This is a genomic window from Neobacillus sp. PS3-12 (genome assembly GCF_030915385.1).
GTDB lineage: Bacteria > Bacillota > Bacilli > Bacillales > Cytobacillaceae > JAEVLT01.
Genome location: NZ_CP133268.1, coordinates 1730144 through 1787814 on the forward strand (window position 1 = coordinate 1730144; position 57671 = coordinate 1787814).

The following is a 57671-nucleotide window of genomic DNA, read 5'->3' on the forward strand; positions in this document are numbered from 1 at the left end:
TTGTGCCTTCAACTCTTTTGCCGCTTGAATCACAAAGCGGTCATTAACCCGTTTCCCGTCTTTGGCACCGTCGAGGTCAACCATATGAATCCATTGCGCTCCCGTTTTGGCAAACTGGCTGGCCATATCAAATGGTGAATCTCCATACACAGTTTCTTGATTATAATCCCCTTGGAGGAGACGAACACAATTGCCGCCCCTCATATCAATCGCCGGATAAATGGTAAAACTCATTGAACTGCCTTCCTTTCTTGGACAAGCTTTAAAAAATTGGTTAACAGGGCCATCCCAAGTTTACTGCTTTTTTCCGGATGGAATTGCATTCCGAAAATATTGCCGCGCCCAACGACAGCAGAAACTTCTTCATGATAGCTTGCTTTTGCCAACAAAACATCTGACTCTTTGGCATTAACAAAATAGGAATGTACGAAATAAACAAAATCTTCATTGAGCCCTTCTAAAAGTGGGGACTCTTTGACAAATTGGAGCTTATTCCATCCCATGTGCGGAACCTTATAGCTTTCCCCTTCGGCAGTATTTCCTGGAAAACGGCGAACCGAACCTGGCAGAAGCTTGAGTCCTTCAGTAAAGCCATTTTCGTCACTGTCCTCGAATAAAAGCTGCATGCCAAGACAGATGCCAAGCAATGGTTTTCCGGTTTTGGCAAATTTATGAATGGTTTCGGTAAGCCCGTCTTCATTTAAGCGCAGCATCGCATCGCGAAAGGCACCAACTCCTGGAAGGAGCAAGGCATCAGAAGACATGAGAGCCTGTTTATCGCTAGTGATCATGTACTCTGCGCCAAGTCGCTCTAGTGCCTTACTGACACTGAACAAATTTCCCATTCCATAATCAACAATCCCAATCATTTATAACATCCCTTTCGTTGAAGGAACTCCCTTAATACGGGGATCAATGGTGGTTGCTTCATCTAAAGCGCGGCCTAATGCTTTAAATACTGCTTCAATCATATGGTGGGTGTTATGGCCGTAATGAACAATGACATGAAGGTTCATGCGGGCTTCCAAGGCCAGCTTCCATAAAAATTCATGAACTAATTCGGTATCAAACGTACCTACTCTTTGCGAAGGGAAGTCGGCACGCATTTCGAAATGCGGACGGTTGCTCAAATCGATGACAACCTGCGCAAGAGTTTCATCCATTGGCACAAATGAATTTCCATACCGCTTGATTCCTTTTTTATCTCCAAGTGCTTCACGAATTACCTGTCCTAAACAGATGGCGATATCCTCAGATGTATGGTGGTCGTCGATTTCCGTATCACCGTTTGCATCAATTGTAAGGTTAAATAGGCCATGCTTCGTGAATAAATCAAGCATGTGCGTAAGAAAAGGTACACCCGTGTTAAGATTGGCTTGTCCTTCTCCATCAATGTCCAATGATAGTTTGATTTGTGTTTCATTTGTATTGCGTTCAATGCTGGCTGTCCGTTCCATGGAGTACCTCCTTGTGGTTGTTTGTATATATTTGAGATTGGCGGCCTATTTAGAGATTTTTTCGGTCAACTTTCTCGATGACCTTGGGCTCTCCTTTTTCTATCCTTCGGGTATTGAGAATCTTTCTCGATGACCTTGAGCTTTCTTTTTTCTGCTTTTCGGGCATCGAGACGCTCTCTCGATGACCTTGGGCTCTCTTTTTTCTGCCTCACGGGCATTGAGAAGTTTTCTCAGTGACCTTAGGTTCTCTTTTTTCTGCCTCACGGGAATCGAGCCGACCACGGCATTCCTTATTCTTTATTCTATTTATTCAACCGCGCTTCAACCGCCCGAGCATGAGCTTCGAGGCCTTCCATCCTAGCAAACTCGGCGATTTTTGCGGCGTTGTCTTTTAAGGCTTTTTCACTGTAAATGATGACACTTGATTTCTTTTGAAAATCATCGACGTTTAATGGGCTCGAAAAACGAGCAGTGCCATTGGTTGGCAGCACATGGTTCGGTCCGGCAAAATAATCGCCGACCGGCTCTGAACTGTAGCGGCCGACAAAGATCGCTCCAGCATGATGAATTTTGCCAAGTACCTCCATCGCATTTTCAACCACTACCTCAAGATGCTCAGGCGCCAATTGGTTAACAGTTGCAATGGCTTCTTCTAAATCAGCAGTCACATAAATCACACCGTAATCCTCAATCGAGCGCTCGGCAATTTTGCGTCGCGGTAAAACCGCTAATTGTTTTTCTACTTCTGCAGAAACTGCTTCGGCTAACTTCATAGATGGAGTAACGAGAACGCTGCAAGCACGCGGATCGTGTTCTGCCTGTGATAATAAATCAGCGGCCACCTCGTCAGCATAGGCTGAATCATCGGCGAGAACAGCAATCTCACTAGGACCGGCGATCATGTCGATATCGACATCACCAAATACCTCTTTTTTAGCAAGTGCGACAAAAATATTTCCTGGCCGGTAATTTTATCGACTGGTTGAATCGATTCAGTTCCGTAAGCAAGCGCAGCAATTGCTTGGGCCCCGCCCACTTTATAAATTTCTTTGACGCCGGCTTCCTTGGCCGCAACCAACACAGCTGGTGGCAGCTTGCCAGTTTCTTTATTCGGAGGCGATACCATGACGATTCGCTTCACCCCGGCAACATGTGCGGGAACAACGTTCATTAAAACAGAAGAAGGATAGGCAGCCGTTCCGCCTGGTACATAAACGCCAACTGAATCAAGCGGAGTAACTTTTTGGCCAAGGATCGTGCCGTTTTCTTCCGTAGTCATCCAGGAAGGACGCAGTTGTTTTTCGTGAAAAACACGAATGTTCGAGGCAGCTTCGCGAACGATTTCTACAAAGCCGGAATCCACCAGACCATACGCTTCCTCAATTTCAGCCTCAGGAACGGCAAAGGATTCCAAGTTAACACGATCAAATTTTAAAGTATATTCTCTAAGGGCAGCATCACCATTGGCACGTATATCGGCAATAATCTTTTGGACGACTTCCAGCTGCTGTGCTGTTCCCGCTTCAATCGAGCGTTTGATCGAAACGAGTTCATTTACCTGTAGTATTTTCATCTCTTAAAGACCTTCCTTTGTGACGACTTTACTTAAACGAGTGACAAGCTCGCTGATTTTTTCATCATGAATTCGATAGCTGACAGGATTGACAATTAATCTTGATGTAATATCGACAATCCGTTCGTATTCTACTAAGCCATTTTCAACCAGTGTTCGGCCGGTTGAGACAATATCAACAATGCGGTCAGATAAACCAATCATTGGTGCCAATTCAATCGAACCATTTAATTTAATAATCTCCACCTGTTCGCCCTGTTCGCGGAAATATGCTGCGGCGACTCTTGGATATTTCGTTGCCACACGCGGTGCGACATCGCTCATTTTTGTATTTGGCATGCCTGCAACTGCTAAATAACAGGCACTAATCTTTAAATCCAAGAGCTCATAAACGTCTCGTTCCTCTTCGAGCATCACATCTTTGCCGGCGATTCCCAAATCCGCCACGCCATGCTCGACATAGGTTGGGACGTCCATTGGTTTGGCGAGAATAAAACGTAGCCCCTCTTCCTCGACATCGATGATTAATTTTCGGTTTTCATCAAATTCCGGCGGCAGCTTGTAGCCGGCTTTCCGTAATAATACTAAGGCTTCTTCAAAAATTCGTCCTTTTGGCATTGCAATCGTTAATATACTCATTGTGCAGGCCCCTTTCCTGCTTTCCCTAAAAGAAAAGTGGTATCTTCAAATTGATGGGTATAGGCATCTAAATTTTTTACACCATTGATATCCTGGAGAACAGCTCGTTTTCCTTCCTGATGCAGTTTTTTTGCTAGTTCAAAGGCTTCCTTGCGGCGTTCTTGGCTAAAAACAACAAGCTGAACAGGCACTTTTTGCTCAATGTTGCCCAATGCTTCAATCAGGCGATCCAAGCGAACGGCAAATCCGGTTGCACTTGCTTTTTTGCCAAACTTCTCAAGCAATCCGTAACGGCCGCCGTTGCCTATTGGGAAACCAACTTTGCCAGCGTAAACTTCAAACAAAATGCCTGTATAATAACTCATATGGCTGAGAAGCGTTAAATCAAATTTCACTTTCTCCTGCTCACCATAATCCTTAATCACATCCGCCAATTCCTTTAATTGTAAAATAGCTGCCTTGCCACGTTCATTTTCAACAAGATCAAGGGCTTTGCCAATTACTTCATCACCGCCGCGCAATTCAAGCAGGCCCAGCAAGCGCTGCTTATCAATCGAAGATAAAGCCAAAGTATTCACATGTTGACGGTAACCTACGTAATTTTTTTCATATAGAAATCTTCTCAGCGCATCGGCGCGATCTTCTGTTCCTAGTATTTGTAAAAATAATTCCTGGACAAAGGCCACATGCCCAACCGATAGCTGAAAATCCTTCAGACCTGTTTCCTTTAACGCTGAAACCATTAAGGCAATGGCTTCGCCGTCACTTGAGACCGTTTCATCGTTAATCAGCTCGATGCCGATTTGTTCAAATTCAGCAGGACGTCCGCCTTCGCGCTGTTGGGCACGAAAGACATTGGCGCTATAAGCAATACGGAGCGGTAAATTTTCGTTTAACAGCTTTGATGCAGCAACCCTGGCAATGGGTGCTGTCATGTCTGGTCTAAGCACAAGCGTATGTCCTTCACGGTCTAACAATTTAAAGAGCTGCTGATCAAGTATGGCTGAAGCGGCTCCAACGGTTTCTTCATATTCTAATGTGGGTGTTTCGATAAAAGAATAACCCCACTGCTTTATGACATCTTCCATTAACGAACGAATCCGATATTTTTTTTCATATAACTCCGGAAGAGTATCCCTCATCCCAAGAGGTTTTTCAAACATAAACAAGCGGCTCATATTCTTCATCCTTTTTTTCAAAAGTAAAAATCCTTTAGTTCGCTAATATGCTAATAAATTAAAGTTATATGTAGTTTACCCTTTTCGAGAAAAATCGTCAATCGAAAAACACAAAATTCAGCATAAATGTACATACGTCGGATGTGCAAAAAGCCCGGTCATCTACCAGGCTCATCTTGGTTGATAGACGGGGTCATTTGCCCGCCGCTGCGCTAATTGTTCTTGTGAATAGATCAGTCTCATTGGGTTGCCGCCAACGAAGGTACCTGGCTTTACATCCTTATGAACCACGGTACCAGCGGAGACGATGGCCCCGTCCCCGATTGTCACCCCCGGAAGGATCGTTGAATTGGCTCCAATCATGACTTCACTGCCAATAATTACCTGGGCCAAGCCGGTATTCTTTAATTAGATACTCATGGGCAAGAATGGTTGTATTATAGCCAATCACCGAATTGGTACCGACCGTTATTTTTTCAGGAAACATCGTATCCGGCATCACCATTAAGGCAAAAGAGGTTTTCTCCCCTATTTTCATATGTAAAAAAGTACGGTACAACCAGTTTTTCACCCCAAGAAAAGGTGTATAACGGGCCAGTTCAATGACAATAAAGTTTTTCACAACCTTCCAAAAGGACACGGTTTTGTAAACTTGCCATAAGGAATTTGCACCCTCGACCGGATAGCGGACGGTTTTTCGCATGTGGTCACTCTCCGACAATCTTTAATAAATCAGACATTTCATCCAGTATAAAGTCTGGCTCATATTTAGCAAGAAAGTCTCTACCTTTTAACGACCAAGCAACCGCGGCCGTTTTTGTTCCGGCATTTTTTCCAGCCAAAATATCATGGTAGTTGTCACCAACCATAATGGCCTTCTCCGAAGTTGAATCCAATTGTTTCAAGGCGACATAAATCGCTTCAGGGTCAGGCTTTGGCTTCTCAACATGATCCAAGGCGACAATGACATCAAAATAAGGATCAAGCTTGGTCAGCTTCAAGCCCTTTACTACGGTATCAAGGATTTTAGTTGAAACAATGGCGATTTTAAAACCGTTGTCTTTCAACCTTTTAACCGTTTCGTTCACACCTTTAAATTCCTTTACAAGAAGATCATGATTTTCATGATTGTATGTACGGTACTCACGAATCATTTCTTCTGCCCGCTCAGGATCAATTCCGCCGAACGTTTCATAAAGTGAAGGCCCCATAAATGGAAGTACATCCTCACGCTTAAACTTGTCAGGATAATATTTTCCAAGGGTGTGCAGGAAAGAGGAAATAATTAATTCGTTTGTATCAACGAGTGTTCCGTCCAAATCAAATAAAATGGTATCAATATTTTTGTTCATAAGATGGTTCCTTTCTTTTCATGATGCCCGAACGTCTCCAAATGTTCCCAATCACTAACGTTAAAATAACGGCGACGCTAAAGCGAATGCCAAACAATCCATAAATCGGGACACCGAGCGGCGCAAACAGCAATGTATCCTCAACAATGGCGTGGCAGGCAGCGAGAAAAATCATCGCATCGAGCCAATCATTTCTCGCTACTCCCCTTTAGTGTGATAACCCCTGATTGCTTTTATCCTGATAGCGAAGGTCCGCAAGCCCCGCTTTTCTTCTATATATAATGATGACAATGGCAAGTACGACAAGCGCAATGGAAATCATTTGTGCCATGCGAAGTGTTGATGTCAGCATTAAGCTGTCTGTCCGCATGCCTTCAACGAAGAAGCGGCCGATGGAATACCAAATTAAGTAAGACATAAACAATTCCCCGCGCCTTAAATTCACTCTGCGCAGAAGGACAAGCAAAATAAAGCCAGTGATATCCCAAATGGATTCATATAAAAACGTTGGATGATAGTAGGTTCCTTGAATATACATTTGATCGATAATAAACTTCGGTAAATGCAGGTTTTCAAGGAATGCTCGGCTAACTGGGCCGCCATGTGCTTCCTGGTTCATGAAATTGCCCCAGCGGCCAATCGCTTGGCCAAGAATAAGACTTGGGGCGGCAATGTCAGTTATTTTCCAAAAAGAAATGCCTTTTGAGCGGCCAAAAAAGAAGACTGTAAGGACACCGCCAATAATAGCTCCATGGATCGCAATCCCGCCTTGCCATATTTTAGGCGCTTCACTAAGATGCTTTGAATAATATCCCCATTCAAACAAAACATAATAGATGCGGGCACAAATAATGGAAATTGGAATCGCCCAAATCATTAAATCAGCAAACGTCTCTTTAGGCAGTCCGCGTTTATTTCCTTCACGGATGGCCAAATACAAAGCCAAGGCCAAACCTGAACCAATAATAATCCCATACCAATGCACTTGAATCGGGCCAAGTGTAAAAGCAATCGGATTAAGCGGCTTAATTGTTTCATTCATGAATTAAAATCTCTCCTTTGTTTTTCAATCTTTAAGAATACTAAATATCTTCATGCTCGCCTTCTTCAATCACATCAGAGAGACGCTCAGTGAATTGCTGAGCAGCATTGACGCCCATTCTTTTTAAACGGAAATTCATCGCTGCAACCTCGATAATAATCGCAAGGTTACGCCCTGGCCTTACAGGAATAGTAAGCTTTTGAATTTCTGTGTCGATAATTTTAATTTTCTCTTCGTCGAGCCCCAAGCGATCATACTGTCGTTTTGGATCCCAAATCTCCAAGTAGACAACAAGGGAAATTTTCTTATGACCGCGGATGGCCCCTGCGCCAAAGAGCGTCATGACGTTAATGATTCCTAAGCCGCGGATTTCAAGTAAGTGTTCGATTAATTCAGGTGATGTACCAACTAATGTATCCTGGTCTTCCTGGCGGATTTCCACACAATCATCAGCCACAAGCCGGTGACCGCGTTTGACCAATTCCAAAGCCGTTTCACTTTTACCAACACCGCTTTGTCCGGTAATTAATACACCCACCCCATAAATATCAACAAGAACACCATGAACGGCTGTTGTCGGAGCTAATTTACTTTCCAAAAAGTTTGTCAGCCTGCTTGAAAAACGAGTCGTTTTCATTGTGACCTTTAAAACGGGAACAGATTCCCGCTCCGATGCTTCAATTAACTCTGGCGGAACCTCAAGACCCCTTGTCACAATAATCGCTGGTGTTATATCGGTGCATAACTGCTCCATTCTTGATGCACGTTCACTGGCAGATAGCTGATTAAAAAAGGATAATTCTGTTTTGCCTAATAACTGAATCCGTTCGGCGGGATAATAGTCAAAGTCAGCCGGCCATTTCAATTCCTGGACGGGATATATCACTCATGGTAATGGGACGGTTGATTCCTTCTTCCCCACTAATTAAATCTAGCTGGAATTTTTCTAATATATCTTTTGTTCGCACTTTCGGCAAACGGATTCCCTCCTTTAATCTTTCAAAATACGATTCGTTGTTGTTGTGTTGTTAGCGTTAAAAATTCATATTTTCAACTGTCTCTTATTTTAACATTTTTTCGAAAAGAACAAAAAGTATTCGGTGATTGAAAATCAAGGAAAAATAGCTAACCTTGGCTGTGTTAAATTTGTCTGTTGATTTCCGCTCCAATCAACATGTAAAAAAATCAGCCATTTCCTTTAAACCAGCCACAAAAAAATAGCGCTTGCTCGGCGCTATTGGTGTTGTTCATGAAAAATTGTTTTTTGGATCACCAGATTGACGATTGACATAATGACTGTTGCCAGCAAGGCCATCCCAAAACCGGAAATTTCAAAGTCTGTTCCCATCAACATATCAGTCAGTTCCAGCGTAACGGCATTAATGACAAACAGGAATAAGCCCAGAGTAAGAACAGTTGCGGGCAAAGTTAACAAAATCAGGAGCGGGCGAACAAGAACATTTAAGATCGATAATAGAAAGCTCGCCGATATGGCTGCCGCAAAACCAGAGACATGAAAGCTGCCATTAAAGTACCCGGCCAAGGCCATAAACAATACCGCATTAATGAGAATTCCCAGCAGCCACTTCATCGTGTGTTACCTTGGTCATTTGGCATCATAAACATCAGCAGAATATACAATAATGACATTGGTAAAAAGGCCGTGACAAACACTAAAATAATGAAAAGAAGGCGAAGCCATCTTGCCTTAACACCCAGTCGTTCCGCTATTCCTCCCAGTACACCCGCAAACACACGATTTGTTCTTGATCGCTCCCACGTTTTCAAACTAAATTCCCTCCTATTTGAATGGAACTACCTTATCGGTTTTTTGGACCGAAATAGAACCTGTCTTCGTTTCTGCAATCACTGTTAAGGCCGATGCTGTTTTGTTTACCGATTGGAAGCGAAGCAGCTTCTGAATGACTTCATTTTTTTCCTCAGTAATATGAATTCCATCGAGCAAAATATTAAAACCGCCTAAATTTGACCTAACTTCTCCATTTACAGAATTCCCCTCGGGAACGTAAATATCAACGCTGCCTGTCGTGGCCCTGGCCGTAATCGATTTGCAGCGAGCTCCGTTCAGATTCGTTGTTAAATTTCCGTTGAAGCTTTGGGCCTCAACAATTTGGAAGTCTCCATCCAATTTTATGGCCCCGTTGATGGTTTCTGCTTCAAGAACATCCACAAGACTTTGACGAATCTTAATTCGCCCATTAGCAGTTTCCGCTTCTAGCTTACTTCCGCTAATTTCTGAAAGATCAATTTTTCCATTTGCTGTTTTTACACGTAGATTAGCGACCTCGAGTTTTTCTCCCTGAATCGGGCCGTTAAAAATCCGTATCCGTGCTTTTTCATATTGTTTTTGCGGAATGTAGGCAACCGCCTCTACCTTCATCCATTTTTGCTGGGTTGTAAAACGCAGCTTTTCTCCCTCGATGGCAAAGTTGATGTCCTTTAAAAAGTTTTGCCGTGCCTGATCCTGGTTATCTACTCGATATACTTTTGCCTGACATTCAATCCGGACATCGTTTTGGCTCCATGGAATTAATTTAAGAGAACCATTCGCCACATCGAAATCCAATTCCTTCAAGAAAACATCACCTTGTTGAAAAATATGTGAAATTTCTACAGACTGACCAAAATTCAAATCTAAATCAAAATCCTTCATTTTTTTCAGTGCCGAATCCACAAATTCGAATATCTTTTCTTTTGTTGATTGAAATTTTTGATGAACCGTTTCTTCTTTTTTCGCTTCATCAAATTTGACTGCTGTCGAAAGCTCTTTCACAATTTCTGCTTGCTTCTGTTCAGCTGTTTGTGAAGCTTTTTCCAACTCTTCAAGTAAACGAAATGCTTCTTCTGCCGAAACTTTGCCTTCCTCGACCATTCTTAAAATCCGCTTTTTTTCCTCATTCATAAATAAACCTCCTTGTGGTTTATGAAAAAAGACCTGAATCCGCGTAATTTTATTTTTCCATTAAGACCTTTACACCTTTAACTATATTCCAAATCATGACTGTAATGCTAACTATCACAATAGTGAGTTTAGCTATTTTACGTTGTAAGCGGTTGGAAAGTTTCAAATTTTTGAGAGTGTATTTAGGTGTAGGGGTTTTGGGCCCAAATCTTTGGCTCTTTTTTTTAGAATTATCTATATATTTTTATTAGGTACGGCTGTAATATAATAGTAGAAAGAGATTTTTGTGGAAACATCACAACTTATTATCATTAATAAGGAGTGGGTCCAAAATGTATCGCTTTTTCAGCAAACGAGAGCAACAAGCACACTGCATTTCCATGGTCCTTAACGCCCTGATTGCCGCCGCCATCCTCTACAGCCTCTTCCGTCCAACAGAACCCCTCTCATTTCTCATTTTCAGTTTTCTCGGTGTCCTAGCTTTCCAACTATATACCATGTTTGCTCCGGAATTAATCCAAAAGATCTTTTTTAAAAAATGCACACCACTTGAAGAACAGCTGATCCTAAGACGGAAAATCAAATGCATCCAGGAGGAGATCAAGCGAATCAACCGACAGCCCTATGATAAAGATGTGTTTCGTGGTTATTAAAAAAGAATCTCGTCGGTTGGCGTTTGGCTATGCTTGAGAGGAGCACCGGCTATTCGTTCCACTTCCCTTGCTTTTTCTTCGAGAAGTGGAATGATTAGCTCCTCTAATTCTAAGGAAGTGGTGAACACTTAGCCGCCCCCTCCTATCTCTTACCACACAAAAAACACAAGGCCGCGGCCTTGTGTTTTTGTTTTCTTAACTTTTCACTGCTATTTCTTGTTTTTCAATTTGTTTTTTCATCCGTAAACGATCTCGTTCGAGAATGGGCTTTAGGTATCTACCTGTATAGGATTCTGGTACTTCTGTAATTTGCTCTGGCGTTCCGGTTGCCACGATGGTGCCGCCTTTGTCGCCTCCCTCAGGACCGAGGTCGATCAGATGATCGGCTGCTTTAATAACATCGAGATTATGTTCAATGACAAGCACGGTATCGCCATTTTCAACCAGCCTTTGCAACACGACAAGCAAGCGCGAAATATCGTCAACATGCAGCCCTGTTGTCGGTTCGTCCAAAATATAAAAGGATTTGCCCGTTGAACGGCGATGCAATTCAGAAGCCAGCTTGACCCGCTGCGCTTCACCACCGGAAAGTGTTGTGGCCGGCTGGCCAAGTTTCACATAGCCAAGCCCGACATCGGCGATCGTTTGCAGCTTGCGGGCGATTTTCGGAATGTTTTCGAAAAATTGCAATCCATCCTCGACCGTCATTTCGAGAATCTCTGAAATATTTTTCCCTTTGTATTTCACCTCGAGGGTTTCACGGTTATACCGTTTGCCATGGCACACCTCACAAGGCACATAAACATCAGGCAAAAAGTGCATTTCGATCTTGATGATTCCGTCACCACGGCAGGCTTCACAGCGTCCGCCTTTCACATTAAAGCTAAACCGACCCTTTTTATAGCCGCGAACCTTTGCTTCATTCGTTGCCGCAAACACATCGCGAACATCATCAAATACACCTGTATAGGTTGCCGGGTTCGAGCGCGGTGTCCGGCCAATTGGCGATTGGTCGATATCAATCACCTTTTCTAATTGTTCAATGCCTTTCACACTCTTATGCTGACCTGGCTTTGTTTTCGCCCGATTCAGCTTTTGTGCGAGCGATTTATAAAGGATTTCATTAATCAATGTACTTTTTCCCGATCCTGGAAACACCTGTTACTGCAATAAACAGACCAAGCGGCAACTTCACATTTACATTTTTTAAATTGTTTTCCGAAGCACCTTTGATTTCAATATAACGGCCATCGGGCTTCCTTCGCTCTATTGGCAGCGGGATAAATTTTTTACCAGAAAGATATTCTCCAGTTAACGAATTCGGATCGGCCATGACCTCCGCAGGGGTTCCAGCGGATACAATTTCCCCGCCATGAACACCGGCACCAGGACCAACATCAATTAAATAATCTGCCGCCAGCATCGTATCTTCATCGTGTTCAACGACAATCAAGGTGTTGCCGATATCACGCATATGTTTTAATGTGTCAATCAAGCGCTCATTATCGCGCTGATGCAGGCCAATCGATGGCTCATCCAAAATATAAAGTACTCCAGTCAGGGCCGAACCAATTTGAGTTGCAAGACGAATCCGCTGCGCTTCCCCGCCTGACAATGTTCCAGCCGCACGGCTTAAAGTCAAATAGTCAAGACCCACATTAATTAAAAATCCAAGTCGCTCCTTAATTTCCCGAAAAATTAAGCGGGCAATTTGCATCTCTTTTTCCGTTAACTGTAATCCTTCAAAAAATTGGTATGCTTCTGTTATCGAAAAATCGGTTACATGGGATATGTGCTGCCCGTCAATTAACACCGCCAGGCTTTCTTTTTTCAAACGATAGCCTTTACAGGTCGGACATGGCTGCTGCCCCATATATTTTTCCATTTGTTCGCGGATAAAATCTGAGCTTGTGTCTTTATAGCGGCGCTCAACATTCCGTAACACGCCCTCAAACTCAATATATCCCTCACGTAATTGCCCAAAATCGTTTTGATAACGGAAATAAACTTTTTCACCTTCAGAACCATATAAGACCTTGTCAAATAGATTCTTTGGTATGTCTTTAACAGGAATATCCATATCAATGCCATAATGATTGCAAACCGCTTCCAAGAGCTGCGGATAATATTGCGAACTCGTCGGCTCCCACGGCGCAATCGCATGCTGCTTCAAGGTTAAATCTTTGTTAGGCACAACAAGATCCACATCTACTTCCAGCTTTGAACCAAGGCCATCACATTCCGGGCAAGCACCGAACGGACTGTTAAACGAAAACATCCGCGGTTCAAGCTCCCCGATGGAAAAGCCACAGTGCGGACAAGCATGGTTTTCACTGAAAAGCAGCTCCTCCTCACCAATAACATCAACAATGACCTTCCCTTCACCAAGCTTTAATGCAGTTTCAAGGGAATCGGCCACTCGTGAAGCAACGCCTTCTTTGACGACAATTCGGTCAATGACTACTTCAATCGAGTGTTTTTTATTTTTTTCCAATTCGATTTCATCACCAAGATCGGCCATCTCGCCATCAACACGTACGCGAACAAATCCTTGTTTTTTAATGTCTTCAAGAACTTTAACATGTGTACCTTTTCGTCCAGATATCACTGGAGCTAAAATCTGCATTTTTGTCCGCTCTGGGTATTCCATAATGCGGTCCACCATTTGCTCAATCGTTTGCGAGCTAATCTCGATGTGGTGGATCGGACAGGTTGGCCTGCCGACACGCGCAAATAAAAGCCGCAAATAATCATAGATTTCTGTCACAGTTCCCACTGTTGAGCGTGGGTTGCGGCTCGTTGTTTTTTGATCAATTGAGATTGCCGGGAAAGACCTTCAATTGTATCCACATCCGGTTTATCCATTTGCCCTAGAAATTGGCGGGCGTACGCCGACAATGATTCGACGTATCGGCGCTGCCCTTCTGCATAGATCGTATCAAAAGCGAGCGAAGACTTTCCAGGATCCGGAAAGCCCCGTTAGCACAACCAGCTTATCTCTCGGAATGGTGACATCGATATTTTTTAAATTGTTTGCTCTGGCGCCTTTTACAATCAGTTTATCCATCGCCATTGTTTCGTCATCCTTCCGCTTTTAACTCAAATAAAAGATCGCGAAGCTCAGCTGCCCGTTCAAAATCAAGCGCTTTGGCGGCTTCTTTCATTTCTTTTTCCATATCGTGGATTAAGCGATCTCTTTCTTTTTTAGACATTTTTCCAAATGCTGCCGTTGGTTTGTAATCTTCCTGTTCTTCCGCAGCATGTGTAGCTCTAATGACAGCCCGAATATCTTTTTGAATCGTTTTCGGTGTGATGCCATGCTTTTCATTATATTCTTCTTGAATGGCTCGGCGCCGTTTCGTTTCACTGATGGCGATTTCCATGGAATTCGTCATTTTATCAGCATACATGATGACTTTTCCATTAGCATTCCGCACTGCCCGGCCGATCGTCTGAATCAAGGACCTTTCTGAACGAAGGAATCCTTCTTTATCAGCATCGAGGATGGTAACCAGTGATACCTCAGGAATATCAAGACCTTCACGCAAGAGGTTGATCCCCACAAGAACATCATATTTTCCGAGTCTTAGCTCACGGATGATTTCAATCCGATCCAAAGTTTTTACCTCAGAATGCAAATAGTTAACCTTTATACCAATTTCTTTCAGATAATCGGTTAAATCCTCGGACATTTTTTTCGTTAAAGTTGTAACTAGTACGCGTTCATTGCTCTTCACCCGATCTTGAATCTCACCGATTAAATCATCGATTTGGCCTTCAATCGGACGAACCTCGATGATTGGATCCAAGAGACCTGTCGGACGGATGATTTGCTCAATCATTGTTGGTGTATGTTCAATTTCGTATGGTCCAGGTGTGGCTGATACGAAAATTATATTGTGAATATGCTTTTCAAACTCATCAAACATCAACGGGCGGTTATCGAGTGCTGACGGCAGGCGGAAGCCATGATTGACTAGGACTTCCTTTCGTGCTTTATCGCCGTTAAACATCCCTCGGATCTGCGGCAGGGTCACATGTGACTCATCAATGACAATCAGGAAATCCTCTGGAAAATAATCGATCAGCGTGTACGGAGTTGAACCAGGCGGCCGAAGCGTCAAATGGCGCGAATAGTTTTCAATTCCTGAGCAAAAGCCCATTTCCCGCATCATTTCAAGGTCATAACGGGTACGTTGTTCAAGCCGCTGTGCTTCCAATAATTTATTATCATCTTTTAGAATCTGAAGCCGCTCCTCCAGTTCTTTTTCAATATTCTCAATCGCAACCCGCATCTTTTCTTCTCTGGTAACGAAGTGGGAAGCCGGGAAAATAGCCACATGGTCACGTTCACCCGTGATTTCTCCAGTTAAAGCATCAACTTCGCGAATACGATCAATTTCATCGCCAAAAAACTCGATCCTGATGCAATGCTCATCACGGGATGCCGGGAAGATTTCAACAACATCACCGCGGACACGGAAGGTTCCCCGTTTGAAATCGATATCATTCCGCTCATACTGGATATCCACTAAGCGATGAAGAAGCTGATTACGCTCCAATTCCATTCCGGTTCGCAGCGAGACAACCATTTCTCGATATTCCTCTGGCGAACCGAGACCATAAATACAAGATACACTCGCGATGACAATGACATCCTTGCGCTCAAAAAGGGACGATGTTGCAGAGTGGCGCAATTTATCAATTTCATCGTTAATGCTAGAATCTTTTTCAATATAGGTATCCGTCTGCGGCACATAGGCCTCTGGCTGGAAGTAATCATAATAACTAACAAAATACTCTACAGCATTATTGGGAAAAAACTCTTTGAATTCGCTGTAAAGCTGACCGGCAAGTGTCTTATTATGGGCGATTACCAACGTTGGTTTGTTGACCTCTTTAATCACGTTTGAGATTGTAAAGGTTTTTCCTGTGCCTGTTGCACCAAGCAACGTTTGGTACCGCTTGTTTTGGCTGAGGCCATTGACTAATTCTTTAATCGCTTCGGGCTGGTCCCCTTGCGGCGAATATTTAGAAACTAATTCAAATTGGTCATTCACAAACACGTTCCTCCTTATGCATAAAGAGCATATTAACATTTTACCACAAATTACTTATTGCAAACCATTTACACACGAACTAATATTCGTATTTTTTCTACTAGCTAAAAAAAAAGCCTGCCGATAAGTTCGACAAGCTTGACTGGACTAGTTGTTTAACTTTGTTTTGCGGCTCTGCGTTTTTTCATCTCGGCAGCGAGCCAAAAACCAAATGTCAGTGAAAAAGCATCAATGATCATGACAGGCCATGTATGGGTGTACCCTTTATAAACAGAAGCTGTAATGAGTGCCACCGTTAAGATGAGACCGATTACTCGATTATAAGTAACCCTTGTGAACAGCAAAACCAGTGTACAAGGCATTATAAAAGCTGCTAACAGTTCAATCAACAATAGGTACACCTTCTTTCCTAATAATCATCATTCTAAAAACTTCTATATAAAAAAGCAACAAATTTATCCTAAAAAGGCACAAATACCTAGTTACATGTTCCATGCGGGCTCGGGCAGCCATTGGCTGCTTTTTCGACCTGGATCGTGCTATGCTCAATATCGAATTGATCATGCAGCACTTTTTGCGATAGCAGGAGTACATCGTCATGTACTGCTTCGTTTTCAATCGTTATATGGCAGCTTAAAACAGGATAACCCGAGGTAATGGTCCAGACATGAAGGTCGTGAACCCCTTTGACCATCGGAATGTTGCATAATGCTTTTTTAATCCCTTTCATATCCATTTGTGAAGGTGCCCCTTCCATCAAGATCTGATTGGATTCTTTCATCACACGGCAGCCGCTGATTAAAACGAGCACTGCGACAATGACACTTGCAATCGGGTCAGCAAGCTCCCAGCCAAAGAATAAAATGAAAAGGGCGGCAGCAATTGCTCCAACCGATCCGAGCAAATCACCAAGCACATGTAAAAACGCACTGCGAACGTTTAGATTTTCTTCTTTGTCACCTTTCATTAAAATCGCTGCGGCAACAATGTTTACAATCAGACCAATAGTAGAAATCAATAACATTCCTTTGCTCTGCACTTCTGGCGGAGCAAAAAAGCGGTTGGCCGCTTCATAAAAAATATAAAGAGCAACGACAATGAGCAAAAGTCCATTAATCGCAGCAGCAATAATCTCAAAGCGCTTATAGCCGTATGTTTTATTGAGCGATACCTCTCGCTCGCCTAGTTTTAAGGCAAAAAAGCTGAGTCCCAGCGATGCGGCATCACTTAGCATATGGCCCGCATCAGAGAGCAATGCCAGGCTGTTTGTGACAATTCCGCCGATCACTTCAACCACCATAAAAACGAGGATCAAACAAAATGAACTAAATAAAGCATTTTTATTTCCAGTATGTGAATGGCCATGTGTGTGACCATGATGGTGATGATGGTGGCCCATGATGAACCCTCCTAATCAAAAAGATACTAGTAAAGTATGAATAAGGACGTTAGTTTGTTTATTTTTTATAAAAAAAGAAAGCGAATATACGTCGCCAGCCATTTATTTCGCTAAATCGTATAGTTATTTCGCCGAATTTACGATTATTTCGCCGAAATGGAGCAAGATTTCGCCAAATATGATGTTAATTTCGCCGATTACAATATTTCCGCCCAGCCTATTTTTCCGCCTTTACCTTTAGCAGCCTTAACCCATTTAAGGTGACAAGTAAGGTAGTGCCCATATCCGCAAAGATCGCAATCCATAATGTCAGCCAGCCGGGAATGACCAGCAGCAAGGCGAGAAGCTTGATGATAATGGAAAAACTAATATTTTGCTTAATAATCGTTAAGGTTTTCCGGCTAAGGTTGATCGTGAACGGGAGCTTTTTCAAATCATCATTCATCAATGCAATATCAGCTGTTTCAAGGGCAGCATCTGTTCCCGCTCCCCCCATCGCAATTCCAACCGTTGCCGCAGCAAGTGCCGGTGCATCATTGACTCCATCGCCCACCATGGCAACACGACCATAATCCGCTTTTAGTTTTTTCATGACTTCTAATTTTTCTTCAGGTAAAAGTTCAGCCTGCAAATCCGTAACTCGCACCAATCCAGCAATGGCTTCTGCCGTTTTCGTATGATCGCCCGTTAGCATGATCGTTTTCTTGATTCCAAGATCATAGAGACGGCCAATCACTGCTTGACTTTCTTTGCGAACGACATCAGCAACTGCCACAAGGGCGAGGATTTCTTGATCTGTTCCCACGATGATGACCGTTTTTCCTTGTGCCTGCATTTCCTCTATTTTAACAAAAGTTTCCTCTGGGATAGTCTTAAATAGCTTACTATTTCCAACAAAATAAACTTGATCATATACTTTTCCAGATACACCTTTTCCCGTAAGTGAAACAAACTCTTCCACAAGAATATCCTCTGTATCAGCCTCCCTTAAAATAGCCGAAGCAAGTGGATGCTGGGAGCGGCGCTCAAGGGCTGCAACAATCGAAAAAATCTGTGGATCCCCGCTATAGTTAATAAAATCAGTCACAACGGGAAGACCTTTCGTCAGTGTACCGGTCTTATCAAAGGCAATGGCAGATAACATGCCTGCTTCTTCTAAATAATTTCCACCTTTAATTAAGACACCATTCCTAGCCGCATTACCAATCGCTGTGACAATGGAAACAGGCGTCGAAACCACAAGGGCACATGGGCAGCCAACTACAAGGACCGCCAGCCCCTGATACACCCACTCCTTCCAGCCACCGCCAAAGGCCAATGGCGGAACAACGGCAACCAATAGGGCAATCCCCATGATCACTGGTGTATAATAGCGGGCAAACCGATCAACAAATCGCTGTGAAGGCGCCTTTTCTCCTTGAGCTTCTTCAACTAAATGAATGATTTTAGCAATCTTCGTATCTTCGGCAAGCTTTGTCACTTTTATTTTTAAAAAACCGTTCTCGTTGATTGTTCCGGCAAAAACTTCATCATTGATATTTTTTTCAACTGGGACCGATTCGCCTGTAATTGCCGCCTGATTGACCGTTGATGTTCCTTCAACCACAACGCCATCCATGGCAATCCTTTGTCCTGGTTTTACGATCATCACATCTTCAATCCTGATCATATCAATTGAGACCAGGGTTTCCTGACCTTTTCGGATGATGGTGGCTTCCTGTGGAGAAAGTTCCATCAACGACCGAATGGATCCTCTTGCTTTTTCCATCGAATAACTTTCAAGCACCTCGCTAATCGCAAATAGGATCACGACAACGGCGCCTTCGCTCCATTGACCGATTACCGCCGCACCGATAATAGCAATGGTCATAAGCGTCTTCATATCAAACTGCAGACGGATTAAATTTTGCAATCCTGTTTTAAAAAGAGGATAGCCGCCCGTGATGATCGCAGCAGCAAAGAAGAGTACCCCGATTTTTTCAGTAAAATAGCCTGCTAGTAATAAAATGATGGAGATTTCGAGTGTAAGATACCGTTTCCAGAATGCTTTTTTTGGAATATTTTCATTTTCCGTAGCAACCGTGATATGGTCAAAAACACCTGCCTTTTCAATCTCCTCCACTTTTGCCTCTCCAAAAACAGTCAGTTTTGCTGCGCCAAAATTAATTTTTGCATCAACAACACCATCCAGGTGTTGTACGTTCTTTTCGAACTTAGCTGCACAGCTCGCTCATGATAAGCCTTGTACACGGTAAACCTGCTTTTCCATGTTGCCACCTCATCTCTTGTATCTTTACTGTTCCCGCTTATTCAAATCCGCTAAATGTTCAAAGGCAATTTGAATGAGCTCTTTGACGTGATCATCATCAAGGGAATAATAGACAAGCTTTCCTTCTTTTCGGTATTTTGCCAGCCCCAGGCTTTTTAAATGGCGCAAATGATGGGAGGCCGTTGCCGTGGTAGCTCCAACAATATTGGCAACATCACATACGCAAAGCTCCTCTTCGATTGTGAGCGCATAGGCAATTTTCAATCTTGTTTCATCTGATAATGCTTTAAAAAGCTTTGAAACTTCATGAATAGTTCCTTCTTCAAGCTGATGTTGGACACGATTGACTTTTGTCTGGTCAACACATGGAACTTCGCAAACATCTTGTTCTTCTTTCATGGAGCAGCCTTCTTTCTCATTCAAACGTTCATTTGAATATATCATATTCAAATAGGCATTTGAATGTCAACAATTTTATATGGAATATTCAGAAACAACAAAAAAAGAAGAACCATGAAGGCTCTTCTTATTTCTGGGTATCGACATGAAAGGCGGTTTTGATTTTTTCCGCACTGCCTGAAAGGTCTTTGATGTTACCGGCGATTTGCTGATTGTCTTCACTGATCGACTCAATGGTCGCACTCATTTCTTCAAGGCCTGCTGATGCCTCTTCGATGACTGCTGCAAGTTCACTTGTGGATAATTCAACATTCGTTGACTTAACCGTTACATCATTAACCAATTCCTCAAAGCTCTTGAATTTATTATTTAAGCCACTTACTGTTTCGTTTAACTGCAAGAAATAGTCGGCCACTTTCACAGTTGTATCTAAGCTAGTCTTAAACTTGGAACCACTTTGATTAATTTTTTCAACTGCCAAACTACTTGTTTGATTGACATCAGATAGATTATTCGTGATGTTTTCTGTCGTCCGTTTGGTCGTTTCCGCTAATTTACGAATCTCTTCAGCCACAACGGAAAATCCTTTGCCGGCATCACCAGCACGGGCAGCTTCGATCGAAGCATTGAGTGCAAGTAAGTTGGTTTGTGAGGTAATTTCCTTGATTGATTCGGCATAGCCGTTTGTTTCGTGAATCTTACTCGTGAGATTTTCAAAAACATCATTAACTTCCACAATCATTTCTCTTAGCTCATCCATACTTTTTCGCAGTTCAGAAATTTTCACTTCACCGTTTTTGGTAATATCATGAGCCACTTCTGTGTCTTTAAATAATTCTTTTGTGACATCACTCATTTGCTCCATCGCAAGGACAGTTGAGCGAACATTCTCTGATATTAGGGTAACCTGGTCATTTTGCGTTTGCCCACCTGCGGCAACTTCTTGTACAGCGGCTTTCATTTCCATCTGCGCCCCGCTGTTATTCTGGACCTGTTTATTGATGTCATTAATCGTATCAACCATTTGGGTCACTTCACATTCCAGCAGCTCTCTTTTTGCTTTCATATCCTGGGAGCTTTCTTCTGATTCAATCAGCAAATGCTCAATCTTCTCTTTTTGCGTGCCATTTATTTTAACCAAGGAAAACAATGCGATGGCCGTTAAAATAAAGGTCATTAAAGCGGGCATAAAAGCCAACTGGGTGGATGGGTCCACCGCTCTTAGATAATTAAGGACTACCGCAATAATCCCCAATGAACTGCCCAGCATAAAGATTCCAAATGACAATTGAATGATGGAATAAACCTGTAAAAAGGCGATCATTTGGTAGTCTGAGGCTGTCCCGCCCTCTATTAAGATCTGGGCAATTGTACAGCCATAGATTAAAATCACGCTTGCATAAGGAAATAAATGCTCTCTTTTAACGATTTTTTGCAAAATAAGAAACAACAGAATAAAGGCCAATAACTCAAAACCAAGTACCGACAGTTTTTCTACGCTGCTATGGGTGAGAAAGCCGAAAATCTCATTCGCGATGATCGATATTAAAAAAGTAAAAAACATCAGCGTATTTTTTGATCTCAGCACTTTTAAATTCATTTCTTTAATTGCTTCCAAATGGCTCCCTCCAGCACTACAAAATAAGACTAATTTACTATTATTATATCGGATAAAAAGAAGCTTTTTATTAGCAAAAAATGAAAGTTTTCTAGCAGTTACAGTAAAAAACTTTTATTGGGGTAATTGTCAAAAAAAATATCCGGCTGGTTCATGAATCGGTCGGACATTTTTTTGGAACCTTATGCAGGAATTCTTATCGTAAAAGTTGTTCCTTTCCCCTTTTCACTTACCACTTCAATTTTTCCATTTATTTTATGTACCGTACTGTAAACCATCAGCATCCCTAGTCCGGTACCTTCCTTTTTGGTCGAATAATAAGGACTGCCCAAGCGTGAGATTTCCTCACTGGTCATTCCAACGCCCTCATCCTTGATCATCACCACAATGTGTTTCTTTTGCTCGGTAACATGAATAGAGAGTGTGCCGCCTTTTCCTTTCATAGCTTCTATTCCATTTTTATAAAGATTGATCAGACATTGTTGGATTTGGTTTTTATCATACTTAAAATGTAAGCTGTTTTGAAAGTGAAAATCGATGGTCACGTGATGCATGTTCGCATAAGGCGTAATAATGTCTTTTACATACTCTGCTTCGTCTTTTAAATTAGACTCAATCATATTTTCTGATTGCGGTTTGGCAAAAGCAAGAAAGTCATTCACTATTTTTTCAGCGCGTCTTACTTCTGACAATGAAAAATCGATATACCTTTTATCTTCTTCTGAAACCGTCTTAGATTGTTTTAACAGCTGAAGAAAGCCGCTCGTCACCGTAAGCGGATTTCGGATTTCATGTGAGACACTGGCGGATAACTCACTTATGATATGGAGTTTTTCCGAATGTAAATAAGATTCGCGTGTTTTTTTATTACGTATGATTTGCTCCACTAAAATCATAATAATGAGCATAAAAACAACATAGGTTGTTAAGGCATTAATGGTTAAAGTCCAATATTCCCTGTTCAATGCGGGCAAAAAGAACACCATGCTGCTCAAGTAGAGGACCATGGTAATAAATGCAGCGGATGTTGCGGTAATAATTCTGTTTTTCGGGCTTTGTTTCATAAAGCTTTTATGGGGGAGCCCAGCCAAAATAAAAATAACAGTTGAAAAGATGAATGACTGAATCGTACCTTCGCCGCCGATCATAAACCGATAGATATTTAACACGGCATAAAGCGAGAAGGAATATTTGTATCCCCCGAAAAGGGCAACAATGATAAACGGAATATAGCGTAAATCAAAGATATATCCCATTTTCAATTTAATCGGGAAGTGCATGCACAAAACCATCGTAACAGCCGGAAGAAGGATGCTGATATACTTGTTAATTTTGGTTGGCCTGTTTTCAAAAAAGATCAGAAAAATGACAACAGGAATAAGTAGAAAAAGAAAATTGATCAGTAGAGATTCAAGCAAGATGTGATACTCCTTTCTAAGCTGCTATATCTTACTGTTTCGTATTTTTATTATAAGTTTTCATATTGAAGAATGGTATGAACAAAGTTAGAATATGCAGTTGAAAAGGGGAGAAAAAACCTCTTCAAAAATGAAGAGGCCTTTCATTCTATCGATTTTATTAGAGATAGTTATCCGATTTTTGCTCCGTCGTTGCGCTCATCCTGTACGAACAAAATTCCCAGTTCATAATGATCGCCTTCGTAAAGAGCCCGCTGTTCAAATCGCACTTCACCATTTGTGTCAAAAACCTCAAGCCGGCAATGGGCTCGGTTGATTTGCAAGGCTTCATAAAAATCTTTTTCGTCTGATACCAGTCTGCTATTTACCTTTGTAATCAATTCGCCGACCTTTAAGTCCATTTTGCTGGCTGGCGAATCGGGTATGATCCCTAAAATCATCAGGCCATTATTTTTTCTTGAAAAATAAAATGGCATCCCGTCTTCCCGTACTTTCTGCAGATATGCAAGCCCTTCATGGCCGAATATGGCTAGTACAGTAGCTATGATCGATGCAAGCGGGTACCAATACCCTGCGATAGATCCTGCAAGAATAATGGTCCCCAATACAAGGATTTTTTTCCCAAAAGCTTGAACTGCTTGTTTTGGCAGCATCCCTTGAATTCTCTGCTGAAATCCAACTCCGAACGGGACAAAAAATAAATAATAATTTTCAGCCCCTAGGTGAAAGACTGGCCACCAAGAAAACGGCAGATGGACAGCGTTTCCGGGAACGAGCATAAGAACTGGCAAAAGCCATAGACGCTTTACTTCATGAACACCAACACGACGGCCACGCTTACTTTTAATCAGTTTTGGTGATGTCCCATGGCTGCCATTTTTTAAAATCAGATATCCCTCAGCGATGATCAATAAACCCATTAAAACAGCTAAAGACGGGTATACCCTTTCATCCATTGAATGGAAGATATTCTTGAATATGGGCAAAGACAAATTCCCTTGTACGATTAAAAGAATGGCAATAAAAGCAGCGCCAACCGTATATACCGGCCCCATTAGCCTTACGTTGGTCGTCAAACTCCATAAAAAAGTAAAAAGGGCGATCAACAGGATGGCGGCAAACGGTACGGTAATTCCAACGGCAAAAATAATAATCGATAAAACCAGACCAGCAAGCAAACCAGGCATTTGAATCAATTGCCGCAGCTCAAAATAGGCATCATATGCCCGGATATTGAAATTTTTTCGCTCCCGTTTGACTCTTCTAACACCGAGTATTCCAGCGAGGATCACAAGATAGTAGGCCACGGGATTAAGAAAGAACCTGCCTATCCCTTTTAACACCTCAAGAAGCCATAGTTGCACCAAGACCTGCCACCAACCTCTATTAAAATTCTAGTTATATACTATTTTATCAAATTAGTGGAGCAAAACCTATTGCTAGTTTTTTGAAAAATCGGAGATGTGGTGAAATGAGGATATGGTCGGATGTCACAGTTAACGAGATTTCACCAAATTAGGGACTTATTTCGCCAAAAATAAGTTTATTTCACCGATTCAAATCGTTATTTCGCCAAATAGAAAATTTATTTCGCCAAACGCCATTTTGCCACCGAAAAAAAACCAGGGGCGAGCTCTCCCCTGGTTCTAATTTGTTAACATCCTTAGTGCAGATTGCAGCTGCAAATCATTTTTCTCTTTTTTCATTTCCTTAACAGCCTCTTCCTCAAGCAGCATGGCAGTCTGCGAATCAATTTTCCCCGTTTCTTTAATGCCGTGATCATTCTGGAATGCTTTCACAGCCTTGGCCGTATCACTGTTAAAATAACCGTCCGTACGGCCTGGTACCAAGCCCAGCCCTTTTAAAATTTCCTGGGCATTTTTGACCTGTTCGTTATTCATATCCTGCACCAGTGGCTTTTCTGCTTGAATGGGATGCGTATTAAAAATAGCTGGCTGTTTTACAGGCACATCCGGCTCGATTCCCTTTTTATGAATCCAGTTTCCGTCCGGGGTCAGCCATTTGAACAAGGTCAATTTTATATTGCTGCCATCACCCATTGGTACGGCCTGCTGAACGGTACCTTTACCAAAGGTCTTTTCACCCACAAGCTTGTAGCCTTCTGCTTCCTGCAGGGAACCCGCCAATATTTCAGATGCGGAGGCACTGCCTTTATCGACAAGGACCTCAACAGGATAGCTTTTCTTTTGCGTTAAGCTCGAGTAAAACTGGTCCTTATCGCCGTTACGCTTTTGAATTTGCACCATTGGTTTATCCTTGGTAACAAATTGTTTTAATATATCCTCCACGCTTGTTAAAAGACCACCAGGATTGCCACGGACATCAATGATCAATCCTTTTAGTGATGACTTTTCTAACGAACTTAGCTGCTTTTTAAAATCCATCGCGGTATCTTGCGAGAATTGCGTAATATCAATATAGCCAATGTTCTCCCCATTTACCTTTTTCAATGAGGAATGAACCGTTTCAAGCGGAATTTCATCCCGTTTCACCGTAACATCGATCGGGTCTCTCACATTTTGTCTGGCAATCTCTAATTGTACGTTTGTTCCTCTTTTGCCGCGGATTTTTAATGTTACATCGTTTAAATTTAATCCGTTAACACTTTTGCCATTCACCTTTAATATTTGGTCATGCGGCCGGAGACCTGCTTTTTCAGCTGGAGAATTTTTAAAAGGAGAAACAATGACAACTTTGCCATCCTCCATCCCTACCTCGGCACCAATGCCCTCAAAGGATGATTCAAGTGATTGCGTAAATTGTTTGGCCGTATTCTTGTCCATATAAACAGAATAGGGATCCTTCAAAACAGAGAGCATTCCTTGGATAGCTCCCGCAGCCAGCTTATCGCGGTCAACCTTTTCAACATACCTGTTTAAAATTAGATCATAGGCCTGGCTTACTTTTTCTAAATTAACATTATCCCTGGCCGTTAAATCTGTACTTACCTTTTGATGATTTATTTTTTCAAGGGGTGGCGTTCCATGTATCCAGCTCATGCCCGCATACGTTCCTCCCGCCCCAGCCAACAGTGACCCTGTCATTAAAAGGACAATCCATTTCCGATCCATCCTGATCCTCCTTAACTTCGCATAATGTTCGTTAGTGCCCGTAATTAACATATATGACGAGGATGGACGAGTTATGATAATAGAAAAAAAGAAGAGACGTTTTGTCTCTCCTTTTAGAATGGAACGATTCCAGTTGGATTGATGGCACTGTGGTAGGCCCATGGTCCATTATAAAGTTCGAAATGCAAATGCTGGCCTGTTGCCTCGCCTGAGCTTCCCATAAAACCGATCTGCTGGCCTTTCGTTACCGTTTGTCCTTCAGATACCATATATCTAGACATATGTGCATATACCGTTGTATAAATGTGTCCGTTAATGGAATGGGAAATATAAACGACATTACCATAACTGCTTGATACGTGTGCGGTCACAACCACTCCATCTGCTGCCGCAACGATGGGAACATTTGGGCCGCTGTTTGCGATATCCACTCCATAATGGAATGTACCCGCACCAGTAAATGGATCAGTCCGTCCGCCATAACCTGAAGTGACAGAACCTGAAGCTGGTCTCGTAAAGCTGCCGCTTGATACCGAAGGTGCCGCTGCAGTAGTTCCGCCACCACTTGACGATGTCGGAGCTTTAGCGGCTGCTGCTTGTTGCTTGGCCTCTTCAGCTTGGCGAGCCTGTTCGTTTTGAATTGCTTTTTGGATGGCGCTGGATTGAGCAGCCAGAATTTGCGATTGTTCCTGCATATCCATTTTGCCATCTGTCGCTTCTTTTTCCTCTTGCTGCAGGCTTCCTAAAAGGTTCGCCTGTTGTGTTTTTTGCGAATTTAACTTGTTATTTAAGTTCTCTAAATCACGAACCATTTTTTGCAGGTTATCCAGATCAGTCTGAACCTGTGCTTGCTTTTGCTCCAGCTCTTGTTTGTCACTTTGAGCCTGCTGCAAAATTGCCTTGTCAGCTTCCATAATCGTAGCAACAGCGCCAGCCAAATCTATCAAATCCCCAAAACTTTGTGCTCCCATTAAAACACTGACATAATTAACGTTACCATTTTCCTGATAATTACGGGCCCGATCCTTCAAAAGCTCATTTCGTTTTTGAATCCGCTCCTGAATCACCTTAATTTCATCCTGCAGTTTGGAAATTTGGACCTTGGTGTCTTGAATTTTAGATTCTTTGTCTTGGATCCCTTTATTTGTGTTATCAATCGCTAAACCAATCCGTGTTAATTCAGACTGAACATCTACTTGCTGACCTTTTAAACTATCAATCTTTTGATCTGCCTTATTAATACTAGAATTCAAATCAGCTTGTTTATTTTGAATATCGCTTTGTTTTTGTTTTAAGCTTGAGATGGATTCGGCTTCTGTTTTTATGGCCGTTCCTCCTAACAAACTCCCCATGCATACCGCTGACGCAACGGTAAGTGACAACAATGACCTTCTCAACGCTTGATTTCTCCCTTCCTTTTATCTAACTATGTACGGGTAAACCACCCTTATATGTAGGAAAGATGCCTCAGCATGGTTATGCAGAACCAATACCATGAGGCATCCTTTTAATAAACTTATACTTTTAAAAACTTTCTTACGGACATAACACTGCCCCAGACACCAATGACGGCACCCATTAAAATAAGCAATCCAGAAACCTGATACATAAACGGCGAAATCGGCAGAATTTGAATAAAGTTGCCTGCCAGCTTTGGTGCGATATAAGCATAGGCATTGTAGTATAAAATAGAAATCACAATGATTGGTACAATTGAACCTAGAATCCCCAGCCATAAGCCTTCTAAAAAGAATGGCCAGCGAATAAAAGAATTCGTTGCTCCTACCAACCTCATAATCTTGATTTCTCTTCTCCGTGCAATAATCGTAATTTTAATCGTATTGGAAATTAAGAAGATCGCCGTAAACAACAGACCAATAATCAAGACAACTCCAACATTTCGGGCTGTTTTAATAAAGGAAAATAGCTTCTCGACTTGACCTTGTCCATATTTAACCTTGTAGGCAAAGTTCATTTTTTCAATTTTCTTTGCTGCTTTCGGTGTGTCAGTCGGATTCTTCGTTTTAACAATAAATACATCATTTAAAGGATTATCCTGTTCGAACAGCTTAAATGCCTTACCTTCTGAACCAAGACTGGTAATCAGATTATTCAGTTCATGCTTTTTCGAAGAAAATTGAATACTTTTTACTTCGGGTAGCTGTTCAATCTGTTTCTTCAATGTGGCTTGGTCCTGTTTAGATGCAGCCACATCGATATGAACGCGGATTTCAACGTCACCTTCAATGGTTGAAGCCACTTTATTAAGATTCATCATAATGACGAAAAACACACCAACTAATACTAACGTTACAGTAACGGCACTTACAGACGCAAATGTCATCCAGCCATTTCGGCCAATGCTCTTAAAGCTTTCACGAGCATGCCGGCCTAGTGTTCTAAGCTTCATAGCCGTAATCACCTCTTTGTTCATCACGAGCGATCTTGCCTGCTTCGATGGCAATGACGCGATGTTTGATCGTGTTGACGATTTCTTTGTTATGGGTAGCCATAACAATTGTCGTTCCTCTAGTATTGATTTCATCAAAAATGTTCATGATTTCCCAAGATGTGTCTGGATCAAGGTTTCCCGTAGGCTCGTCCGCAATCACGACCTTCGGAGAATTCACGATGGAACGGGCAATCGAAACACGCTGTTGTTCCCCGCCTGATAGTTCCGTTGGCAGCATTCTTGCTTTATGCTTCAAATTAACGAGATCAAGCACTTCCATTACTCGTTTTTTAATAACCTTCGGAGTCGCTTCAATAACCTCTAACGCAAAGGCAACATTTTCATAGACTGTTTTCGTTTGAAGAAGTTTAAAGTCCTGAAAAACTACCCCGATATTGCGTCGAAACAGCGGAACCTTGCTATTTCTCAATTTTGCCAGGTTGACACCATTTATCGAAATCGTACCTGATGTCGGAACTTCTTCACGGTACATCATCTTAATAAAAGTGGATTTCCCTGCACCACTCGGCCCTACGACATAAACAAATTCACCCGGTTCAATCCGAACATTGATCCCATTGACAGCTGTTACACCATTGGGATACTTCTTATAGACATCTTGCATTTCAATCATATTATTATCACCTAATGTTTTATTTTTCCCAAAAAACTTCAGCACGGCTGGTTAAGTTCACAAAAAATAGCACTAAAAACGAACACAACTCATTATAACATCATAATCCGACAAAAAAAGCGGTAAATATATTACATTTTCTTTTCATTCTTGACAAAACACTATAATGGAACGAACGTTTCAGTTATATTTGGTGCTGTGACTAATGGTTATATTCGCATAAAAAAACGATCTGTTTTTTTGTCAGACCGTTTTTTACATGCCCTTATTTCTTATCATTATTTTTTGGCAGCGAGCCATTCAGCTACTTTATCGGCGTCATTGCCAGAAATTAAACCAGCTGGCATTTTCCCTCCGCCTTTACCGTTTTTAATAATATCGAGGATTTCTGCTTTTGAGTATTTTGAGCCAATTTTTTGCAAGTTTGGACCTACGACACCTTGAAGTTGATCTCCATGGCAGCTCGAGCATTTTTGATTAACAATCTTTTGCGGGTCTGCAGATGCAGTGTCTGTACTCTTTGAGCTAGAACCGCCGCCGCAGGCTGCCAGTCCCATGACCACTGTTGCGCCCATGATGAGTGTTAGTAGCTTTCTTTTCAATTGCTACTCTCCTTTCAGAAATAAATTCCAGCAAAACTAGTATAAACCAATTTTGGCTAAGATTAAAACCCTCTTCACAAACTACAGATGAAGTTCTACCGATGAAGAATACAGATAAATCAAGGCTTTTGCCCACTTGTTTCAATTTTGTGAAACCTTGATTATTGTATTGGAAATTCGACATACGTTTTTAGTTTTACTTATTTTGTTTCAAATATTCCATGCATGTTTCATGAATTTTTTTCTATGCATTCAAAAAAACAATTATAGAATCTTAATTCGTTTAGATATATATAATTCCGGTAAAAATGGTAATATGGTTATTGAATCTAGTAGAATACATTAATTTATATAAAAAAGAAAGGCATGACAGTCTTAAAAGGGAATGAGGTGCTGCAATAATGGATGTTAAAGTAGGCAGGAATGATCCTTGTCCGTGCGGTAGCGGAAAGAAATATAAAAAATGCTGTGGGGTTAATGAGGTTATTTCTCTTACCCAGGTTCTCGAATCGGACATTGACGACTTGGAAAAACAACTGTTACATTTCGCATTACGAAATTACGGAAATCAAATCGAAGAAAGTTTTGAAAACTTCCAGCAAGAATATGATTTAAATAATGACGATGAGGTCAAGTTTTTTGAATTCGTACATACCATTTGGTTTACACTTTTTGCAAAAGCAGATCAAGGTGGAACTATTCTTGATCAATTTATCAATTCAGAATTAAGGAGAATAAAACGTCCCAAGCTTAAGCAAGTGGTGCAATCGTGGAAAGATGCGAGAGTCTTTTTCGGAACAATCATTAGTATTGAAGATAACAGCTATATAATAGAAGATCTTTTTAGCAGTGACCGGCTTGAAGCAGTAGTCGTGACAAATCTGGAGAAACAGTATGAACAAAATGGATTTTTCGCAGCGATACTGTTGCCATTTGATCAAAAATTTGTGTTTTTCCCAGCACCGTTTGATCTTCCAAGCCTGGATAGTGAGTCTGCAGCCGAATTTATTCGTCAGGCCTATTCAGAATCCAACTATGATAACCGAAACGATTTTATGACGGAATTCTTCATGGAATTAATGTACGACCTTCCAGAAGTCGGTGCCCATTACGAAATCAACGAAATGGAATGGACAGAGCCCATTTTTCAAGAAGTGGCAGAGATTTTTCAAACCGAACTAGAGCAAATGGGTGTTGAACAAGACATCATTGACACAGGGATTTATCTTTGGAATTTATTTTGCCATAAGAAGCAAAAAAAGATTAAAAACCCATATATTTATGTCGGAGCCCTTCATTATTTCATTTCGACGTTTGCTCCAATGGAAACGAATTATACACAGAAACAGCTGGCTGAAAAGTATGGTGTTTCCTATGGCTCACTCTCTTCTGTCTATCGAGAATTAGAAGACACCTTGGCTGAGGATCTAGACTCCTATGAGGAGGACAACGAGGATGGGCCTGTTATCCAAATGGGTGGATCAATGGCTACTGAGAGGGTAATGCAGGAAGCTTTAGAGGAAATTAAAAACCAAGACTTTAATAATATAGAAGAAATAAATGACTTTCTTTCGAAAAAGCTGGTCTCAGCAACTTCCGGCAAGCTAAAGGACGATGCTCAGTCGCTGCTATACGATGCCTTTGAGGCTGATGGTCCCGAGCGTTATCGGTTAGCAGAAAAAGCTCTGAAACAGAATCCAAATCTTGTCGATGCTTATAACATTCTCGCTGAAGACGCCGATTCTCTTGAAGAAGCGATCCAAATGTATGAAAAAGGTATGTGGATTGGTCAGAAAGAGTTGGGCAAAGCCTTTTTCAAGGAAAACAAAGGACATTTTTGGCTCATTTTTGAAACCAGACCATTTATGCGGGCAAAATTCAATTACGCCATGGCCCTCCTCGAATTGGGAAAACCAAATGAAGCGATTGCCCAATTTGAAGAATTGCTGGAGCTCAATCCAAATGACAGCCAAGGAGTTCGTTATTCCCTTTTTATTGCTTATGTAGAAAGAGGAGATTTACAGAAAGTCGGCAGGCTGTTGAAACAATTCGAAGAGGATAGCGCACAATCCCACTATAATACACTTTTATTGGAATTATTGAAAAACGGTTTTTCGGCAAAAGCGAAAACATTATTAAAAACAGCCAAGGAAAACAACAAATTTGTTATCCCATATTTAAATGAAAGAAAACGTCTTCCAAAAGCAATCCCAGACAATTACGGATTTGGGGATGAAGACGAAGCAATCGTTTATGCTGATGCGCATTTGCATTTGTGGAGAATGATTGAGGGATTACGGGACTGGTTGAAGTAAAACTGCCGAGAGGGCTGGAAAGCCTCTCGGTTTGTTTTTGTCGATTGGGTGCAATATTTCCTTGGAAATTTGTCGAGTGATTAAATTTATAAAAAAATCGAAAGGGTTTCACCCTTTCGATTTTTAGTAGTTTTATGGTGTTGCTGAAGAAGGAGCATGTGCGGCTTCTATAAAGGAATGAGAAGTTCCGCCGTGACAGGAAGAACAGCCTTGAGTATCACTTTGTTGATGCCCTGTAATTGCATTGCCGCTTCCGTCAGCTAATGGAAGATTTGCTGTTTTTCCATAAAGCTCTTTAGAATCGCTGTGGCAATTTAAACAGAAATTCCTTTCATTGGCAGCATCCCATGTTGTGCCACTCGAAGTAAACTTTTTCGTATTATCAGTGATTTGTATATTTCCCAGCTTGTCTCTTAACATCTTCATATTTGTGGAACCATGTGTTTCATGGCATTCTGCACAAGGAAGCTGCCCGTTTAATGTACTTCCGCTATCACCAGTTGCTGTAATTTTATGTCCAGACTGGCTGGTATAGGTACTATTTGCATAATATTGCTTAATATTTGAAGCTTTTGTTCCATCATGACAGCTTAAACATAATGAAAAGTCATCAGCAGTGCCAGTTGACGTGCTTGCTTTTTTATAATTGTATGTTTGTGCTGTTGTATTAGAAATTCTGTTAATGTGGTTCGGATTATCTTTACTCCAATCAGAATGCGGATCATGGCAGCTTGTACATGATGATGAATCATTTATTTGCGCATGCTGATTAGTGCTATTATATTTATCCGGCATTGGTGTACCATTTGTTCCATCATGACATGCCATACATAGGTTGTCAGAGTTCTCTCCAAATTTCCCGCCTTGCAGCATGTCATTAGAGCCATTATGAACGCCATGGCAGTAATCGCAGGAATTGGTTACGTTTGAAAAGTTACCATGGATAACGTCTGGTTGACGGTATTCATTTGATTCAAACTGGTATTGCGTATTCAAGCTAATTGTCGTAAATTTAAAAAATCTCGGAATGATTCGATTACCGTCATCATTTGTAAAACCTGGGTTTAAATAAACATAATAGCTAGTACCGGGCTGAAGCAGATTGGCAGGATCAGGAGTAAATGTAAAGACATATTCATTCACGCCATTTCCCACTGCCGTTATTGTCACAAGTTTCTGAGTTCCTGTGATTTTATCCCCACTAGCTGATGATACCTCCAGCAAATGCGATGGATTAGTAATTGTTCCAGAATTCCTGACAGCAACTCTTATTATGTCATTCACTGGTACCTGAGTCATATCTTCAGCAGACAAGTAGGTGCTTTGATCGTTAATATCCCCGACCAAACTAACATCAGACACATAAGGTCTATTGACACTCGCCAATGCAGCAGGTTGGCTCAAACTTGATGAAATACGTACTGTTTGCTGTGTTGTCGTCGCCCCACTAACAGTTGTTGTTGCTGTCGGCTGTGTTGTCGTCGTCCCGCTAACAGTTGTTGTTGCTGCTGGCTGTGTTGTCGTCGTCCCATTATCAGTTGAGGTTGTTTGCGTGCTTGTTACTCCGGTATCGGTTGCTGCAGCAAAAACATCAATTTTATAAGGGGAATATAAAAGGAAGGAACCTATAAAAATGCTCCATATGGCAATGCATGAAAAGATCTTTCGTTTGAAGTTCTTCCTCCTCATGTAATTCATCCTCTTCTGTTTACATTATTTAATATATAAATGCTAAATTTATTATATCAACTGAATTAACATTAATTTTCATCGTTAAGTTAAATTTTTTTGACATTTTATAATGTGTATCTCTATAATAATGAAACAAGGTGGCAAAAGTGATGTTTGTCACCTTGTTCAGAGGTTGTTGTTGCTGACAAATAGCGAACTATTTGTTAGCTTTTTTTAATTTACTTAATTAAAGCCTTACCAGAATAGTCTCCTCCAGGTACACCCACAGGATATCCGTTTGTTCCGGCTGTATTAGGAATAGTAGCTGTTGATGTATGACATGTCCAACATATAGAATAGTTAGTAAACCTCTTTAAGGTTGAACCTTCTTTTGTTACATCTTTCATGTATTGTCTAGCTAGTTCATCAGACCACGCCTTTCCGCCTTGATCCAATGGTTTTTCCAAATCTGCAATTGTTTTTCCAGATGTATCTCTTAATAATGTAATATCTGTACCATGAGCATAGTGACATGATGTACAGCTTCGGCCTTGTTTTGTGCTGCTAGTTGAGTGTGTATATAAGTGTGCGCCATCATCAGCAAGCATAGATCTAGAGCCTGCTTCTCTGCTTCTGTAATAATCGGTATGACAGCTTCCGCATAATGCTGAGTAATTCAATCTGTAATTACGAACGTCAGCTTGGCCAACTGTGGAACCATCCACTGCTGTTACTGTACCAAGTGAACCGTCAGGATTTTTTGGTAAATCGGTTTCAGCATAAATCCCCTTGGATTTGTAAATCTTCAATCCAGACAAGTTTGTAGCAGTATTGATTGCTGAATATGCTGGATCAAGTTGTAAATTAAGTTTAATTGCCTTTGTTCCTAATGGGATGGTACTCGTTTTTGTTATTGTTTCAGCATATCCCACAATACTAACGTTATATGTGGAACCATACTGGTTACCAGCCACTTTTTCATTTAATAAGCGGTCATTAGCAGATCCGTGAGGATTATGACAGCTTGAACATTCAAAAGTTGCTGTAGAAGTATTTTTTAAGGTTGCACCATTTGTAGTATTTACAGTTCCTGTTGACCCAGGAGCTGCATTTTCATTTAAATGTGATTCAACTTGGTGCATAGAAGCACTTTGGTCTTGAGAAAACATGATACCTGCTTCACTTGCTGTTGTAACATCATAAAAACCTAAAGTACCATCATGGCATGACATACAGAGTTCAGATGCGCCACTCTTCATTAACAGCGTATCAGTTTCACCGTTATGCACACTATGACAGTTTGAACAAGAGTTTGTGTTATTTTGAAAGTTACCATGTGTTCTCTGTGAATTGGTAGTTCCAGTGTTATCAATTGTTGCATTGTTTAAGGTTGATGTCGGATGCTGCAAATTAGTTGGATCAAAACCTGCTGCAGAGACAAGCCCGCCAAACATGCCTAAGAAAATAAGCATAAAAAATGCTGACAAGCCGATTTTTAACTTGCTCATTTCTAAAAACCTCCCTATTTTTCTCTGTTTTCTCTCTCTTTTTATGGTTTAATAAGATGTAAATACCTCTGTGAGTAAACCATCACCTCCTTAAATGATAAATAAATATATTTTATGCCTAATGAACGCATTTAAAATGTATATATTATCAAAAAACAAACCTAACTGGGAGGCAAATTGTCTGTTTCTTGCTCCTCTTCAAATTTATAAAACAATATTTCATAACTTAGATTCTCTATTTGTTTAAATTACTTTTCTATGTGATTAAAATTTCACATATATTGTCAGTGCTTATTTCTAAAATATTTTTATTTCAATAAGATTCAAATGATTTAGAACAAGGTAACAACACCTATTGTTACCTTGTTCTATTTAATTACTTTTCTTATTTAGTTGCCCACTATTTTTGATTTTCCAAGCATATTGCCGGCCCCATCTTTGTATTTCGGGTCAACAGTTGTTGAAATTTTGCCTGCATGACAAGCAAAACATACTGCGCGATTAGTAAATTTCTTCAATGCGGATCCACCAGGTGCTATATCTTTCATGTATGCTGTAGCTTGGTCCTGGGTCCAGCCATATATTCCGCCTTGATCAGTTGGTTTTGTATAATCGGCAATTGTATTTCCAATAGCATCCATCAACGTTCTCTCATCTGTACCGTGTGCATAGTGACAAGCCGCACAGTTTCTACCTTGTTTAGATGAATTAGTTGTATGCGTATATTTTCCATAATTCGAGTGAGCAGCCTGATAGGTAGCATCATTTTGGCTAGTTTTACCTGTACTTCTGTTTGCAAAATAATCATCATGACATGCTCCGCAGAATTGTGAATAGTAGATATCACTTGCTACTGAATTATAGGTTGCAGTAGCAACAGGACCTGCGGATTTTGTAATTTTCACACCGTTTGGACCAGTTGCATCATTGACAGCTTTATAAGTATCATCATTTGTTAAGTTCATTTTAATTGTTTGAGTTCCTGTCGGAACAGGTGTTTGTGTACCATTTACTAAAGAAGTTGCAAAAGTAGTGCCATTAACTTTTTCATTTAATAATCTATCATTTGGTGAACCGTGTGGGTTGTGACAGCTGGAGCATTCTAATACATCTGTTGATTTATTGTTATATGCTCCTGGTGCTGTTCCAATTTTAATTGCTTCACCAACATTGTGCATAGAAACACTTGTGTGTCCTGCTGTTTTATCAAAATCAAATACTCCGGCTCCGCTTGGAGCTGTAACATCGTAGAAGCCCATTGTACCATCATGGCAAGATTCACATAGTTCGGAATCTCCAGATTTCATTAACAAATAATTGGTTTGCCCGTTGTGCACACTATGGCAGTTTGCACAGGAGTTTGTGTTGTTTTGGAAATTACCGTGTGTTCTTTGTGTACCTTGAGAACCATCATTATTGACATCAGCTGAATAAATATTTGGTGCCGGATGTGTTGATGTCGGTACGAATGATGGATCTGGAGCTGCTGCAAAGGCCACAGCGCTGAACATGCCTAATAAAATAAGCATGAATACAGTTGATAAGCCTAATTTAATCTTGCTCATTCTAAAAACCTCCCAAAGTTTTCTCTCTCTTTTTTCTAAAAATATATATCTTTAAGTTGTGATCCTTTACGCAATCACCTCCTTAAATAAATAACAGAAATTTTATTTAAAGATGGATACCCTTTGGTTAACTGTATCTGTCACATACAATTGATCACTATCATCAATGAACAGGCCATTTGGGAGATAAAACTTATCATTTGTAGTACCCATACCGCCTAATTCATATAATTCTTTCCCATTCTGGTCAAACGCATAAACAGTATGTGAGAGATTGTTCACTACATAAAGGTTACCCTTTGAATCGACACCTACACCTCTTGGATTTAAGAATGTTGGATTGCCTTTACCATCTTTTGACCCGTTAATTAGTTTGATATATTTTCCGTTTTTATCAAAAATTTCAACTCTATTATTTGCAGAATCTGAGACATAGATATTATTATTAAAATCTACTGTTACAGCATTAGGTGCGATAAATTTTCCGGCAGCATCGCCAGGTCCGCCAATCTCCATTAATTTTTTTCCGTTCAGATCAAAAACAAATACCTTATTTACTTTAATATCTGTAACATAAAGTTTTTCATTAAAAATTCGCATACCGCCTGGAGCTTTAAGAACTTTGTCCTTATCGTTAAAATATTTGATGAATTTACCCTTAGAATCAAAGATAGAAATATTGGCATTATTCATATCTGCAACATAAATGTGGCCATTGCTATCTCCATCTATTCCATATGGAAAAGCAAATTCACCTTCTTTATTACCCGCCTTCCCAAATTTGAAGGCTGCGGATCCGGATTCATCAAAAACTTGTACATCTTTACTGTTTGCGTCGGTTACATAAATGTAATTGTCAACTTTTGCGACATCCATCGGCTTTTTAAGTGGCTGATTGAAGTCCCCGTACAATGCATTTGTAAATGTTTTTGGACCAGATTTAACACTAGCAACAACCGGTTTTATTATTTTTGATTCTAAATGAAAAATAGAGACTACTGCAAAAAAAGCAACGGCAAGGGCAACAATGCCACCCATTATAAAATAAACAGTTTTCTTTTTCATGTGTGGTCAACTCCTTTTACTTGTTGTCTTTTTGTTTTGCAGCGACTCTTTCCAAGCCTTGAGATGCAGGTTTATATAGCGGATCGTAGGATAAAGCCTCTTTAAAGAATTTCTCAGCTTCTTTATTGTTGCCCTGATCTTCTTTTACTCTGCCTATTTCCGTAATAATATCCGTGTTTGTCGGCATAATCTTAAGTGCTGACTGCAGGGATTTAAGTGCCTTATCGTACTGTTTCAAATTACGATAGACCATACCTGATAATAAGTGTGCCTGGAAATTTTTAGGTCCAAGCGTTTCTGCTTTTTGAGCCATTCTTATCGCATCGTTGTATCTTTTCTCAGAATTATAAACAAGTCCAAGGTTAAAGTAAGCACCGAAGTTTTTGTTATCCAGGTTTATCGCAACTTGCAGCTGTTTAACCGCATTATCTGTATCACCTGTTAAAAAGTATGAGTAGCCTAAGTTTACGCGATTTTCAGGATTATTTGGCTTTTTATCCACTAATCCTTTATAGTAATCTACTTGTTCATAGAGCCTCGCTTCATCTTTACTAGGCCACACATATTTATTGCATATAAAGTACCCTGCACCCAAACTAATGACTAAGGTTGCGAATATAAGCAAAAATGACTGTAATTTTGAAAAGCTCTTCTTTTTTTCCTGTTGAAGCTGCGTTCTTTCATTATTTTCCGGTTCTGGATTTATTGGCTGTGTAGCCTTCATAAATATCCACCTCAAATTCAGTTTTATTTGCATAACTACTGATAGTTTTGTTGATGGTAAAATACAACAAAACTATCAGTAGTTTAATAGTGTGTTAATCTTCCTTGTGGCATTTTGTACAAGTGTTTTGATCATGACACTTATAGCATGTTGCTGAAGGTTTCGTAATTCCAGCTAACGGAATTGGATGTGTATCAAGTTCTGAAACCTTTTTATGTGTGGCCGGATGGCATGTAGCGCAAATTACTTGATTTGAGTTAGTCGAGCCTATCTTGCTAGTATCGTGGCACGCTTTACATGTTTCTATATTGCTTCCAGCAACTGTTCCATGGTTGTTGAAGAAATTACTATCGTGACTTGCCGGTTTCTTGGCATGGCATTTCTGACAGAAAGTATTTTCCTTAGCGTATTGAGTTGCTGTAATTGTACCTGTGCTTGAAGTGCTATTTTCTAAAAATTGCTGTGAAACAGTTTTTGTTTGAAGATCCTTGATTGGATCATCAGACATATATGAGTGGCAGCTGTCACATTTCTTAATATCTTTTTCTGCAAGCTTGCCATGTCCGCCCTTCATAAAGTTCGGATCATCATGAGTCGTCGGTTTCAGGCCCGTTGAATGACAAGTCTTACATGCTGTCGAAACATTGTTCGCTTTGTGGCAGCTAATGCAATCTTCCATTTTTGGCTGAGTAAATTTCACATCACTCATCATTTGTTTTCCAAGAGTATCGTTCCATTTATCGTAATCTGTTTTAAAAGTTACATTCCGATCGGATATATCTCCATGTGCAACACCGCTGTGGCACTCAACGCATTTGACGCCTTCCTTTAAGTGCTTTTCATGCGGTATGATAATATCTCCTGCCGGTGTAACATCCCGCGTCTTCATATTGTGACATTTCTCACAAGTAGAATTTGGAATTTGTGTTGGCATATGAATAGGTGCTGGATAACCGTTGGTTACTTTTTCATATACCTGTACCAGACCGTTCATTTTCGCTTTCGCATAATTAACCACGCCAGATTGAATATGGCATTCCTTACATTCCACATTACTATGGGATGAGGCTTTCAGTGTTTCAGCTTCCGGTTTCATTTCATGGCAAGTACTGCAAAACGATTTACTTGATGTTTCTTCGACCGTTGCGTAACCTGCTACAATTAATAAAACAAGAGAAGCAAATACAATAGTCAGGATTTTGTAAAAAGTAGCTCGTGAACGAGTTATTGATGTTCTTTCTTTTTTATCGTCTTCCATTTAATGTCCCTCCTTACTCTTGACGTTAATTAAAATTTGGATTCACCTTTTAAAAAATCTTATCTCCGAAAAAAGGTGAAATACACTTCAGTGGGTGCCTGTCCATCTTTTAAGTTTTTTTGTGATCATGGCACACAATATTTTGTATTATGTTCTATAAGCCACTCTCACGCGTCAAGTTTTTGAAGGGAGATTGCTATGGCAAGTCTTACAAAAAGTATTCTTGTTTGCTTCGTCATTTGCCTGTTGGGCATTTGGTACGTATTTTGGAGCTTTATCTCCATATTTTAGTAAAGTCATAATATCTTGTTTCGCAATTGGTCTTAACCAGTTGGAATCCTGGTGACAGTTCATACATTTATCTAATTGCTGAACTGCATCTGCACCGTGATTGCTGTTAAAATCAGCATTTTGGTGGTACTTTGGAATGCTCATGCTTGAGTGACAAGTTTTACATTCCATTGAAATTTTTGAATGTGTTTGATCCTTGCCGATTGCTTCTAACATGATTTTTTGGGTATCAGCTTTTGTTACAGTTGTTGTAGATCCAGTATCTTCCGCTTTTGTAGTCTTTTCTTCCGGATTTGCTGGCACATTGTATGCAGCTTCCTCCCATGGCTTTTCACCTTTGTTTACTTTTTCATGGCAATCAATACATGTTCCCATGTTCGGACGCAAATACTTTTCTTCAATTAACTTTTCAGCATTTTGCTTGGATGTCCATTTCGTACGATCCGCTGCGACATTAAGGTCACGAGCTGCCATCTTGGCGTGTACAACACCAGAGTGACAGGTGATACAAGGAATCCCCTCATCAATATGTTTCTTATGATCAACCTTCGTATCGCCTGATGGTGTGACTAAGCGATTCTCGGAATGACATTGTAAGCAGTTCTGGTTGGATACAGCTTCCTCTTCTGTCTGGACGATTTGATTTGGAACACCTGTAACGTGGTAATAGACCTCTTTAAGTGATTTCACTTTGTGTGTCAGCATGTTGACAACACCTGGTTTGATGTGACACTGCACACAACTAATCTGATTATGTGCACTAGCTGTATAAGTTGAATATTCCGGTGCCATTTCATGACAGCTGGAACAAAAAGATGGCGAGTTTGTGAACGAAAGTACACCATACCCTCCACCAAATACAACGACACAGCCGACCAAACTAGCTAAGAGCAATTTCCAGCGATTTACGGGATCTTTCCAATCTATGCTTTGAATCTTTCGCCATAGTCTTCGTATGGGGCCAGATTTATTTCTGTCTTCTCTGGTCTCTATCTCTGTAGGTTTTTTCCCCCAAAAGGCCACTATGCTCACCCTTTCTGTATTGGACTAGCCTTACGATAATTAACCTCTCTAAAGGTAGTATCTATCATTGAAAGGGTATTTTCCAATGTACAATTTGTGAATATTTGTCGATAGGTGAAAAGTATGATTTTTTTAGAAAAACAACATAGAAATGTTGTTAAATAAGGGTGTTGGTTAGCATTGTATAAATAGTGTTAACTGCATAAGACTTTATTTTTATACAGTTTTGATGTGTTTCATGCAATTGTAAGAAAACTTTCACAGAATGTTTTGAATTGGGGACCTTTTAAGCTTAGACATTAAGATTTTGTAAAGGTTGGATTAGGATCTTGCATATGTTGTCACTGAATAGAGGAAATGGTAAGATGGTTAGAGTTACCTAAGAGTATTTTGGAGGATTCGGCCTAATTAAAGCGAATCTTTTTTCATTAGGATGGTTTTGAAGATGTTTGATAAAAGGAGAGTTTATCAAGAATGGGGATTTTAAATAAAGTATTTGATTTAAATAAACGTGAATTAAAACGATTGGATAAGCTCGCTAATCAGATTGAAGCACTTGCGGCTGAAACTGAAAGGTTAACGGACGACCAGCTCTGCGAAAAAACCGAAGAGTTTAAGGAACGTTATCAAAAAGGTGAATCACTTGATGATTTATTGGTGGAAGCGTTCGCAGTGGTCCGTGAAGGTGCCCGCCGCGTCTTGGGATTGTATCCTTACCATGTGCAGTTAATGGGTGGTATATCCCTGCATGAAGGTAATATCTCCGAGATGAAAACTGGTGAAGGTAAAACCTTAACGGCAACAATGCCTGTATATTTAAACGCCCTTTCAGGCAAAGGTGTTCATGTTGTTACCGTCAACGAATATTTGGCCAGCCGTGATGCAACGGAAATGGGTGAGCTTTACAACTTTTTAGGCTTATCAGTAGGACTGAATTTAAATAGTATGTCTTCTGAAGAAAAACAAGAAGCGTATGCAGCCGACATCACTTACGGAACGAACAACGAATTTGGCTTTGATTATTTGCGTGACAACATGGTCCTTTATAAGGAACAAAAAGTGCAGCGTCCGCTCTTTTTTGCGGTCATTGACGAGGTTGACTCCATTCTTATCGACGAAGCCCGTACACCGTTGATTATTTCCGGTGCCGCTGAAAAATCGACTGTTCTTTATATTCAAGCGAATGCCTTTGTCCGCACGCTTACGAAAGTGGAAGATTACACGTACGATGAAAAAACAAAGAGCGTTATGCTGACAGAACAAGGGATTGCCAAATCAGAGAAGGCTTTCGGAATTGAAAACCTGTTTGATATTTCCCATGTATCGCTTAACCACCATATCAACCAGGCATTACGGGCCAATGTCAGCATGCATCTGGATGTTGACTATGTAGTCCAAGAAGGCGAAATTGTCATCGTGGACCAGTTTACCGGCCGCTTAATGAAGGGACGCCGCTATAGTGAGGGTCTTCATCAGGCGATTGAAGCTAAAGAAGGCGTGGAAATCCAAAACGAAAGTATGACAATGGCAACGATTACGTTCCAAAACTACTTCCGTATGTATGAAAAATTATCTGGGATGACCGGTACAGCCAAAACCGAAGAAGAAGAATTCCGTAACATTTATAATATGAATGTTATCGTCATTCCAACCAATATGCCGATTGTCCGTGATGATCGCGCCGATTTAATTTATGCCTCAATGGAAGGTAAATTCAAGGCTGTAGTCGAGGATATCGCCGAGCGCTATCAAAAAGGACAGCCAGTCTTGGTTGGTACAGTAGCGATTGAAACATCTGAATTGATTTCAAAACTGCTGCTCCGCAAAGGTGTCCGCCACAATGTCTTGAATGCGAAAAACCATGTGCGTGAAGCTGAAATTATCTTAGAAGCTGGCCAACCAGGCTCAGTTACAATCGCAACAAACATGGCCGGCCGTGGTACAGATATCAAGCTTGGTGAAGGTGTTCGTGAATTAGGCGGTCTTGCCGTTATCGGTACCGAGCGCCATGAAAGCCGACGGATTGATAACCAGCTCCGCGGACGTTCCGGACGTCAAGGAGATCCAGGTATTACCCAATTCTATCTTTCGATGGAAGATGAATTGATGCGCCGCTTTGGTTCTGACAACATGAAAGCCATGATGGCCAAGCTTGGCATGGATGACACGCAGCCAATCCAAAGTAAAATGGTATCCAGAGCAGTGGAATCTGCGCAAAAACGCGTTGAAGGTAATAACTTTGATGCTCGTAAACAGCTGTTGCAATACGACGATGTACTTCGCCAGCAACGGGAAATCATTTACAAGCAGCGTGACGAAGTACTTGAATCAGAAAACCTTCGTGAGATTGTTGAAGAAATGATTTTAAGAACGATTCAACGCAATATTGATGCCCATGCCCCACTTTCTGATGATGAGGAAACATGGAATCTTAAAGGGATTGTCGATTTTGTTCATGCAACCCTTCTTCCTGAAGGCGACATTACTGTTGAGGACCTACAAGATAAAGAACCTAGTGAAATGGTTGAGGCTATTTTTGCAAAAGTAAAAGTTCGCTATGATGAAAAAGAAGCCATTTTGGAACCTGAACAAATGCGCGAATTTGAAAAAGTTATCGTCCTTCGTTCGGTTGACTCCAAGTGGATTGACCATATCGATGCGATGGACCAGCTTCGTGACGGAATTCATCTTCGTGCCTATGGCCAAATTGATCCCTTGCGCGAATATCAGTCTGAAGGCTTCTTGATGTTTGAAAACATGATTGTTTCGATTGAAGAAGAAGCAACACTTTACATCATGAAGGCGGAAATCCGCAATAACCTTGAGCGCCAAGAAGTCGCAAAAGGACAGGCTGTGAATCCGAAGGAAGACGAGTCCGTTAAGAAAAAGCCAGTTGTGAAAGAAAAGCAAATTGGCCGTAATGATCCATGTTTCTGCGGAAGCGGCAAAAAGTACAAAAACTGCCATGGTGCAATGGCTTAATCTTCAAAAATGGGGCCGGCTGAGATGCCGGCTCTTCGTTTTTGATTATGTTGCAGGTAGCCTGTGTTAGGAAAGAGATAATTATTTCCACTTCTCTGAAAAAATTGGGCTAGTGTGGAATGATTATGCGCTATTCATTCCACTTCTTCTTGAAAAACTAGCTGAAGTGGAATGTTTAGATGCTTTTCTTTCCACTTCTTCTTGAATATCGGGCTGGAGTGGAATGAAAGCTCTTTTTAATAAATCCTTACCATTAACATTTTTTGAATTTTTATTGGTACATTCGTTATAATGATTAAGTAAATTATATTAACAGCGAGATTTTTTTAATTTTTATAGAGGTGAAGAAAATGGAATTAGCGGATATTCGCAATGAGTTAGAAAAAATGGCTAAGCAATTAGCAGGCTTTAGGGGGTCTCTTTGACCTCGAAAATAAGGAAGCTCGGATCGCTGAGCTTGACGACCAAATGCTACACCCGAACTTTTGGGACGATCAACAGGCCGCACAGGTTGTGATCAACGAATCCAATGCGTTAAAGGATCAGGTTCACACCTTTTACGAAATGAATGAAAGCTTTGAAAACCTCGAAGTATCCTATGAGCTTGTTAAAGAAGAAAACGACGCTGAGCTGCAGGCAGATTTAGAAGAAGAGCTTACGCAATTAATCAAGCGTATGGAAGACTTTGAACTCGAGCAGCTGTTAAGCGAAGAATACGATAAAAAGAATGCCATTCTTGAGCTGCATCCTGGTGCAGGCGGTACCGAGTCACAAGACTGGTGCTCCATGCTCTTGCGGATGTACACACGCTGGGCAGAAAAGCACGGTTTCAAGGTGGAGACACTCGATTACCTGGCAGGCGATGAAGCAGGGGTGAAAAGTGTTACGTTGTTAATCAAAGGCCACAATGCCTATGGATATTTAAAAGCGGAGAAAGGTGTTCACCGTCTCGTAAGGATTTCTCCGTTTGACGCATCTGGCCGCCGTCATACTTCATTCGTATCTTGCGAAGTCATGCCGGAGTTTAACGATGAAATCGAAATTGAAATTCGTCCTGAGGATCTTCGGGTTGATACGTATCGTGCCAGTGGTGCGGGCGGTCAGCATATTAACAAAACCGAGTCTGCTATACGGATTACGCATATTCCTACTGGGCTCGTTGCTTCATGCCAAACGGAGCGTTCACAAATTCAAAACCGCGAGCATGCGATGAATATGCTGCGTTCTAAGCTCTATCAGCGTGAAGTTGAAGAAAAAGAGAAGCAGTTGCTTGAAATCCGCGGTGAACAAAAAGAAATCGGCTGGGGCAGCCAAATTCGCTCCTACGTTTTTCATCCTTACTCCATGGTGAAGGACCACCGGACGAGTGTAGAGTCAGGGAATGTTCAAGCTGTGATGGACGGGGATTTAGACCCGTTTATTGATGCTTATTTGAGATCGAGGATACAATAATATGTGGGAAGCCTTCGCTTTGGATAATTTCGGCGAAGGCTTTTTTGTTCGTGAATTGGCTTTTGGCGAAATTATGGGCGGTTTTGGCGAAATAAAATTTTTTTCGGCGAAATAAATTCCATTTTCGGCGAAATAACGGATGATTTCGGCGAAATAATCTTTAGGTCTTAAAATCAGCACGTAGAAAAAGTGTAGTTTTAGCGAATCAGTTTAAATGAAATGTAAAAAGCCTTGTCCGATTCATTCGGCAAGGGCTCTTGTTTGGGATTTTTATATTGCCGAATGGCAGATGATACTTCTTGAGGTTATTTTGCGGCTTTATACTTGCATACGCATTTTAATTTGGTTGATTTCTTTATCGTGGAGACCATCTTTCTTACTTAGGTATTCGATATCAAACTTTACCCCTTTGATTTCATCTGCAACTGTTTTAAAAATGGCTTCATGTTCATCCAACTTTTTTTCAATTTGCCTAAAATGACTGCGAAACTCAGTTGCATTATTTTCAACAGTTTCCTTAAGGGATTCCACGGTTATTTCTAACTTATCAAGACGTTGCTCTACTTGGTCAAGATGTTGCTCTACTCCGTCAAGGCGTTGCTCTACTCGGTCAAGACGCTTGTCCATTTGGTCAAACCTCTTGTCCATTTGATCAAAGCGCTTGTCCATCGCTTCAAAACGCTTGTCTATTTTTTCAAACTGCTGATTCATTTGCTCCATCATTTTCTTAAGCAATTCTTCCATCCTGCTTCACCTCCTTATTCGACAATTATACCATAAAAAGAGCAATTTAAAACGCAGCCCCTAAATTTGGGAGCTGCGTTTGATTTCATTATTAATGTGCTTCAATTAAGCCATAGCGGCCATCTCTACGCTTGTAAACCACGTTGGTGCGGTTAGTGTCAGCGTTTGTGAAAACATAGAAGCTGTGGCCGAGCAAATTCATTTGCAGGATGGCCTCTTCGCTGTCCATTGGTTTCAAGTCGAAACGTTTGGTACGGACAACCTCTAGCTCGTCTTCATCATAGTCAACATTTTCAGGCACTGGGTTGGTAAATGTTAAACCAACATCGCCTTTTTCACGGAATTTGCGGTTCACTTTTGTTTTATGCTTGCGGATTTGACGCTCCAGTTTGTCGACGATCAAATCAATTGCTGCATACATATCATCGTTTGTTTCCTCTGCACGGAGGACAAGATTCGGCATTGGAATGGTTACTTCTACTTTAGATGTTTTATCTTGATTAAATCGAAGATTTACGTTTACGTTCGCCTCAGGTGTTTCAGAAAAATAGCGCTCCAACTTTGCCACTTTCTTCTCTACATATTCTCGAATTGCTGGAGTTACCTCAATGTTTTCACCACGAATGTTATAATTCATATAGTGAACTCCTCCTTTTGTTAAGACTATGTAAATACATTTCTATTTTACCCTTTCATTATCCTGCTTAATCAGCAAGAAAATTTTGTCGGATTAGTGACAAAAGCAACGGTAAAATAGTGAGAAACTTATAATCAAAAGGATTATTTATCCTTTGATTATGCTTTAATTTTACAAAAAATTTCAAAAAGTTTCAAGTTTTGAGCATTACGGCTCCATTGGTCGAATTGTGGATTTTTATACTTTAAATTTTTTAATCGTATCATGAAGTTCTTCCGCCATTTCAGCCAGTGATGCAGCGGATGCTGCAATCTCTTGCATGGAAGCCAATTGTTCTTCTGTTGTAGAAGATACATCTTGTGTCTCTCCGGTGACTCTTACCGTAATTTCTTTAATTTCATCTACACTTTCAACAACATGCTCAGCCCCAGATGTTGCCTCTTCAATAGATGCTGAAACCTCCTGAAATTGCCTATTTGTTTGACTGACAAACAGCTCAATTTGATAAAATGCCTCGCCGGCACTTTTTATAAGATCCATACCCTTCGTAAATTCCGTCTTTCCTTTATCCATCGAGGATACAGCCTGATTCGTATCACTTTGGATTGATGAAATTAAATGTCTAATATTCTCTGTTGATTTGGACGATTGTTCAGCTAACTTCCTAACCTCATCTGCAACAACAGCAAATCCTTTTCCATGTTCTCCGGCTCTAGCCGCTTCTATAGCCGCATTTAAAGCCAGCAGATTGGTTTGGGCTGCGATACTTGAAATAACATCAATAATTTGATTAATTTCTTTAGAACGTTCACCAAGAGTATGAATGACAGTACCCAAATTGTTTACCGTATCCTGAATAATTTCCATTTGATTTTTTGATAATTGGATCGTTTCATTTCCATGACTTACGACTTTAGCTGCTGCAATTGATTCATTGGCAACTGTTGTGGAACGATTCATTATTTGTTCCATTTGAGTAGACATTCCTTTAATAATCCCAGTACTCTCCTCGATCAACACATTCTGTCTTTCAGTACTTGAAGCTACCTCTTGAATGGAGTTCGTAATTTGCTCAGTCGCCAAGCTGTTTTGCTCGGAGCTGGCCATAAGCTGTTCAGAGGATGCAGCTAGGAGTTCAGCCTTTTCGTCAACCTGTTTAATGACTTCCCGAAGTGAGGTAACCATTTTATTAAAACTTACCCCGAGGATGTTTATTTCATCCTTGCTTTTTACATCAAATATCTGGGTTAGGTCTCCCTCACTAACCTTATCCGTTGCTGATATTAATTTTCTTAGCGGAACAGTTATTGAATGAATAATAAGGTAGGAAATGGCGATTCCTAAAAGTATAAAGATACCGATACAGATAAATGTGGTTTTTAAGATTGGATTGGAGTCCTGATTTACTTCATTTAAGTTCATGGTCCCTGCAATCTTAAATCCAGTTAGCTTATTGGTTTCAAATTCCATTACCTTATCTGTACCATTTTGGTTATAGGAAATATTGCCGCTATCCTTGTATAAAAGCGTCTGAACCCAACTGCCTTGTGCCATCGTACCAGGTTTTTGAGATGGATGCACAAGATAGGTACCTTTTGCACTAACAATTAAAGGGTAGCCTTCCCTGCCAATTTTCGCACCGCTAGTGACTGCTTTTAAGGAAGCCAAGCTTAAATCAAAACCAATTACACCGGAGCCATCATTTAACTGCTTTGCGACCGTTACGAGAATGTTGCCTGAAATTTGATCAACGTAAGGTTCGGTAATGATCGTTTCTCCATTCGCTGCTTTCGCCTGGGTATACCAAGGGCGCGTGCGGGCATCAAATCCGGGAGGTAAATCTGCATGAGGATAGATCATAAGTTTTCCCTGTTCTGATGCCGCATAAGTTGCAGAAATCTCCGGATGAAAATCCGTGTATTGTTGGAGTACGGACAACGAATTGTTCATATTGTCGGGATCAAAGGAACCCTTATTGAACTGTTTAGCAAATTCAGCTGAATCATCAATTTTTGGCTTAATGTAATTAGTTAAATATCGATCGATCATGCCCACATTCTCTTTGGCGTTCAACAGGATTTTTTCCTGCAGTTTCTGTTGAGCAGTATGATAGGAAAAGAAACCGATGGTAATAGAAGGAATTAACAAAATGAATAAAAAGGAGAATATCAGTTTTTTTCTAATCGTAAATCCTGAGTGTTTCTTTTTTCTGTGTTCTGGGTGTCTCTCCATAAAAGTTTGCAAACCTGCTTTCTGATAAGATTGTTCTAACATTGAAATTTACCTGCTATTTATAACTTTTTTACAGTTATTACACTAATTTATCGGATGAATATGAAAATTTTTAACACTTCCGATGATTAAAGAGACATTCAAATATAAAAAGGAACTGATCCCATAAGGTTCTAGTTCCTTTGAAATGGTTACTGATTAAACTTTTTATCAATATGGGGGTGATCGATTTTCTTAAATATAAAAATTAATCAGCATCCCCGTTACTGGTTCTGCCAGCTTGCAAATGATTGATAATCCCCATTGCTTTTATACCTGTCCACCTTCAGCATATTGCTTCTGTCGATTAATTTGGATGACCTGCTTCCAGGTATCGCGGAAATCAGTGACAAACTCTTCAACCTCTTCTAAAATGGCTACATCACTTTTTATATTGGCTTCAACTAGCCTGCGGTAAACATAATCATAAAGGGGCATCATACTTTTTGAAACCTCTAACTCAGGGTTTAGTGTGACCATCAGTTCCTGAATGATTTTTTGGGCCTTTTGGATGTTGGTGTTTTTCATCTCAATGTTTTTTTCTGCAATGGCCGTTTTAGCAACATGAATAAACTTTAGGCATCCATTATATAACATTAAGGTCAACTCACCTGGTGAGGCGGTGTTAATGGCATTTTGCTGATAGGACTGATATGGATTTCGTACTGACATTTACTAAAACACTCCTTTTATTTGTTGCAAAAAATCAAGGTAGTTATACTTACTAAAAGTTATATTTTTCGATCGACAAGCAGACCGAGGCGCTCCGCCATTGCTGCATAGGTATCCAACAATTTCTTGGCTGGAATTTCTTTTACAACTTCGTCTGTATTGTCATTCACAATAACAACATAATATTCATTTAGCTTTTCATGCAGCTTAAAGCGGACAGATGTATGTGCTGGCTCCAGAAAGTGATTTAAGCCATCTACTACTGCTTCTAGCTTATCTTTCTTTTTTCCATCAGGGTATTCTGCTTTTTTTTGCTCATAATAGTTCGTTGCTGCAGGCTTTTCTTCTACTTTAATCGGGTTTACCTTAACCCCTTCTTGGATTGCAGGTCGTTGTTGGATGGGGGTGTCTGTACCGCTTAGACGATCGATCATCATAATCTCCCCTTAAAAAACAATCCATTCTATTTTTAATATCGGATACATATTGAAAACCTTTAGATAAAAAAACTTGCGAAATATACCATATCAGTATTCAAAAAAACAAGCCAGGATTTCTCCTGGCCATCAGTACTAAAAAACTCCTCTTACTAACCTGAATAGAGCGACGATCAGTGCCAAACGAATAATCATTCGTACTACTCGGCCCCTAATTCGAGTTTCTAAAACAAGAGAATCACTACCTACTGACACAAGGGTACCAGTATAAGTGCCTTCGGTTGTAACAATTTCTACATCTTGTCCTACTAGACGATACGCTTGTTGGATAAAATTCTTTCTAGTCAATCTTTTCCACCACCTTTCTTGTAATTAGTAGATGCGGTAGTAGAAGAAAGGATTGGACTTTTACTAGAGAAAGTAGATTTTTTTTATTCTTGTAAAAAAAATCCTCTCAAGATGTACTTGAAAGGATTTTTAAATAGAATAAGTTGTATATGGCTTTAAAAAGTTGCTAAGATTTTGAACCCCTATTAATTCCTTTTATCGTAATAAGCTCCTTCATTAAAAACATTAGTATAAGGATTAATATATTTGGGCGTGTTCTTTTTTTGGTTTTTGGCAGCTAAAAAATCTTGTTGAATTTCGAGCTTAATGGTAGCAAAGATTTCATGAAGATTTTTCTCAAATTCAATCATTTCCCTGCCCAACTGCTGTTCTTCGGGGTTATATGGCCCCTTCATTTCCTTTAATAGAATTTCCCGTTTCGCTAGGAATTCATTAATCTTTAAAATGACATTGTCCCGTTCATTTTTAGGTGAAGGTTTACTTATCTCTTCCAAAAATGAACCTGTCAAATTGTATACGTCGTGCACAACACTCATTGGACATTTCCCACCTTTTCATCAACCAGCACTAAAATTTTGGGAAATATATGATGCCTGATTATTTGCTTGCTGCATTGCTTGCTCCATCGCAGAAAATTGACTGTAATAACGATTTTCGATGTCGGTCAGTTTTGATTGAAAATCGGTAATTTGCGTACTGATATCCGTTAATTGTTTGCCAATATCAAATTGGTTATTAGTATAATTTGCTTGTCCGGCAATCGTAGTAACTTGACTTGAGGCGTTGGCAATTGTATCACGCAAACGCTTTGCGAGCCCCTCGGTTTCATATGTATAGTTACCACTCGCATCATTAGACCTAACACCGCTATTAAACAATTGATAGATTGCCTGTGGATTGTCTTGAATTGCTTGCCGAAGCTTTGTTTCATCAATCACTAATTTACCGTTATCAGAATAATCTGAAGATGTCGTGATCCCAATTTGCGATAGCTGCGTGTATCCGGTCGTAACACTACTTCCGGTAACAGGCGAATATAAATCCTGGCGCATTTTACTTAGTCCGCTAGAAAGGATGGAATCATTGCTTAACATCCCACTTTTAGCTTTCGCTTCCCACTGAGAGATTTGCGTATCATTCATTGAAGCTCTTTGATCATCGGTAAGTGGCGGAAAGTCCCGTTCACGCTTTTCGGAAATTTTGTCGTTGACCTTTTTAATTACATCATTGTATTTATCAACAAAGCCTTTGATTGAATTGTAAATGGTGTCGACGTCAGTGGCGGTTGAAACCGTCACAGGTGCTGTCGTTTTATTTTTGATGGTGTAATTAATTCCATTAACCGTAAAATTGTTAGAGCTTTCTTTCATCTCATAGCCGTTTATAGAGACTATTGCATCATCTCCGGCCGTACTCGTTGGAAAACTATAGGTTGTTACTTGAGTATTAAGGTCGGTGGAGGAGTTGATTGTAAAACCAAGATTTGTCATAAAATCAGCTGTCTGCTGATCTTTAGGAATAATTGATGATCCTGATCCAGTTTTATTGTTTGATAAAACAATCGTGTTATCTACATAATTTCCTTTAGAGTCTTTAATTGAACCCTTCATAGCTGTCATATCAAGCTTAGAATTATTGAATTTTTGGATGATATCGTCAATTGTATCCGTTCCAGAAATGGAGATCGTTACATCTCTAGGTGTAGAACTCCTCGGGTCTGCGACAGAAAAGGTAAGTGTTTTATCACTGCCCCCTAACGTGCCAATCGTCCCGCTGCTTTTCCAAGTAGCTGCTGTTGCCAAGTTGGATACTTCAATCTGAGTAGATGTATTATTTGCTGAATTTAAGGCAGTTGCCGTCACATAATTTGAATCCGAACTCGTGACAGTCTTTTTGTTAAATGTCGAGTTCATCATAATTCCATCAAAGATAGTTGTATCCAAATCACTTAGGGAGGTATTCATGTCACGATAATCATCACGCTTCCATTGAAGAAGCTGCTGATTTTGTTTCATCTTATCTAGCGGGAGAGCTTCAGCTTTCATTAATTTGCTGACCATCCCGTCAATATCCATGCCGCTTGCCATCCCGTTTACCCGCATAAGTCCGCTATACTGGCTGGCAATTGTTCCACTGCTGGTAGTACCTGTAGTAGCCAATTTTTCCACCACCTATAATTTTTTTAACAAGACCCCTATTTATGTACTTTTTATATCGGCCCCTTTTTAAAAAAGTTAAACACAGTACCTTGACTGTGTTCTAGGTATAAATATTTATTAACATTCCTTTGATTTCTCCAACCATGCCGAGGATATCCAGGCCTTTATTTTCCTTATCCAGAACAGCATTCGTTAGATCAATCAGTTTTTTATCGACTTCTTTTACAAGCTTGTAGACTTTGGATGATCCCCGGTGGCTAAAGCCTCGTTTTTCTTGAAGCTCCAGGCCGTTTTTCACTGCGTCATCCATGAAATCTTTTACAAGCTTTTTATATTTACGCAGGTTTTCAACCGTTCTGGAGTCAGCCAATTTATTGCCTTGACTCTCAATCTCCTGCATCTTTTGATTTAACCGTTCCAATGTCACATCTGATCGCTTTTTCCCCATGATCTCTTGGAAAGCAATCGAATCTTTTGCGACATCTTCCTTCGCCCCCACTTTCGTTAGCGAAGTCTTATTTATTCGTTGTACTTCCATTCTTTCACACCCTTACAAAAGTACTCTATTTACCATTATAAATTATTCTTTGTATTACTAGTAGAGTCATAAATGTGAAAAAGGAGAGGTTCCCCCCCTCTTGTTAAAGTTATTTTAATAATTGCAGCACGCCTTGCGGCAACTGATTTGCTTGTGAAAGCATCGCTTGAGCCGCTTGGTTTAAGATATTATTTTTCGTAAAGTTTGTCATTTCCTCAGCCATGTCGACATCCCTGATTCGTGATTCTGAGGAAGTTACGTTTTCATTCATGGTTTTCAAGTTGTCAACAGTATACTCCAAACGGTTTTGCACGGCACCAAGGTGGGCGCGCTCAGATGAAACACGCTGAATGGCATCATCAATAACCGTGATCGCTGCCTGCGCCTTCTGGTTGCTAGTGACATCAAGGGCATTCTGAGGAGTCCCTGGTGCCAAGCCATTATCTGCACCCGCAGTTGTTGTATACCAAACTGTTGCCTGCGTCGTGCCATCAGATAAGGTAATGGTATTTCCTGCCGTAGGACTTCCAGTATTAGAGCTGACTGCTAACGCAGTGGCACTCATATCACCGATTTCAAGCGAAACGGTTTGCCCAGCATTTGCTCCGATTTGAAAATTAAGGGCATTAGCGCCTTGCTTGCTGCCATCCAACAGTTTACCAGTGTTGAACTCCGTTGTATTGGCAATCCGATTAATCTCTGACGTAAGCTGGTTAACCTCTTTTTGAATTTCTTGTCGGTCTGTATCCGTATTGGAATCGCTCGCCGACTGTACGGAAAGCTCGCGCATCCGCTGTAAGATTTCCTGAGTCGAGTTTAGAGCCCCATCTGCCGTCTGCACGACGGAAACACCATCCAACGCATTGCGCCCAGCCATATCCAGGCCACGAATTTGCGACCTCATTTTTTCAGAAATGGCAAGTCCGGCAGCATCATCGGCAGCACGGTTGATCCGTAAGCCAGAAGACAATTTTTCTAAACTTTTAGATGTATTTTCATTGTTAATTTCCAGATTTCGATATGCATTTAAGGCTGCAATATTATGATTAATTCGCATCAATAAAACCCCTTATTTAAAAATTTTTCCTCATGATATTGTTTTCATAGGCTAACACTTTTTTCGTCACATTTGACTGCGTATGTACTTGTTTCTTTAAAATTTCATTCCATGCCTCAGCAATGGGTTGAACCAGTTTCAACACATTTTGAATAATTTGTGGATCTTTTCGAAGATTCGCCTCAATGAGCAGGTTTGCCATATAGTTATACAAAGTGTCCAATTGCTCGGCGATTGGACCTGCTTCGTACTTGAGCCCAACACCTAAACGCTCCAAGATGTCATTTGCTTTTTGAATTTTCTTGTTTGTATCCATAAAGTTTTTGGTTTTGATGCATTCAATTGCTTCTTCCAAGTTCATGATGAGCCCTTCGTATAAAAGAGCCGTCAACTCCTGAGAACTTTTTTGATATAACATTTCTTCTGAGAGGAGATCCATCATTACGCCTCCGTTCATTTCACTATTATTTTTATCGGCTGTTGTTTGGAAAAAATTAATAGTCTGACTCGATTTTTTCAAGCAAAACAAAGATTTCTGCAATCACCTCATATAATTGGGGCGGAACGGAGTCGCCTAAATCTATTTGCAGCAGGTTTTCAATCAGAGCTGAATCTTCCTGAAGAAGAATATGGTTTTGCTTGGCTGCCTCAATAATCTTCTGGGCAACATAACCGGAGCCTTGGGCAACAACGGTTGGAACCTTCCCGTTTTCATATTTAATGACTGCCGCGGAGGGCCCATTGATTTCTTTCCGCTTTTTCGCATTGAAAAAATAGTTGTTCATATCGTGAAATCATATCCCTTCTCTGTAAAAGCAGCCCTCATTGGTACAGCCTTTTCCTCATTTGTTTGTTTTTCCGATAATGGCTTGAATTGAATAGCACCTACCTGATAACCGATTTCTTGTAAGTGATCTTTCGTAACCTCGGTTAATGGTTGGACCTTCGATTGAAGGTCATCGAGATTATTTTTTAAGGTAATCGATAGATTGCGATTGACAGCGGAAATCGAAATTCCGACGGCACCGAGCTTTTTCGTTTCTAGTAAAAAGGTTAAATTGCAGTTTTCCCAATCGATTTTTTCGCCTTTTTTTTGCGAATTCACATAAACCTTTACATTCTCAACCTGCTTGTTTAAGAGAATCGGCAATTGCATAAACAGGTTTTGCACGCTGGAACTGTCTGGTTTATTAAGGAGTTGCTGCCCGGTAATGGTTGACAAGGCCTGTTCAGTCTTTGTGTTTGACTGTCCATCAAGCATCTGCAGCAGTACTGACTTTAAATTGGAAGGCGCTTCCTCTTTTTTAATAAGTGCATTTGCTGAATCAATTTCATGTGTCAATCCGAGTTTCTTGATCGTTTCAAAAATATCTCTAGCACTAGCGTTAGTGCTGACTGCTTTTTCTATCATCGACTTTGGTGTAAGTAATTCCTGATCAGAAATCATGTGCTTTACTCTAGAATCGGAAGGCTTAAAAATAAGCCCATCTACATCATTTTTTACTTCTTTGGCAATTCGGTTGGCCTCAGTGATATTTCCTTTGGTTAAAAGATTCTTGGCTTCCGTAAGTCGCGAACTTGCGGTTAATAGTTTTTTCTCCGTTGACATGTCAGTGTAAAGCAAGAAGTTGCCTTTTAAAATCGTTTGATCGAGTTTACTAATTGTCGCTTCGAGCATTTGTTTCGCAGGAACCGCATTTTTTGCATCCATTAGCCTTGATGAAGCATCCAAATTACGGCTGATTTCCTGACGTGTTTGTTTAAAATCAATCGCCAGCTGTGACAGCTTTTTGGTAATTTGCGTGACTAATACATTTTTTGAGTCCAGCTTGAGGGATTGTACAGCCTCGTTAATATAATATTGTTCTGCTTTAGTGAGGCTGGAATCTTCTGAATGCGGGTTGCTATCTTGGAGCTGCTGGACCGCTGCTGAGAGTTCCTTTCGAGCAGCCAACTCCCTACCCTGTCCGTAAAGCTGGGTTGCTTTTTCCAGGGCAGATTGAAGTCCACTTAACTCGCTGGTAGTATCTAGTAATTTTTTCATTCCCTCCAAAACTTTTTCCAGAGAGGGTTCTTTTTGAAGTAACTTTATAGCAGCCTGCATTGGTTCATCGGCAGTATTGCCATTCGCTATCCCCTTTAATGAATCCTCAAGGCGAGCGGCACCAATTTTCTCAAGTTTTAAAGCATCTTGGATAGCTGCTTCAACATTTTGCGACAGCTGTTGTCTCTTTAAGATCTGAACGATTTTACCTAGATCAGTTTCATTCCGAATGGCTTCTTTAAGGTCAGATTCAGGCAGTTCTTGAAGGATTCGATCAATACCCGCTTTCTGAATTTGCAGTGCCTTTTTTATATCAACAATAGTCTGTGTATCTTTTACCGGATCAAGGGACTCTATTAATTTTTGAATCGACTCGGAGCCAGTTCCGTTCGATGAACTATTGGTTGTCTGTGGTAAATCTAAAGAACCACTAGTAAGGTTCATGAGTGTTTCGGTTAAGGATGTTCCGTTAAGTGCAGTATTAACAGCATGTAGCTGTATTTGGGTAAACTCCAAATTCTTTAGCTGCATGATTTTGATTGTTTCAAGCTTTTCTGGAAAGGTTCCCGCATCATTTTTTAAAAAGTCTTGAATATTTGTCAGCGTGTCCTTGGAAACTGTTCCCCCGCGTGAAATGATTAGGTTGGTAGCCTCTTTTAACTCCGGATTCGTGTTTGGATCAAAGCCAGACTTTCTGAGCAAATCATCGACTGATTGCGAAGCGGATGAAGATTTTGAGTTTGCTAGAGTCTTTACAGTAAACTGCCCATTATCGTTTTGGCCCGTCACTTGAACGAGGCCCCTGTCCTCAGATGGCATTGCCCCTTCAAAAGACACAGTTAATTCCTGGCCTTTAATCGATACCTTCGCTTCGTTGTTTCCTGTCCTCTCTTTTATTACCATTGAATTAATATCACCAATTTTGATGGCGCTAGCGGCAAAATCCTGCCCCATATAATTACTGATTTGACTGCGATTATTAACTTCCATTCTAAGCACACTCCGTACAAGGTTATCTACTATATGTATCGGCTTTATTTTTAAACTTTCTAATAGAAAAAAATGGATGGTGCAAAAAGCACCACCTATTTAATCTTCGTTTAATGCATTTTCAGCAAGCATTTTAAATGTAATATCATCCATCGGCGGA

The 57671-nt window shown here is 40.6% G+C and carries 51 protein-coding genes and 4 pseudogenes (2 of these 55 running past the window's edge); 4 read left to right on the top strand and 51 right to left on the bottom strand.

Going from position 1 to position 57671, the window contains the following annotated elements; translation table 11 throughout:
* The 15 genes and pseudogenes from hisA to RCG17_RS09025 form a co-directional block, all read right to left on the bottom strand.
* Positions 1 to 234, bottom strand: the start of a protein-coding gene (gene hisA, locus RCG17_RS08960; RefSeq protein WP_308174831.1) for a 1-(5-phosphoribosyl)-5-[(5-phosphoribosylamino)methylideneamino]imidazole-4-carboxamide isomerase. The gene continues 486 nt to the left of window position 1, outside the view; the window shows 234 of its 720 coding nt (coding positions 1-234); the start codon lies at positions 232 to 234; its stop codon lies off the left edge, out of view.
* On the bottom strand, positions 231 to 869 hold the full coding sequence (gene hisH / locus RCG17_RS08965; RefSeq protein ID WP_308174832.1) for an imidazole glycerol phosphate synthase subunit HisH: 639 nt from the start codon (positions 867 to 869) through the stop codon (positions 231 to 233). The genes hisA and hisH overlap by 4 nt, the downstream gene beginning before the upstream one ends.
* On the bottom strand, positions 870 to 1457 hold the full coding sequence (gene hisB, locus RCG17_RS08970) for an imidazoleglycerol-phosphate dehydratase HisB (protein ID WP_308174833.1): 588 nt from the start codon (positions 1455 to 1457) through the stop codon (positions 870 to 872).
* Between the two features lie 302 nt (positions 1458 to 1759).
* A pseudogene (gene hisD, locus RCG17_RS08975) lies at positions 1760 to 3030 on the bottom strand (histidinol dehydrogenase).
* Positions 3031 to 3033: 3 nt separating this feature from the next.
* Complete coding sequence (hisG, locus tag RCG17_RS08980; RefSeq protein WP_308174834.1) at positions 3034 to 3669, bottom strand: ATP phosphoribosyltransferase; 636 nt, start codon at positions 3667 to 3669, stop codon at positions 3034 to 3036.
* Positions 3666 to 4847, bottom strand: coding sequence for an ATP phosphoribosyltransferase regulatory subunit (locus tag RCG17_RS08985; RefSeq protein ID WP_308174835.1), 1182 nt, complete (start codon positions 4845 to 4847; stop codon positions 3666 to 3668). The genes hisG and RCG17_RS08985 overlap by 4 nt, the downstream gene beginning before the upstream one ends.
* 171 nt (positions 4848 to 5018) lie before the next feature.
* A pseudogene (locus tag RCG17_RS28290) lies at positions 5019 to 5207 on the bottom strand (DapH/DapD/GlmU-related protein); the annotation flags it as partial.
* Between the two features lie 7 nt (positions 5208 to 5214).
* Positions 5215 to 5550 carry a hypothetical protein gene (locus RCG17_RS28295; protein ID WP_374120908.1) on the bottom strand — a complete coding sequence of 112 codons (336 nt, stop codon included), beginning with the start codon at positions 5548 to 5550 and terminating at the stop codon, positions 5215 to 5217.
* Between the two features lie 4 nt (positions 5551 to 5554).
* Positions 5555 to 6199: a pyrophosphatase PpaX gene (ppaX, locus tag RCG17_RS08995; protein WP_308174836.1), complete on the bottom strand. Its 645-nt coding sequence runs from the start codon at positions 6197 to 6199 to the stop codon at positions 5555 to 5557.
* The gene (locus tag RCG17_RS09000) at positions 6183 to 6374 is read right to left on the bottom strand and encodes a hypothetical protein (RefSeq protein WP_308174837.1); all 192 of its coding nucleotides are present in this window, start codon (positions 6372 to 6374) and stop codon (positions 6183 to 6185) included. The genes ppaX and RCG17_RS09000 overlap by 17 nt, the downstream gene beginning before the upstream one ends.
* A 33-nt stretch (positions 6375 to 6407) precedes the next feature.
* Positions 6408 to 7241 (bottom strand): prolipoprotein diacylglyceryl transferase, encoded by an 834-nt coding sequence (gene lgt / locus RCG17_RS09005; protein ID WP_308174838.1) that lies wholly within the window; start codon positions 7239 to 7241, stop codon positions 6408 to 6410.
* 40 nt (positions 7242 to 7281) lie between these two features.
* Positions 7282 to 8218, bottom strand: a pseudogene (hprK, locus tag RCG17_RS09010) (HPr(Ser) kinase/phosphatase).
* Positions 8219 to 8475: 257 nt separating this feature from the next.
* The gene (locus RCG17_RS09015; protein WP_308174839.1) at positions 8476 to 8832 is read right to left on the bottom strand and encodes a phage holin family protein; all 357 of its coding nucleotides are present in this window, start codon (positions 8830 to 8832) and stop codon (positions 8476 to 8478) included.
* Complete coding sequence (locus tag RCG17_RS09020) at positions 8829 to 9029, bottom strand: PspC domain-containing protein (protein WP_308174840.1); 201 nt, start codon at positions 9027 to 9029, stop codon at positions 8829 to 8831. The genes RCG17_RS09015 and RCG17_RS09020 overlap by 4 nt, the downstream gene beginning before the upstream one ends.
* Before the next feature lie 13 nt (positions 9030 to 9042).
* Positions 9043 to 10164 (bottom strand): DUF4097 family beta strand repeat-containing protein, encoded by a 1122-nt coding sequence (locus tag RCG17_RS09025; protein ID WP_308174841.1) that lies wholly within the window; start codon positions 10162 to 10164, stop codon positions 9043 to 9045.
* A gap of 332 nt (positions 10165 to 10496) precedes the next feature.
* Between RCG17_RS09025 and RCG17_RS09030 the strand changes: the two genes are divergently transcribed.
* Positions 10497 to 10817, top strand: coding sequence for a hypothetical protein (locus RCG17_RS09030; protein WP_308174842.1), 321 nt, complete (start codon positions 10497 to 10499; stop codon positions 10815 to 10817).
* On the opposite strand, the gene RCG17_RS09035 is transcribed toward RCG17_RS09030, so the two are convergent.
* The 15 genes and pseudogenes from RCG17_RS09035 to cccB form a co-directional block, all read right to left on the bottom strand.
* The gene (locus RCG17_RS09035; RefSeq protein ID WP_308174843.1) at positions 10814 to 10945 is read right to left on the bottom strand and encodes a hypothetical protein; all 132 of its coding nucleotides are present in this window, start codon (positions 10943 to 10945) and stop codon (positions 10814 to 10816) included. The two genes, RCG17_RS09030 and RCG17_RS09035, sit on opposite strands and share 4 nt — an antisense overlap.
* A gap of 67 nt (positions 10946 to 11012) precedes the next feature.
* Positions 11013 to 13890 (bottom strand): annotated as a pseudogene (gene uvrA / locus RCG17_RS09040) (excinuclease ABC subunit UvrA).
* Positions 13891 to 13897: 7 nt separating this feature from the next.
* Complete coding sequence (uvrB, locus tag RCG17_RS09045) at positions 13898 to 15877, bottom strand: excinuclease ABC subunit UvrB (protein WP_308174844.1); 1980 nt, start codon at positions 15875 to 15877, stop codon at positions 13898 to 13900.
* Positions 15878 to 16032: 155 nt separating this feature from the next.
* Entirely contained in the window at positions 16033 to 16269 is a 237-nt protein-coding gene (locus RCG17_RS09050) for a CsbA family protein (RefSeq protein WP_308174845.1), read from the bottom strand.
* Between the two features lie 86 nt (positions 16270 to 16355).
* Positions 16356 to 17276 carry a cation diffusion facilitator family transporter gene (locus RCG17_RS09055; RefSeq protein ID WP_308174846.1) on the bottom strand — a complete coding sequence of 307 codons (921 nt, stop codon included), beginning with the start codon at positions 17274 to 17276 and terminating at the stop codon, positions 16356 to 16358.
* A 217-nt stretch (positions 17277 to 17493) separates the two neighbouring features.
* Positions 17494 to 19545: a heavy metal translocating P-type ATPase gene (locus RCG17_RS09060; RefSeq protein ID WP_308174847.1), complete on the bottom strand. Its 2052-nt coding sequence runs from the start codon at positions 19543 to 19545 to the stop codon at positions 17494 to 17496.
* Positions 19546 to 19569: 24 nt separating this feature from the next.
* Complete coding sequence (locus tag RCG17_RS09065) at positions 19570 to 19944, bottom strand: ArsR/SmtB family transcription factor (protein ID WP_308174848.1); 375 nt, start codon at positions 19942 to 19944, stop codon at positions 19570 to 19572.
* Between the two features lie 127 nt (positions 19945 to 20071).
* Positions 20072 to 21562: a methyl-accepting chemotaxis protein gene (locus tag RCG17_RS09070; protein WP_308174849.1), complete on the bottom strand. Its 1491-nt coding sequence runs from the start codon at positions 21560 to 21562 to the stop codon at positions 20072 to 20074.
* Positions 21563 to 21744: 182 nt separating this feature from the next.
* On the bottom strand, positions 21745 to 22980 hold the full coding sequence (locus tag RCG17_RS09075) for an ATP-binding protein (protein WP_308174850.1): 1236 nt from the start codon (positions 22978 to 22980) through the stop codon (positions 21745 to 21747).
* A 170-nt stretch (positions 22981 to 23150) separates the two neighbouring features.
* Positions 23151 to 24344, bottom strand: a complete 1194-nt coding sequence (locus RCG17_RS09080; RefSeq protein ID WP_308175802.1) for a PDZ domain-containing protein — start codon at positions 24342 to 24344, stop codon at positions 23151 to 23153.
* 282 nt (positions 24345 to 24626) lie between these two features.
* Positions 24627 to 26072 carry a S41 family peptidase gene (locus RCG17_RS09085; RefSeq protein WP_308174851.1) on the bottom strand — a complete coding sequence of 482 codons (1446 nt, stop codon included), beginning with the start codon at positions 26070 to 26072 and terminating at the stop codon, positions 24627 to 24629.
* A 113-nt stretch (positions 26073 to 26185) separates the two neighbouring features.
* Positions 26186 to 27469: a murein hydrolase activator EnvC family protein gene (locus tag RCG17_RS09090; protein ID WP_308174852.1), complete on the bottom strand. Its 1284-nt coding sequence runs from the start codon at positions 27467 to 27469 to the stop codon at positions 26186 to 26188.
* A 119-nt stretch (positions 27470 to 27588) separates the two neighbouring features.
* Entirely contained in the window at positions 27589 to 28482 is an 894-nt protein-coding gene (gene ftsX / locus RCG17_RS09095) for a permease-like cell division protein FtsX (protein ID WP_308174853.1), read from the bottom strand.
* Complete coding sequence (gene ftsE / locus RCG17_RS09100; protein ID WP_308174854.1) at positions 28472 to 29158, bottom strand: cell division ATP-binding protein FtsE; 687 nt, start codon at positions 29156 to 29158, stop codon at positions 28472 to 28474. The genes ftsX and ftsE overlap by 11 nt, the downstream gene beginning before the upstream one ends.
* A gap of 278 nt (positions 29159 to 29436) precedes the next feature.
* Positions 29437 to 29760 carry a cytochrome c551 gene (cccB, locus tag RCG17_RS09105; protein ID WP_308174855.1) on the bottom strand — a complete coding sequence of 108 codons (324 nt, stop codon included), beginning with the start codon at positions 29758 to 29760 and terminating at the stop codon, positions 29437 to 29439.
* 401 nt (positions 29761 to 30161) lie between these two features.
* Between cccB and RCG17_RS09110 the strand changes: the two genes are divergently transcribed.
* Positions 30162 to 32075, top strand: a complete 1914-nt coding sequence (locus RCG17_RS09110) for an SEC-C metal-binding domain-containing protein (protein WP_308174856.1) — start codon at positions 30162 to 30164, stop codon at positions 32073 to 32075.
* A 132-nt stretch (positions 32076 to 32207) separates the two neighbouring features.
* On the opposite strand, the gene RCG17_RS09115 is transcribed toward RCG17_RS09110, so the two are convergent.
* The 7 genes from RCG17_RS09115 to RCG17_RS09145 form a co-directional block, all read right to left on the bottom strand.
* Positions 32208 to 33764 (bottom strand): cytochrome c3 family protein, encoded by a 1557-nt coding sequence (locus RCG17_RS09115; RefSeq protein WP_308174857.1) that lies wholly within the window; start codon positions 33762 to 33764, stop codon positions 32208 to 32210.
* Between the two features lie 221 nt (positions 33765 to 33985).
* Positions 33986 to 35254 (bottom strand): cytochrome c3 family protein, encoded by a 1269-nt coding sequence (locus RCG17_RS09120; RefSeq protein ID WP_308174858.1) that lies wholly within the window; start codon positions 35252 to 35254, stop codon positions 33986 to 33988.
* Positions 35255 to 35643: 389 nt separating this feature from the next.
* Entirely contained in the window at positions 35644 to 36819 is a 1176-nt protein-coding gene (locus RCG17_RS09125) for a cytochrome c3 family protein (protein ID WP_308174859.1), read from the bottom strand.
* Positions 36820 to 36921: 102 nt separating this feature from the next.
* Positions 36922 to 37884, bottom strand: coding sequence for a 6-bladed beta-propeller (locus RCG17_RS09130; protein ID WP_308174860.1), 963 nt, complete (start codon positions 37882 to 37884; stop codon positions 36922 to 36924).
* 16 nt (positions 37885 to 37900) lie between these two features.
* A complete protein-coding gene (locus RCG17_RS09135) occupies positions 37901 to 38608 on the bottom strand; it encodes a tetratricopeptide repeat protein (RefSeq protein ID WP_308174861.1) in 708 nt (235 codons plus the stop codon).
* A gap of 94 nt (positions 38609 to 38702) precedes the next feature.
* The gene (locus RCG17_RS09140; protein ID WP_308174862.1) at positions 38703 to 39866 is read right to left on the bottom strand and encodes a cytochrome c3 family protein; all 1164 of its coding nucleotides are present in this window, start codon (positions 39864 to 39866) and stop codon (positions 38703 to 38705) included.
* Between the two features lie 174 nt (positions 39867 to 40040).
* Positions 40041 to 41180: a cytochrome c3 family protein gene (locus RCG17_RS09145; RefSeq protein ID WP_308174863.1), complete on the bottom strand. Its 1140-nt coding sequence runs from the start codon at positions 41178 to 41180 to the stop codon at positions 40041 to 40043.
* A 474-nt stretch (positions 41181 to 41654) separates the two neighbouring features.
* Between RCG17_RS09145 and secA the strand changes: the two genes are divergently transcribed.
* On the top strand, positions 41655 to 44162 hold the full coding sequence (secA, locus tag RCG17_RS09150; protein ID WP_308174864.1) for a preprotein translocase subunit SecA: 2508 nt from the start codon (positions 41655 to 41657) through the stop codon (positions 44160 to 44162).
* 350 nt (positions 44163 to 44512) lie between these two features.
* Positions 44513 to 45614 (top strand): peptide chain release factor 2 gene (prfB, locus tag RCG17_RS09155; RefSeq protein ID WP_308174865.1). Its coding sequence is split into 2 segments (ribosomal slippage): positions 44513 to 44584 and positions 44586 to 45614, totalling 1101 coding nucleotides; the frame shifts between segments, so codons are not numbered across the junction.
* 318 nt (positions 45615 to 45932) lie between these two features.
* Here prfB and RCG17_RS09160 read toward each other — a convergent pair.
* The 14 genes from RCG17_RS09160 to RCG17_RS09225 all read right to left on the bottom strand — a co-directional run.
* The gene (locus RCG17_RS09160) at positions 45933 to 46358 is read right to left on the bottom strand and encodes a hypothetical protein (RefSeq protein WP_308174866.1); all 426 of its coding nucleotides are present in this window, start codon (positions 46356 to 46358) and stop codon (positions 45933 to 45935) included.
* Positions 46359 to 46449: 91 nt separating this feature from the next.
* Entirely contained in the window at positions 46450 to 46995 is a 546-nt protein-coding gene (hpf, locus tag RCG17_RS09165; protein ID WP_308174867.1) for a ribosome hibernation-promoting factor, HPF/YfiA family, read from the bottom strand.
* Between the two features lie 237 nt (positions 46996 to 47232).
* Complete coding sequence (locus tag RCG17_RS09170; protein ID WP_308174868.1) at positions 47233 to 49269, bottom strand: methyl-accepting chemotaxis protein; 2037 nt, start codon at positions 49267 to 49269, stop codon at positions 47233 to 47235.
* 267 nt (positions 49270 to 49536) lie between these two features.
* Entirely contained in the window at positions 49537 to 49938 is a 402-nt protein-coding gene (gene fliS / locus RCG17_RS09175; protein ID WP_308174869.1) for a flagellar export chaperone FliS, read from the bottom strand.
* Positions 49939 to 49997: 59 nt separating this feature from the next.
* Entirely contained in the window at positions 49998 to 50375 is a 378-nt protein-coding gene (gene flaG / locus RCG17_RS09180) for a flagellar protein FlaG (RefSeq protein ID WP_308174870.1), read from the bottom strand.
* Positions 50376 to 50510: 135 nt separating this feature from the next.
* Positions 50511 to 50723: a hypothetical protein gene (locus tag RCG17_RS09185; RefSeq protein WP_308174871.1), complete on the bottom strand. Its 213-nt coding sequence runs from the start codon at positions 50721 to 50723 to the stop codon at positions 50511 to 50513.
* 185 nt (positions 50724 to 50908) lie between these two features.
* On the bottom strand, positions 50909 to 51259 hold the full coding sequence (locus tag RCG17_RS09190; RefSeq protein ID WP_308174872.1) for a flagellar protein FliT: 351 nt from the start codon (positions 51257 to 51259) through the stop codon (positions 50909 to 50911).
* 21 nt (positions 51260 to 51280) lie between these two features.
* On the bottom strand, positions 51281 to 52882 hold the full coding sequence (locus RCG17_RS09195; RefSeq protein ID WP_308174873.1) for a flagellar hook-associated protein 2: 1602 nt from the start codon (positions 52880 to 52882) through the stop codon (positions 51281 to 51283).
* Positions 52883 to 52982: 100 nt separating this feature from the next.
* Positions 52983 to 53420, bottom strand: coding sequence for a YaaR family protein (locus RCG17_RS09200; RefSeq protein ID WP_308174874.1), 438 nt, complete (start codon positions 53418 to 53420; stop codon positions 52983 to 52985).
* Between the two features lie 109 nt (positions 53421 to 53529).
* Entirely contained in the window at positions 53530 to 54477 is a 948-nt protein-coding gene (locus tag RCG17_RS09205; RefSeq protein ID WP_308174875.1) for a flagellin N-terminal helical domain-containing protein, read from the bottom strand.
* 16 nt (positions 54478 to 54493) lie between these two features.
* Entirely contained in the window at positions 54494 to 54916 is a 423-nt protein-coding gene (gene fliS / locus RCG17_RS09210; protein WP_308175803.1) for a flagellar export chaperone FliS, read from the bottom strand.
* A gap of 55 nt (positions 54917 to 54971) precedes the next feature.
* Positions 54972 to 55262: an EscU/YscU/HrcU family type III secretion system export apparatus switch protein gene (locus tag RCG17_RS09215; RefSeq protein ID WP_308174876.1), complete on the bottom strand. Its 291-nt coding sequence runs from the start codon at positions 55260 to 55262 to the stop codon at positions 54972 to 54974.
* Positions 55259 to 57511 carry a coiled-coil domain-containing protein gene (locus RCG17_RS09220; protein ID WP_308174877.1) on the bottom strand — a complete coding sequence of 751 codons (2253 nt, stop codon included), beginning with the start codon at positions 57509 to 57511 and terminating at the stop codon, positions 55259 to 55261. The genes RCG17_RS09215 and RCG17_RS09220 overlap by 4 nt, the downstream gene beginning before the upstream one ends.
* Positions 57512 to 57610: 99 nt before the next feature.
* Positions 57611 to 57671, bottom strand: the 3' portion of a protein-coding gene (locus tag RCG17_RS09225) for an acyl-CoA dehydrogenase family protein (protein WP_308174878.1). 1082 nt of this gene lie beyond the right edge of the window; only the last 61 of its 1143 coding nucleotides appear in the window; its start codon lies off the right edge, out of view; it ends in the stop codon at positions 57611 to 57613.

Excerpts from the sequence above, each read along its gene's own strand:
- RCG17_RS09170 (WP_308174868.1), bottom strand. The coding sequence starts at position 49,269 with ATGTTAGAACAATCTTATCAGAAAGCAGGTTTGCAAACTTTTATGGAG.
- ftsX (WP_308174853.1), bottom strand. The coding sequence starts at position 28,482 with ATGAAGCTTAGAACACTAGGCCGGCATGCTCGTGAAAGCTTTAAGAGC.
- ppaX (WP_308174836.1), bottom strand. The coding sequence starts at position 6,199 with ATGAACAAAAATATTGATACCATTTTATTTGATTTGGACGGAACACTC.
- RCG17_RS09130 (WP_308174860.1), bottom strand. The coding sequence starts at position 37,884 with ATGAAAAAGAAAACTGTTTATTTTATAATGGGTGGCATTGTTGCCCTT.
- RCG17_RS09110 (WP_308174856.1), top strand. The coding sequence starts at position 30,162 with ATGGATGTTAAAGTAGGCAGGAATGATCCTTGTCCGTGCGGTAGCGGA.
- flaG (WP_308174870.1), bottom strand. The coding sequence starts at position 50,375 with ATGATGATCGATCGTCTAAGCGGTACAGACACCCCCATCCAACAACGA.
- RCG17_RS09140 (WP_308174862.1), bottom strand. The coding sequence starts at position 39,866 with ATGGAAGACGATAAAAAAGAAAGAACATCAATAACTCGTTCACGAGCT.
- RCG17_RS28295 (WP_374120908.1), bottom strand. The coding sequence starts at position 5,550 with ATGCGAAAAACCGTCCGCTATCCGGTCGAGGGTGCAAATTCCTTATGG.
- RCG17_RS09025 (WP_308174841.1), bottom strand. The coding sequence starts at position 10,164 with ATGAATGAGGAAAAAAAGCGGATTTTAAGAATGGTCGAGGAAGGCAAA.
- lgt (WP_308174838.1), bottom strand. The coding sequence starts at position 7,241 with ATGAATGAAACAATTAAGCCGCTTAATCCGATTGCTTTTACACTTGGC.
- RCG17_RS09055 (WP_308174846.1), bottom strand. The coding sequence starts at position 17,276 with ATGGGCCACCATCATCACCATCATGGTCACACACATGGCCATTCACAT.
- fliS (WP_308175803.1), bottom strand. The coding sequence starts at position 54,916 with ATGGATCTCCTCTCAGAAGAAATGTTATATCAAAAAAGTTCTCAGGAG.
- RCG17_RS09135 (WP_308174861.1), bottom strand. The coding sequence starts at position 38,608 with ATGAAGGCTACACAGCCAATAAATCCAGAACCGGAAAATAATGAAAGA.
- ftsE (WP_308174854.1), bottom strand. The coding sequence starts at position 29,158 with ATGATTGAAATGCAAGATGTCTATAAGAAGTATCCCAATGGTGTAACA.
- fliS (WP_308174869.1), bottom strand. The coding sequence starts at position 49,938 with ATGTCAGTACGAAATCCATATCAGTCCTATCAGCAAAATGCCATTAAC.
- RCG17_RS09160 (WP_308174866.1), bottom strand. The coding sequence starts at position 46,358 with ATGGAAGAATTGCTTAAGAAAATGATGGAGCAAATGAATCAGCAGTTT.
- hisH (WP_308174832.1), bottom strand. The coding sequence starts at position 869 with ATGATTGGGATTGTTGATTATGGAATGGGAAATTTGTTCAGTGTCAGT.
- hpf (WP_308174867.1), bottom strand. The coding sequence starts at position 46,995 with ATGAATTATAACATTCGTGGTGAAAACATTGAGGTAACTCCAGCAATT.
- RCG17_RS09030 (WP_308174842.1), top strand. The coding sequence starts at position 10,497 with ATGTATCGCTTTTTCAGCAAACGAGAGCAACAAGCACACTGCATTTCC.
- secA (WP_308174864.1), top strand. The coding sequence starts at position 41,655 with ATGGGGATTTTAAATAAAGTATTTGATTTAAATAAACGTGAATTAAAA.
- RCG17_RS09220 (WP_308174877.1), bottom strand. The coding sequence starts at position 57,511 with ATGGAAGTTAATAATCGCAGTCAAATCAGTAATTATATGGGGCAGGAT.
- RCG17_RS09205 (WP_308174875.1), bottom strand. The coding sequence starts at position 54,477 with ATGCGAATTAATCATAATATTGCAGCCTTAAATGCATATCGAAATCTG.
- RCG17_RS09015 (WP_308174839.1), bottom strand. The coding sequence starts at position 8,832 with ATGAAGTGGCTGCTGGGAATTCTCATTAATGCGGTATTGTTTATGGCC.
- RCG17_RS09125 (WP_308174859.1), bottom strand. The coding sequence starts at position 36,819 with ATGAGCAAGATTAAATTAGGCTTATCAACTGTATTCATGCTTATTTTA.
- RCG17_RS09085 (WP_308174851.1), bottom strand. The coding sequence starts at position 26,072 with ATGGATCGGAAATGGATTGTCCTTTTAATGACAGGGTCACTGTTGGCT.
- RCG17_RS08985 (WP_308174835.1), bottom strand. The coding sequence starts at position 4,847 with ATGAGCCGCTTGTTTATGTTTGAAAAACCTCTTGGGATGAGGGATACT.
- RCG17_RS09120 (WP_308174858.1), bottom strand. The coding sequence starts at position 35,254 with ATGAGCAAGTTAAAAATCGGCTTGTCAGCATTTTTTATGCTTATTTTC.
- hisG (WP_308174834.1), bottom strand. The coding sequence starts at position 3,669 with ATGAGTATATTAACGATTGCAATGCCAAAAGGACGAATTTTTGAAGAA.
- RCG17_RS09065 (WP_308174848.1), bottom strand. The coding sequence starts at position 19,944 with ATGAAAGAAGAACAAGATGTTTGCGAAGTTCCATGTGTTGACCAGACA.
- RCG17_RS09200 (WP_308174874.1), bottom strand. The coding sequence starts at position 53,420 with ATGGAAGTACAACGAATAAATAAGACTTCGCTAACGAAAGTGGGGGCG.
- RCG17_RS09215 (WP_308174876.1), bottom strand. The coding sequence starts at position 55,262 with ATGAACAACTATTTTTTCAATGCGAAAAAGCGGAAAGAAATCAATGGG.
- hisB (WP_308174833.1), bottom strand. The coding sequence starts at position 1,457 with ATGGAACGGACAGCCAGCATTGAACGCAATACAAATGAAACACAAATC.
- RCG17_RS09000 (WP_308174837.1), bottom strand. The coding sequence starts at position 6,374 with ATGATTTTTCTCGCTGCCTGCCACGCCATTGTTGAGGATACATTGCTG.
- RCG17_RS09115 (WP_308174857.1), bottom strand. The coding sequence starts at position 33,764 with ATGAGGAGGAAGAACTTCAAACGAAAGATCTTTTCATGCATTGCCATA.
- RCG17_RS09190 (WP_308174872.1), bottom strand. The coding sequence starts at position 51,259 with ATGAGTGTTGTGCACGACGTATACAATTTGACAGGTTCATTTTTGGAA.